We start from the raw sequence: 40,505 nt of genomic DNA, 5'->3' as shown, positions 1-40,505 counted from the left end.
GTGAACCAGTATATCATGAAGGATAATGTCAAGGTCAGGTAGTATTCTCTTCGAGAATCTCCACCTTTCCCTTGACATTATCTTGGGGGTGAAGTGTTACCAATCATTGACACCTATACACACCGTACCATTTTACCGCACAGGCACATATTGACAGCCAATTGCAAAATATCTATAATGAAAGTGATTACTTGCATTGCGGATGGGAGAGACGGAAAATGGATGAAACCAGTCAGAAGATCATAGATGCGGCGATGTCGCTTGTGAGAGATAAGGGCTATGTTGCGACCACGACAAAGGATATTGCGCGGGAAGCAGGGGTGAATGAGTGCACGTTGTTCCGCAAGTTCCAGTCCAAAAAGGATATCGTATTAAGTGGTATGGAGCAGGAGAGGTGGCGCGGCAATCTGACGCCGGAGGCTTTCAGGAACATTCAGTGGGAGCTTGTGCCTGATCTTGAGATGTTTATGACAGAATATATGAACCGGATCACGCCGGATTTTGTAAGGCTGTCGATCGGACTCAGAGCGCCGCAGCTGTACGAAGAAGCAGCGCCGCTCGTGATGAAAGTCCCACAGGCATTTCTGTCCACTCTGACGGAATATTTTCAGGAGATGGAACGCCGTGGAAAGCTTCCGCATATGGATTTTGAATGCCTTGCACTGACAATCTTTTCCAGTACGTTCGGATATACATTTTTGAATGCATCCTTTGGGGATCAGCTTTTTTCTGTCAGCCGGGAGCAGTATATCAGGCAGTCGGTTCAGACATTTATTCAGGGAATCCAGAATCAGAAATAGCAGGAATTGCGGTACCATCAATGCGTGGTGCCGTATATTTATCACTGATATGCAAGCAAGTACGTGCATATATAATAAGGAAGGAGATCATTATGGAGATTACGGGAGCGGAATTATTTGTAAAAGCCTTGAAAGAAGAAAACGTGGAGACGTTGTTTGCCTATCCGGGAGATCAATCAGGTCTTTGAACATGCCGTGATTGCAACGGATGTGGGACAGAATCAGATGTGGGCGACTCAGTTTCTGGAGCTTACTCCGAAGAAGCAAATGTTGACTTCGGGAGGTCTTGGAACCATGGGGTATGGTCTTCCGGCGGCAATCGGAGTGCAATTGGGAAATCCGGATAAAGATGTCATTGCTATCTGTGGGGACGGCGGTATTCAGATGAATATTCAGGAGATGGTTACGGCGATCGTGTATGAGCTTCCGATCATTATCTGTATCTTGAATAACGGATATCTGGGAAATGTCCGCCAGTGGCAGGAAATGTTTTTTCAGAAACGGTATTCCTGCACCTGTCTTCGATACCGGAAAAGTTGCCAGATTACCTGCAATACACCGTCTGCCTGTTGTCCCGAATATGTCCCTGATTTTATCCGGTGGGCAGAAAGCTATGGCGCGAAGGCAATTCGAGTGAAGCGGCAGGAAGAGATCAAGATGGCACTGGAAGAAGCAAAGAATACAAAATCCGTTCCAACCGTGATTGAATTTATCATTGATCCAGAGATGAATGTGCTGCCCATTGTACCTCCGGGAAGTTCCATCGATGATATGATGATGGAAGATGAGAAAAAATTCAATGAGGCAGAAAGAAATTGACAATCAAAGGAGAAATCTATAATATAAAAGAAAGGAGTTAGCGCAAACTAACAAAAAGGATACGCCGACGAGGCGTTTTCTTTTGTAACATGGGTTAGTCAAAACTAATATGTGGAAAGGAGAAGAAGTATGAGCGTAGTAATCATAGGTGGAAATGAATGCATGGTACGACAGTATAAAGAATTATGTCAGGAATATCAGTGTGAAGCAAAGGTGTATCCCAAGCAGAAAAGCAGCCTGAAGGGAATAGGAAGTCCGGACCTGCTGGTGTTATTTACCGGAACGGTATCGCATAAAATGGTGCGAAATGCGCTCAGTGAAACGAAAGGTCAGGATGTGAAAGTGATTCGATCACATACAAGCTCCATGTCAGCATTAAAGAATATCCTGGAAGAAAATGTAGAGTAGAATTACCAATAACGTCCTTAAAAATGTACAATATTGCAAAAATACGTCCTTAAAAGTGTTGACTAAGAATATTTTCAGGTATAAAGTTAAGAATAAAGACATATAATGTGTTGTAGGACGGAGGGATATTATGAAACGATTCGCCTTGGATAAACTGAAAGAATGGAAAGAAAAAAAGGGCAGAAAGCCGCTGATTATCCGTGGAGCCAGACAAGTTGGAAAGACCTGGCTCATGAAAGAATTCGGGAATACGTGCTTTGAAAAAGTTGCATATGTGAATTTTGACAGTAATCCAAGGATGCAGCAGGTATTCGATGGTGAGATTAGTATTGAAAGAATCGTTCTTGCAATCAGTGCAGAGACAGGAGTGTCAATTGACAGTAAAAGTACACTTCTGATCTTTGATGAGGTACAGGAAGTTCCAAAAGCTTTGTCCGCTTTAAAGTATTTTTATGAAAATGCACCGGAATATGCAATTGTTGCAGCTGGATCGCTTTTAGGAATCGCATTGCATAAAGGAACATCTTTCCCGGTCGGAAAAGTTGATTTCATGGATCTCTACCCAATGAGTTTTCAGGAATTCCTTTGTGCTCTAGGAGAAGAACGGTTTGTGTCTCTGTTACAGGGGACAGACATCGGGATGGTGACGATGTTTAAATCAAAATATATTGACCGGCTACGTGAATATTATTATGTGGGAGGAATGCCGGAAGTGGTGCAGACATTTGTTGACACCAGAGATTGGAATAAGGTTCGTGAAATTCAGAAGAATCTTCTTGACTATTATCAGCAGGATTTCTCAAAGCATGCGGAAGTTTCGCTTGTTCCGAGACTGAATCTTGTTTGGAATTCTATTCCGATGCAGCTCGCTAAAGAAAATAAAAAGTATATATACGGTCAGGTCAGAGAAGGAGCACGTGCAAAAGATTTTGAACTTGCAATTCAGTGGCTGCTTGACTGTGGATTAATTCATAAAGTTCAGAGAGTGAATAAACCATCATTGCCATTGAAAGCATATGTAGATTTTAATGCGTTTAAGATATATTTAGCGGATATAGGTTTATTGATTGCGATGGCAGATCTTGATGCCAGGGTGATTATTGATGGAAATCGGATTTTTACAGAATTTAAGGGAGCATTAACGGAGCAGTATGTTCTTCAGCAATTGGTTTCAGAAGTCGGAATAGACCCCTATTATTATTCTACCGCTAATTCAAAAGGGGAGATTGATTTCCTGTTGCAGGGAAAAACATCTGTGATTCCGGTAGAAGTCAAAGCAGAGGAAAATCTTCGTGCAAAGAGTCTAAAGGCATTTTGTGATAAATACGAACCGAAATATGCAGTCAGGACATCTATGTCAGATTATCGTGCTCAGGAGTGGATGACGAATATTCCGCTTTATAATATTGACAGAATCAGAGATTATCTGGAAAAATGAAGGAACATTACAAAACAGATTGAAAGGAGAAAGATATATTTCAGCCTGCAAAAAAGCGGAAATATAGCTTGATGAGTTGATAGTGGGCATATATTGAAAATAAAGTAAAATAAACCCCGTAAGATGGGATAGATAATATGAGAGAACAGAAATTGGATGATAGGTAAGGGTAAAATTATAAGATTTTTCATACATCGCCAAGTGTATGGTCTGAATCCAAAGAATGACGGGGAGTTCTGAGAACATAGAGGGTGCAGCAAGACAGAAATATTATAAATGCCCATATCAGACGGTGGTACTGGTATCTCATCGGAAATCGACGATGAATGTGGCGGATGCAGTTTATGAGATGGAAAACGGACGGATTTCCTGAAAAACGGACATAAAGTATTGCAGGAATGATAAGTGTGTAATATGATGAGAAGTACCAGGAGGTGCCGGATTATGGGAACTTTCATCGTGTCTCTGTTGCTGGCGGGAGCAGCCGTGTTGGCTGTACGCAGCATGATAAAGCGTAAAAAAGACGGAAAATCTCTGCAATGCGGAGGGGACTGTGCCAATTGCAGCAGACACTGTCATTAAACTGAATGAAATACAATAATTATAATCAGTAATTCTGCGAACAGGGCTGTTAAAAAACGGCCCTGTTTGACATTTGTCTGATGACGGATATAATAGTGACAGAAGATAGAAATGACAGAAGATAGAAATGACAGGAGAACGATAAGATGCAAATAAAACATGAAAAACATAAGCCGGGGAAGATCCGGGAGATCCTTTCCAGAAAACAGATGTCAGAAGCATTTGTCAACAGTGCGTTTCTTGCATTGTCCGGAGGATTTCAGGATGCTTATACGTATAACACAAGAGAAGAAGTATTTTCCAATGCACAGACAGGAAATGTAGTGCTGATGAGTCAGCACTTTATGGCAGGAGAATGGCAGGCAGCATTTCGGTATCTGCTTCCTTTGCTTGCATTTGCAATGGGGGTTCTGATTGCAGAGCAGATACAGCATCGTTATAAATATGCAAAACGGCTGCACTGGCGTCAGGGTGTTTTACTGATTGAGATTGCAATCCTGTTTCTGGTAGGATTTATTCCCGTCAGATATAATATGGCAGCAACGGTGTTTGTTTCTTTTGCATGTGCCATGCAGGTACAGAGTTTTCGTAAGGTAGACGGATACTCTTATGCAAGTACCATGTGTATCGGCAACCTTCGAAGCGGAACTGCGTCACTGTCCGTGTATCTGAGAGAAAAGAAACCGGAACAGCTCAGGCAGTGCTTCTATTATTTTGGAATTATTCTGTTATTTGCAATTGGTGCCGGTGTCGGAGGTAATCTGTCTGCGACGTATGGCATTCATATGATCTGGTTTTCCTGTGGTCTTCTTCTGATCAGTTTCTTTCTGATGTCACTGGAAAAATGGAAGTGAATATGATATATTACACTTGATATAAAACTGCAGGTGTCAGTTCGATAGAGTCTGTCGCAACTGGTGAAAAGGGAAACAGGTGCAAATCCTGTGCGAACTCGTCACTGTGAGCAGGGAACAGGGAAGCCGATATGTCACTGAGAGATCGGGAAGACAGCTTCTTATGTGTGGATCTGCAAGTCAGGAGACCTGCCTGTAGTGTACACGGGACAGATCAGATGATAAGTCCCAGGCCACGAGTAATTGGTCGTACATGAATGTAATATAAGTCATTCGTGCGCCCTCTTACAGATGCCTTCGTAAGAAGGCGTTTTTTCGTACATCTATGTAAAGGTGTATACGAAAGGATTCGGTTGAAAAGAAGGAGGAAAAGAAGAGTATGAAGCGTAACACGAAACGATTGCTGGCATTGTTCCTGACAGCAGCACTTACGGTGACTCCGATCTCGGCAGTCCGGGCACAGGATTCCGGAGAATCCGGGGAAAGTATCCGGACAGAAGAGGTGGCTGTGGCAGAAGAGCCGGCGATTCAGGAAGAAAATCCGGTGGTTCAGGGTGAAGAACCGACATTGCAGACAGAAGACGAAAAAGCGGACGAAGAACAGGAAAGTCTTCTGCAAGATCCGCCTGAAGACGTGCAGACAGAAGAGAGTATGAATACGGTACAGACTTCAGATGTATTCGGAAAGACCACTGTATTTTCAGACGGGGAATATCTTCCTGCAGAATTTACTTTTACCGGGGGCACCGGAAAGGTACAGATCACCTGCGAAAAGGTTGTGATCAAAGAAGGAAATATCACTGCATGGATCGTATTTAGCAGTGACAAGTATACAACAGTTGAGATAAATGGAACGAAATATACATCAGAAATGATTGATGGGAAGAATACATTCAAGATCCCGGCGGATCTGAACTGTGATCTGTCGATCGCAGCGCTGACAACCGCAATGAGTCAGGAACGATGGGTGAATTACACGATCCATATTACACTTCCTGAGGGAAGTACTCCGATTACAGACCAGGAACCAGAACCGGCCCCGGGAGAGAATCCCGGAGAAGAGTCTGGTGAGGAAGAAGAACCGGGAGAAGAGGAACCGGGAACACCTGCACTTGCAGATGGTATGTATCATATGGATGTAACTACCAGTTCTTCCATGTTTAAAGTTGTAGATTGTGTACTGATTGCAGGAACGGGTCAGATGCGCGCGGTGATTACTTTAAGTGGTACCGGATATGACAAGCTCTATATGGGAACTGCTGAGGAAGCAAAAAATGCAGATGCATCCGAGCTCATTTCCTACGTACCGGATATGACGGGGAAATATACGTTTGAGATTCCGGTCAGCAGCCTTGATACAGCAGTTGCGATTGCAGCACATTCGGTAAGCAAAGATACATGGTATGACCGTACTTTGACAATACATTCAGAAAATGCCAGAAAATTTGTAGAAGATGGTATATACCGGATGAATGTGGAATCCAGTGCGAGTATGTTTAAAGTGATCAATTGCTTGCTTACTGTTGAGAACGGTAATATGAGCGCGGTGATTACTTTAAGTGGCACCGGATATGACAAACTGTATATGGGAACTGCCAAAGAAGCAGAGAATGCTCCGGCGGAGGATATGATTCCGTTTCTTGTAAATTCGGAAGGAAAATATACATATATTGTACCGGTAGCAGGTCTGGATGCAGAGATTGAAGTTGCAGCACATTCCATCAGTAAAGATCTGTGGTATGATCGTAAGCTGACTTTCCTGACAGAAGGAATGGAAAAGCAGGAACTGCCGTCGGGAGATGATACACCGACAGAAGATCCGTCGGGAGGAAATTCGTCAGGGAACACACCGTCAGGTGGAACCGGCAATTCATCTGCCAACAATGGTACTCCGGATACAGAGTCAAAATATGAGTCTGATTTAAGCGGAGGAACCGGACGTGTGAACAGTGAAACTGCATTAAAGGATGGAGTATACACTCCGGATAAGTTCTCATGGTCAGGCGGAACCGGAAGAGTAGGTATCTCCTGTAACAAAGTGACGATTACAGGAGGAAAAGCGTATGCAACTCTGGTATTTGGAAGTGATAAATATCAATATGTCAAAGCAAACGGGAATGTATACTATCCAAGCTCAAAGGGAAATGGTTCCACAACATTTGTGATTCCGGTTGCTTTGAATAAGAATAATCAGATCATCGGTATGACAACAGCCATGTCTGCTGCACATGAAATCACATATACAATATTTATCTATCTTGCCGAGGCGGCAAAAGCAGATGGAATGAATGTAAGTGGCATGGCCGGAAGCAATGAAAAGCTTGATGACGAGGCACCTGAGATTCTGGGGCTGGAGTATGAATCTGAAACAGAGATTGCATATGCTGAGTATTTCAGAATCTATCATTATAAAGGCGGCATTACGCTTCTGGAGATTGATCTTACAAAGGATACGCTAAGAGATCCCGAGAAAAAGACGGACGAAGAAACAGATTCCGAAGATGCGACAGAGGATGAGAAAGATTCAGAACTGACACCTTCGCAGGAGGCAATTGTACAGCTTTATCACGGAAATGTTGTGAAATACCTGATCGTACCGGAAGATACAGAGATTCCGGCAGGTCTGGATAAAGAGATGATTGTCATTGAAAAACCTGCAGAGCATGTATATGCTGCGGCCGAGGAAGCTCTTCTGTCAATGGAAGATCTGGAACTTCTGGAAACAATTGCGGCCATTGGATATGAGAAAGCAGATTGTCCGTCAGAAAAGATTGCAGAAGCGCTGGGTAAAGAAGAGATCGTCTATGCGGGATCTTTTGATGATCCGGATTATAAAGCTTTACTGAAGTGTAAATGTGATCTCAGTATCTTCCCATCAGAACTGCTTCCGAAAGACGAGGAGGAGCAGGAAGAGAAGATGGAGATTCTGGATGCCATCATCGAAAGGCATACGATTCTGGAACTTCCGATGTTTGTAGATCGTTCGGCAGATGAAGAGGAAGAACTTGCACAGAAAGAGTGGGTGAAAGTCTACGGTGCATTGTTCGGTTGTGAAGAGAAGGCCGCAGAATTATTCGATGCAGCCTGCAAAGATGCGAAGTAAGAGAAAAGAGACATGATGATGAGAAAAAAAGTTTACCAATTGATCTGTGTTATGCTTTGTGTAACTATGATGACAGCCGGTGTTCTGACCGGCTGTAAGGCAAAAGAAGATACTTCAACCGGTCAGAGCGCACAGGGGGAAGGGGGCAGCACAGATGCTTCGGAACAGGAAGAAGAGGTACCTGTAATTCAGGGGCTGGAATATGAGCGTACAATGGAACTTGATTATGCGGAAGCATTTGATGTGTATTACTATCGTGAAGGATATAAGCTGATTGATGTGCATAATGACAGAAGGTATCTGATCGTGCCGGAGGAAAGTGATGTTCCAAAAGAGCTTGACAGCGATATCATTGTTCTGGAACAGCCTTTGGACTGTATCTATCTGGCAGCAACTTCTGCCATGGCACTGTTTGATGCGATCGATTCGATCGGAGCTATACGAATGTCAGGAACACAGGCTTCCGGATGGTATATTGAACATGCGGTGGAAGCGATGGAAGCCGGGGATATCATATATGCAGGAAAGTATAGTGAGCCGGATTATGAGATGCTGATTGATGAGGGGTGCGATCTGGCGATTGAATCTACCATGATATTACATACCCCGAAGGTTCAGGAAATGATAGAGGATCTTGATATTCCGGTATTCATTGACCGTTCCAGCTACGAGTCTCATCCGCTCGGAAGAACAGAATGGGTGAAACTTTATGCGGCTATGATGAATCAGGAGACGGTGGCAGAAGAATTTTTTGCTGAGCAGACAGAGATCATAGAACAGTTGAAAGATTTCAAAAATACAGAAAAGACCGTGGCATTTTTCTATGTCAGTACAAATGGAACAGTGGTAGTCAGAAAGAGTGAAGATTACATCCCGAAGATGATAGAGATTGCAGGAGGAAGATATGTGTTCGAAGATCTGGAGAACAAGGAGAGTGACAGCGCAGCAGTTGATCTTTCGATGGAAGAATTTTATGCGGTTGCACAGGATGCAGATTATCTGATCTATAATTCCAGTATCGACAATCCGATTGAGAGTATCGAAGATCTGACTGCAAAGGATGAGCTGTTTCAGGAATTTAAGGCGGTGAAGGAAGGCAATGTCTGGTGTACTGGAAAGTATCTTTATCAGGCTACTGATATTGTGGGAAATCTGATCGCAGATATTCACCTGATGCTTACAGATGGAGATGAAAGCCAGATGACATTTTTGTACCATGTGAATTAAGCCGGCCCATGTGCCGGATGGGAAAAAGAGGAAAAGGTTATGGAGAAGAAAAAACAGAGGATATCCAGATATATTCTGGTCTTTACAGTGTTGGGGGTCTGTTTCTGCGTGATTACGGTATTGAATATCAATACTGGAAATGTACAGATTACATTACCGGAGATCGTGAAAATATTATTCTGCCATGAGGGTGATGCTGTTGCAATGAATATTATCTGGAAGATCCGCCTTCCAAGAGTGCTGATGGCAGCAATTCTTGGCGGGGCACTGTCCTTGTCGGGGTTTCTTCTTCAGACCTTTTTTTCGAATCCGATCGCGGGACCATTTGTACTGGGAATCTCTTCCGGAGCGAAGATGGTCGTGGCACTGACGATGATCGTATTTCTGAAATATTATCGTGCGATATCATCGTATACTTTGATCTTTGCAGCGTTTGTCGGAGCGTTGATCTCTACCGGATTCATTCTTCTGATGTCCGGAAAACTGAATCATATGGCGACGCTTCTGGTTGCGGGGATCATGATCGGTTATATCTGTTCTGCAATTACGGATTTTGTTGTGACCTTTGCAGATGATTCTGATATCGTGAATCTGCATGGCTGGTCACAGGGCAGCTTTTCGGGAATGAACTGGAGTAATGTTAAGGTGGCTGCGTTACTGGTAGGAGTGACGCTGATTTTGACATTTTTATTGTCGAAACCGATCGGGGCGTATCAACTGGGAGAAGCTTATGCACAGAGTATGGGCGTGAATATCCGGTGGTTCCGCGTGTCTCTGATTCTGTTATCCAGTGTCTTTTCGGCATGTGTGACAGCATTTGCGGGGCCGATCTCATTTCTGGGAATTGCAGTGCCGTATCTTGTAAAACAGGCACTTCATACAGCAAAACCATTGATTGTAATTCCCGGCACTTTCCTCGGCGGGGCTGTATTCTGTATGATGTGTGATCTGATCGCAAGAATGGCTTTTGCTCCGACGGAGCTGAATATCAGTACGGTAACTTCAATTTTTGGTGCTCCGGTTGTCATCTTTATGATGCTTCACCGGCAGAAAGAGAGGTAGAAGATGGCAGAATATTATGTACAGATGCAGAATCTGACTGTCGGTTATCATGGAATTCCATTGATCAGGGATATCAATATCGGAATAGAAAAAGGAGAGATCGTGACGTTGATTGGTCCAAACGGGGCCGGCAAGTCGACGATCTTAAAAAGTATCATCCGGCAGCTTAAGACAATCTGCGGGAGTGTATATGTAGAGAAGGATGAGCTCAGAGACCTCTCATACAGACAACTATCTACCAGAATGGCAGTTGTTCTGACAGAACGGATGAAACCGGAACTGATGACGTGTCGTGATATTGTTGCAACCGGTCGTTATCCGTATACCGGTAAGCTGGGAATACTGACTGCGGAAGATGAAGAAAAAGTGGATGAAGCGATGGCAGCAGTACATGCAGAAGAACTTCAGAATCTGAGCTTTGATGCGATCAGCGACGGGCAGCGTCAGAGGATACTTCTGGCGCGCGCGATCTGTCAGGAACCGGAGGTCCTGATTCTGGATGAACCGACTTCTTATCTGGATATAAGATATAAACTGGAGCTTCTTGCAATCTTAAGAAGGATGGCAAAGGAGAAAAAAATTACAGTGATCATGTCCCTGCACGAGATTGATCTTGCACAGAAGATCTCAGATAAAATTCTCTGTGTAAAGGGGGATGCAATATCCCATTACGGAACCCCGGAAGAGATATTCAAAGAAGATCTGCTCCGTGATCTGTACGAGATAGATAATGGATATTTTGATCCTTGTTTTGGCAGTATTGAACTGCCGAGACCGGAAGGAAAGCCGCGGATATTTGTAATATCTTCCTGCGGGACGGGGATTCCGGTCTACCGGAGGCTTCAGAAAGAGAATATTCCGTTTGCAGCGGGAATTCTGTATACGAATGATGTGGATTACCAGCTTGCCAGACTTCTTGCAGTTCAGGTTGTGACGGAAGAACCCTTTCAGCCGGTCAGTGACCATGCGTATCAGAAAGCCATTTCCCTGATGGAAGAATGTGAACTGATACTGGATGCCGGTGTAAAGATCGGCTCCTGTAATCAGAGAATGAAAGAACTTTTGCTTATGGCAGAGCGTATGGGAAAGCTGAAAAAGACGAAAAGAACAGTCATCTAAATATAATCTTAATACGTATACGCGAATATTATTACCTTCTTAATACAAAATCCTTTATGATAAAGGTAGAAAAAGAAGGTGATAATATGTTGACGAATATGATATTGATATTGGTTATGGTGGCTGCGGGAGCGTATGGATACTATCTGACATTCCGCTTGGATGGCTGGCTTACGGAAGACAAAAAGCAGAAATTGAAAGATGAAGAAGCGCAGAGCGGGGAAGCCTGCGCTCTATTATTTGGAAGCGGAAGCCGGATGAAGCTTCTGGAACAATGGGTAAGAAATCACGGATTGCTTCCGATTGTGATCGAAGAGATCGGTATTCGCAGAGAATGGAATAATATTTGTCTGGTCGTTGCAGCGTCAGAGTCTGACGAGGACAATCTCTGTATCTGTAAACTGATTCAGAAGATGTATCATACGGAACAGGTATATGGAATCTGTAATGACAGATTGAACGAGGCGATGTATGATCGTTTTCATATTCGGATTCTGAAAGAAAATGCTGAGATTACCCGGCAGTTGGAAGGAATGTTTCAGAGAAATGAGGCAGGGGTGGCATGAAGATGAAGATTCGAAGACTGACGCAGACACAGATGATCGTAGTTGGTTATCTGCTGATTATTTTGATCGGAGCGATGCTTCTGATGCTTCCGGCTGCAAGCAGAGATGGTAAAGTGACTCCCTTTATTGACGCATTATTTACCTCTGCTTCTGCATCCTGCGTGACGGGACTGGTAATTGCAGATACATATCAGAAATGGACGATGTTTGGACAATGTGTTATATTGCTGCTGATTCAGATAGGTGGACTGGGGTTTATGACGATCGGAGTGTTTTTTGCGATTATTCTCCATCGCAAGATCGGGCTGGTCATGCGGGGAACACTGCAGGAGAGTGTCAATATTCAGCAGATTGGCGGAATTGTACGTCTCGCAAAAAAAATCATGCAGGGAACGCTGGTATTTGAAGGAACGGGTGCTGTCATTCTTGCACTTAGGTTTCAGAAAGATTTTGGTTGGGTCAGAGGGATTTATTACGGAATCTTTCATTCCATATCTGCTTTCTGTAATGCAGGATTTGACCTGATGGGAACAAGGGAAGCCTACAGTTCTTTTACATGGTATGACGGAGATCCGGTAATCAATATTGTGATCATGTTCCTGATCATTATTGGCGGAATCGGGTTTTTTGTCTGGAATGATGTTGCGATCCATAAGTTCCATGTTACCAGATATCGTCTTCATACTAAGATTGTACTTACGACGACGGCGATACTGATCGTATCCGGTGCGATTCTTCTGTATCTGTTTGAAGCAGACCGGACGCTTGCCGGCATGTCCGGATCGGAGAAGATATTCTGTTCCCTGTTCGGGTCCGTGACTGCAAGAACGGCAGGATTTAATACCGTAGATACTGCCGCACTTTCAGACAGCAGTAAGATTGTTACGATTCTTCTGATGTTTATCGGAGGAAGTCCGGGCTCTACTTCAGGAGGAATTAAGACGACAACGTTTGTGGTACTTCTTGTATACGTCAGTGCCAATCTGAAAAATGAAGATTCCTGCCATATATTTGGAAGAAGACTGGATGAGGGCTCAATTCGGAAGGCAAGTACCGTTATGTGTACCAATCTGTTTCTGATCGTTGCTGCAGTTATGATATTGACTGCGATTCAGCAGGAACCGGTGATGGACATTGTGTTTGAAGTCGTATCTGCAATCGGTACGGTGGGAATGTCCACGGGAATGACCAGAGGACTCACCGGGATTTCAAAATGGGTGATTATATTTCTGATGTATTGCGGGCGGGTCGGAGGATTGACGTTTGCACTGTCTCTCAGAGGACACAGAGCAAAGTCACCCTTGAAAGAACCGGTGGAAGCAATTACAATAGGATAACGAAAGTGTGGGAGAGGAAGATATGAAATCAATATTGATTATTGGACTTGGAAGACTGGGACATCATCTGTGTGAAAATATGATTCGTCTTGGAAATGAAGTGATGATTGTAGATAAGGCGGAGGAAAAGGTAGAAGATCTGCTTCCGATCGCTACCAATGCAAAGATCGGGGACTGCACCAATGAAGAGGTTTTGCGGAGTCTGGGGGTAGGAAACTTTGATGTCTGCTTTGTGTGCATCGGGTCGAATTTCCAGAGCAGTCTAGAAATCACAAGTCTTGTGAAGGATCTGGGAGCAAGATATGTGGTTAGTAAAGCAAACCGGGATATTCATGCAAAGTTTCTGTTGAGAAACGGAGCAGACGAAGTCATCTATCCGGATAAAGATGTGGCAGAACGTCTGGCAGTAAAACACAGTACCAATAACGTGTTCGACTACATTGAACTGGCAGACGGATACTCGATCTTCGAGATATCGCCGATGAGAAGCTGGGTTGGAAGAAGTATCCGGGATATGGATATCCGGTCCAGATACCATGTCAGTGTACTTGGGATTAAAGTGGACGAACATCTTCAGCTGCTTCCGCGAGCCGATTATGTTATGAAAGCGGAGGATCACCTTATGGTGATTGGTCTGAAGAGAGATGTGGATAAAATGCTGGGGAACAGCAGATAAGAGAAGATATTTATGTTAGAAAAATTAAAATCAAACCGAAAATTAATCTATATCATACGGATGACAGTGATTCTGTTTCTTGCAGATGTCGTATGTCTTTTGTTGAACTACCTTGGGGTAGAGAAAGAAAATATCCTGATGGTATTTATGGTGGGAGTGCTGATGATCAGTACCTGTACCAGAGGATACGAATATGGCCTGATTGGTGCGGCAATCAGTGTTTTGACTTTTAATTACCTCTTTACGGTGCCGGTTCATACATTTGCCATTATGAATCCGAATGATATGACGCTGATGGTATTTTTTGTGATTGCATCACTGATTTCTTCCAGTCTTGCAGTCCGTTTTCAAAAACAGCTGATTATATCAAAGAAAAATGAAGAGACTGCGACCCGGCTGTATGAAATGTCGGAGCAGTTTATCAATGTAACCGGAAAAGAGAATATTATTCAGCTTGGAATTCATTGTATCTACGAGTATACGGGGTTTGAATGTGTGGTTGAACTTCAGGATGATACGGTCATCTCAGGAACGGGCAATGAATATACGTCTAAGGATTATCTGATGTTTCCGATCATAGGAATTGTCAAACAGATCGGTATCATGAAAATATTGAATCACAACCAGGGATTAAGTGTCGAACAGGAGTTGATCGTGAAGACGGCTGCCAATCAGATTGGAATTGCGCTGGATCGGGAGTTGATCTACACACAGCAGGAGCAGATTAAGGTTGAAGTAGAGCGGGAACACATGAAGAGCAGCATGCTTCGAAGTATATCGCATGATTTCCGGACACCACTCACAGGGATTATGGGAGACTGCGCCATTCTCCTGGATTCAGAACATGTGGAGAATGAGGTGTCCAGGCAACTGATCCGTGATGTTATGGAGCAGTCCATGTGGCTTATGAAGATGATGGAAAACATTTTGAGCATGACAAAGATTGAGAGCGGTCAGACGTATATTCACAAAAGCCCGGAAGTGGTGGATGACGTGATTAACGAGGCTTCCGGTCATGTGATAGGGTTAAAAGACAGGCGTCATTACAGAGTGTCATTACCCGATGAAGTAATCGTTGCGGAGATGGATGGAAAGATGATCGCGCAGGTGATTATTAACATTCTGGACAATGCGGTCAAGCATACGCAGGAAGACGGAGAGATAACGTTAAAGGTAAAATACAGAAATCTTCGTGTATATTTTATCATTGAAGATGACGGAGAGGGAGTGCCGGAGTCGTTACAGGACAGAATATTTGATGAATTTGTATCGACATCAGATAAAAGCACGGATCAAAAGCGCGGAATCGGGCTCGGTCTTGCAATCTGTAAGGCAGTGGTAACTGCACATGGCGGAGAAATATGGGAGGAAAACCGGGAAAACGGAGGCGCCAGATTTGTATTCTGGCTCCCGGCAAAGCAGGCAGAAGAAGATGGAAAAGAAAAAGATATTAATTGTGGAAGATGACAAGTATATTGTGAACTTTATATCGATGGCATTAAAAAAGGAAGATTATGGTTTTTATACTGCCAGAACAGTGGAAGAAGCAATCAGCCTGTTTTATGCAAATCAGCCGGATCTGGTAATCCTGGATCTGGGATTGCCTGACGGCGATGGAATGGAGGTTATTCAGAGTATCAGAGGAATATCGGATATTCCGGTCATTGTTGTCTCTGCAAGACAGGAGGAACAGGAGAAGATTCAGGTTCTGGATGCGGGAGCAGATGATTACGTCACCAAGCCGTTTCATATGGGAGAGTTAATGGCGAGAATCCGCGTGGGTCTCCGAAAACTGAACCGTGCGCGGACAGAGGAGATACAGACTGCTTTTCATACCGGAAAGCTGACGGTAGACTATGAAAAAAGAATTGTAGAGGTTGCGGATCGGGAAGTGCATCTGACGCCGATAGAGTATAAGATCCTTCTTCTGCTGATCGCAAATCGGGGCAAGGTACTGACTCATAATTATATTATTAAAGAAATCTGGGGGTATGCGGAAGATATTGATGCCGGAAATCTGAGAGTTTTTATGGCAACACTCAGAAGAAAAATTGAAGAAGATCCTGCAAATCCAGAATATATTCTGACGGAGATCGGAGTTGGATATCGGTTCCGTGAATAAATCATCTGTCAGAAATTCCCGCCATATCACAGGGAATCTTTATGTGTGCGGATGGCGGGAAAGACTTTCCAGAATATGAGGAATCTTCCGGGACTTGACATAGAGCTGATAATGCGGCTCATGGATATCCGGAAGATAATGAGCATCCGAGCAGCTGATCATGCTGCAGCGTAAAAAGTAGGGATGCTCTTTTTGTATGCGGTGAAGGTGATCATAGGTTGTGATCTCTGCACAGGTAAAGGAACTGTCAGGCGGAACGAATCCCAGATTAGATAACAGACTGGTTGTAGACTTGTCGATATGTGCAGGATATGCAATCCCCTGATAAGAATTCACCAGGTCAAAAACTTCATCAAATGAGATGGATGTAGCACTGATCAAAAGTCGTTCTTCAATTTCGGTAACCTGATCAGATTCATCCATAATCTGTTGTTCGCCAAAGATATTTTTTTTATTTTTGATCGGAAGGATACGTTCATAGACATATTCGTCAAAATCCATTGCATTTTTCAACTCTGGAAACAGGCATACAACATGAACTTCTTCCGACGTGGTCAGTTCCATGCCCGGAATGACAGTCACCCCGTATTCCTCTCCATGTTTCATGGCAGCAGGGCAGTTTTTACAGGAATTATGATCTGTCAGCGCAATCACATCCAGTCCTTTGACCGCGGCCATGCCCACGATGTTTGCCGGAGTCATGTCGTCATCTCCGCAGGGAGACAGACAGGAATGAAGGTGAAGATCATAATATAACGGAATCATGACAGGATCTCCTGTACTTTCAGTGCAGCCTCAAAGATCGGAAGTGAGGTGGAAAAGACTGCAATGCCTTCATTTTCAGCACAGTTCAGATCTTCCTGCGAGAACTGGATTCCTTCTGCAAGAATAATGCATGATATATCTGTCAGAGAAGCAACTGCAATGGTATTCTTATTTCCCATAACAGTCACCCAGGCTCCGTTTTCCGGGGCCTTGCTCATGGCGATGCTGAGCAGGTCGCAACAGAATACTTTTTCAATGGACCGGGAAGGATCACCGGGGGTTTTCAGTGTGAAGATTCCGGAATCAGTCAGCGTTTGAACAGTTATCATAATTATTGCTCCTTTTTTTCAATTTCAGCAGTCAGCGTCTGGATGTATTTTTTCAGTGTCTGAGCAGACTCTGCTCTGATGTCTGCATCCTGCTCCTGTTCCAGAGATGCCATCAGATCGGAGATGTCTTTGGACAGGGTGCTGATATATTCATGGAAAGAATAGATACAGTCATTTTTGGTTGCCTTGCCGCGGACAATATCTTCTGCCAGTGCTCTGCACGATGGTGCACCGCAGGATCCGCAGTCCAGACCGGGAAGTTGTTCTGTCAGTTCTTCTATGGCTCCCATCATTTCAAAACTTTCCCTGAAAGAGGTGCCAAGCCGAAAGACGGGTTCATATTCTACGTAGGTGGACCACTGATAGTCTACATTATTGTAATCCTTAAGATGAGATCTTGAGACAGGAAGGTTTCTCTGTAGTTTTTTATATTTTGCAGTTGCAATATATGGATTTTCGACGGTCAGAGGACCTCCTACACAGCCGCCGTTACAGGCATTCAGCTCTACGAATTTCAGCCCGTGGAACTTTTCATCTTCCAGATCACTCAGTACCCTGAGAGCGCTCATAATACCATCACATGCAAGGTGATTATCTGTGAGAAGTCCATTACATTCTCCGCCTGCATTGCCCCATCCGATTCCAATCCGACCGGAAGCTGCCAATGGCTTCAGTGTAGATTCATCGTGTGTCATATGTTCCAGAAGGATAGGGTATACTTCTTTGATCGCCAGCACTTTGTCAATCTCACTTTTTTCAATTCCAAGAGGAGATTTGACGTAAGTCACCTTGGAAGGGCATGGTGATATAAAAAAGATACCAATGTCTTCAGAAGGAAGTCCTGTCTGTTCTATTGCTCTTTTCCGTGCGATCTCTGCAGCCACTTCGACGGGTGCTTTTAATGGAAGTAGACGCGGAATCAGTGTCGGAAATTTTACACGGATGAGTCGCAGGATGGTAGGACATGCGGTACTGATAAAGGGGGCTTCGTCAATATGCTCCTGAATATATGCATGTGAAGCTTCTGAAACAAGTTCAGCTGCCGCACTGACTTCAAAGACATCATCAAACCCCATGGAAATCAATGCGTTCAGTACAATGTCCACATTCTTCAGATTGTTAAATTGTGTATATAAAGAAGGTGCCGGTAATGCAACCGTATATTTATAATTTTTAATCTCATCAACAGAATCATAGATGGCTACTTTTGCGTGATGCGGGCAGTATCTGAGACAGCGTCCGCAGTCGATACAGAATTTCGGATTAATCTTTGCCTTTCCATTCTGTACCCGAATCGCCTGGGTAGGGCAGTATTTGATACAGTTGATGCATCCGGTGCAGGCTTTTTTATCAAGTTGTACAGAATTAATGAATTTATCCAAAAGGTTTTCCTCCTGCCGTTTAAAAATGAACGTCCATAGTGACGGTAGTTCCAACGCCTATGGTTGTGTCAATATCCATATAATCTGAATATTTTTTCATGTTCGGAAGCCCCATTCCGGCGCCAAAGCCGAGAGCGCGTACTTCCTCCGGTGCGGTTGAATAGCCCTGTTCCATTGCCTTGTCGATATCGGCAATTCCGGGACCCGTATCAGCCAGAATCATACGGATATTATCCGGACCGATTTCCACAGTGATATTACCGCCATTGGCGTGTATGACCATGTTGATCTCACCTTCATACATTGCGATTGCGACTTTCCGAATGACATTGTTGTCAATGCCCATGATCTTCAGCTTGTTCTTTACATCACTGCTGGCTTCCCCGGCACGTGTAAAGTCATCACCGGATATTTGATAGTTGAATATAAGTTTATCACTCATGAAGTTATATACCTCCGGGTAATCCGTTGCTGTAAAGTATGCCGCATGATGTGAACATACCGTGAGCAGTGCGGAGTATTACGATGTTCTTGTCTGCCGCGAGATCAAGAATCTTCTGATCCGGAACCTTGTTCCTTACAAATATGATACATATGATATCAAGCATTTCCGCAGTGCGTACGACCTGAGGATTACAAAGCCCGGTGATCAGCGCCGGATGATCATCGGCATAGGCCAGTACATCGCTCATCAGATCTGAAGAAAAAGCATAATTTACTTCTTTGTCCAGATGATCCTCGCCAAAGAGAACATCTGCATCTAACAAATTTTTAATTCTTTCTATAGTCATAAATACCTCCCGGGTGGACAGATTTATTTTTCTTAGTATAACATTGAAGAATTGTGAATGCAATTATAAAATTGTACAAAATGAACAAAAACTTTTGCTTTAGAATGAAATTTTTTTAACATATTGGATAGTGAAATAACAAACAAAGATGTCAGAAAATTAACGCAATTTGATATAGATTTTTAAAAATCTGTATGCTAGAATTAAGAGAAATGGAACTTGTTTTTGTTAACAACACCTAAATGAAGAAAAAAGGGAGGTAAAAAATAATGCTTTCTAAAAAATCTACAGTTCAATTCAATGGAACAGAAGAGCAGAAGAAAGAACTGTTAGAGATGATTCACGAACTGAAAGATGAAAAAGGTTCTCTGATGCCTATTATGCAGAGGGCGCAGGATATTTACGGATATCTGCCTATTGAGGTTCAGAAGATCATTTCTGACGAGACAGGAATTCCGTTAGAGAAGATTTATGGAGTTGCAACATTCTATTCACAGTTTAATCTGAATCCAAAGGGACGTTATCGCATCTCAGTCTGTCTTGGTACAGCCTGTTATGTAAAAGGTTCCGGGGATATCTATAATAAACTGATGGAAAAACTGGGAATCGTCGGAGGAGAGTGTACTCCGGACGGTAAGTTTTCTCTGGATGCATGCCGCTGTGTAGGAGCCTGCGGACTTGCACCGGTCATGATGGTCAATGATGAGGTATACGGCCGGCTCACGGTAGATGATATTGATGATATTCTGGCCAAATATGAATAGTTATGATGACGGAAATTGCATTGAATATACTGGATGTTACGGAAAATTCCATACGGGCGGGAGCAAGTGAGATCGAGATCAGCATAGCTGCTGATACCGAAAAAGATATATTGGAAGTATTGATAAGAGATAATGGATGTGGAATGAATGAAGAACAGCTTCAGAAAGTGACGGATCCTTTTTTTACTACGAGAACCACAAGGAAAGTAGGACTGGGCATTCCGTTTTTTAAGCAGGCGGCAGAGAGTACAGGGGGAAGCTTTACGATTCAGTCCCGTGTAAATGAAGGAACCTGTGTAAAAGCAGTGTTCGGGCTGTCGCATATAGACAGAATGCCGTTGGGGGATATCAATTCAACGATTTATACACTGGTAGTATTCAATGAATCAATTGACTTTCATTACAGATATGCATATGACGGGAAAGAATATGTGCTTGATACCAAAGAAATAAAGCACATATTAGACGGTCTGTCATTCCAGAATGCTGAGGTATCCGGGTTTATCAGAGACTATCTGGATGCCAACAAGGCTGAGGTGGATGACGGCAGGACATTATGACAACATGACGATATGGGAGGAATAATATGAAATCTCTGGAAGAATTGAGAGCAATAAGAGAAAGAAATCAGGGAAAGGTAGGTGTCCGTTCTGAGAATGAGACACAGACCCGTGTAGTTGTCGGTATGGCAACATGTGGAATTGCAAGCGGTGCAAGACCGGTACTTACAGCTCTTTCCGAAGCTGTACAGAAGGAATACCTGACAGATAAGATCAGTGTAACTCCGACCGGATGTATCGGACTGTGCCAGTATGAGCCGATCGTGGAAGTACTGGAACCGGGAAAAGAAAAAGTTACATATGTAAAGATGAACCCGGAAAAAGCGATGGAAGTATTTGAATTACATCTGAAAAAAGGACAGGTAGTTACTAAGTATACATTAGGAGCTCAGCAATTATAAGTAAAGGAGGTATAGGTCTATGTATCGTTCGCACGTTTTGGTATGTGGTGGAACAGGATGTACTTCCTCAGGCAGCCAGAAGATCAGAGAAAGATTAGAAGAAGAGATTAAGAAAAACGGATTAGAGAATGAAGTTGGTGTCGTAAAGACAGGATGTTTCGGATTATGTGCGTTAGGTCCGATTATGATCGTGTATCCGGAAGGTGCTTTTTATGCAATGGTTAAGGAAGAAGACATTCCGGAGATCGTGTCAGAGCATCTGTTAAAAGGAAGGGTTGTAAAACGTCTTCTGTATGATGAGACAGTCAAGTCAGAAGAAGTGCTTCCTCTTCAGGAAACGCAGTTTTATAAAAAGCAGCACAGAGTTGCGCTTCGAAACTGTGGTGTAATCAATCCGGAAAATATTGAAGAATATATCGGTACTCGCGGATATGAAGCACTTGGTACCGTATTGACAACGATGAAACCGGAAGAAGTAATCCAGGTGATTCTGGACAGCGGACTTCGAGGACGTGGTGGTGCGGGATTCCCGACCGGTTTGAAATGGAAGTTTGCGGCAGCGAATGACGCGGATCAGAAATATGTCTGCTGTAATGCAGATGAAGGTGACCCGGGAGCATTCATGGATCGTTCCGTACTGGAAGGCGATCCTCATGTTGTTCTGGAAGCGATGGCAATCGCCGGATATGCAATCGGAGCATCACAGGGATATATCTATGTGCGTGCAGAGTATCCGATCGCGGTAGAACGTCTGAATATTGCAATTAAACAGGCAAGAGAATATGGTCTGTTAGGCAAAAATATATTTGATACAGGATTTGATTTTGATATTGAACTCCGCCTTGGTGCTGGAGCATTCGTATGTGGTGAAGAGACAGCTCTTATGACTTCGATAGAAGGAAACAGAGGAGAGCCGCGTCCGCGTCCGCCGTTCCCTGCATTAAAGGGTCTGTTCCAGAAACCGACGATTCTGAATAACGTAGAGACACTGGCAAATATTCCGCAGATCATCTTAAATGGAGCAGAGTGGTTTGCATCCATGGGAACAGAGAAGTCAAAAGGAACAAAGGTATTTGCCCTTGGAGGAAAAGTTAAGAATACAGGTCTGGTAGAGATTCCAATGGGAACTACACTCCGTGAGATCGTAGAGGAGATTGGTGGCGGTATTCCGAATGGAAAGAAGTTCAAGGCTGCGCAGACCGGTGGACCATCCGGTGGATGTATTCCTGCAGAACATTTTGACGTTCCGATCGACTATGATAACCTGATCGCAATCGGTTCTATGATGGGTTCCGGTGGTCTGATCGTTATGGATGAAGATACCTGTATGGTTGATATTGCCAAGTTCTTCCTGGAATTCACCGTTGATGAATCCTGTGGAAAGTGTGCACCATGTCGTATTGGTACCAGACGTATGCTGGAGATTCTTGAAAAGATCACAAATGGTCAGGGAACCATGGAAGATCTGGACAAACTGGAGGAACTGGCAGCACATCTGAAATCCAACTCTTTGTGTGCACTGGGACAGACGGCTCCGAACCCGGTACTTTCAACGATGCGCTATTTCAGAGATGAATACATAGCTCACATCGTAGATAAGAAATGTCCGGCCGGCGTATGTAAGGCACTTCTTTCTTACAAGATCGATGCAGATAAGTGTAAAGGATGTACATTGTGTGCAAGAACCTGTCCGAATGATGCAATTATCGGTAAGGTAAAAGAGCCGCATGTGATCAATCCGGATAAGTGCGTGAAGTGTGGAGCTTGTATGGAAAAATGTCGTTTTGGTGCTATTTATAAAGAGTAATGGAGGATGGAGAATATGGAAAATATTAATCTTAAAATTAATGGCCTTGATGTATCGGCTCCTGCAGGTTCTACTATCCTTGAAGCAGCGCATATTGCAGGAATCAAGATACCGACACTGTGTTATCTGAAAGAGATCAATGAGATCGGTGCCTGCCGTATGTGTGTGGTAGAAGTAAAAGGAGCCAGAAATCTTGTGGCTGCCTGTGTACATCCGATCAATGAAGGAATGGAAGTATATACCAATACACCGAAGTTGATCGAGTCCAGAAAGAAAACACTGCAGCTGCTTTTGTCAAATCATGATAAAAAATGTCTTTCCTGTGTACGCAGTGGAAACTGTGAACTGCAGCAGCTTTGCCGCGAGTATGGAGTAGACGATGAGAATTATTATCAGGGAGCAACCAATCATTATGAGCTGGATGATTCTGCAGCACATATGATTCGTGACAATAATAAATGTATTCTTTGCCGTCGCTGTGTAGCTGTCTGTGAAAAGGTACAGGGAATCGGTGTAATCGGAGCAAACAATCGTGGATTTGATACGATGATCGGCTCTGCGTTCGGAATGGGCCTTGGTGAGACAAGCTGTGTATCCTGCGGTCAGTGTATCGCTGTCTGTCCGACCGGAGCATTATATGAGAAGGATTATACACAGAAGATTCTGGATGCAATTGCAGATCCGGACAAATATGTGGTGGTTCAGACCGCACCTTCTGTACGTGCAGGACTTGGTGAGGAATTTGGTTATCCGATGGGAACAGATGTAGAAGGCAAGATGGCAGCTGCACTTCGAAGAATCGGATTTGATAAGGTATTCGACACAGACTGGGCTGCTGACCTTACAATCATGGAAGAAGCAACAGAGCTTCTTGACAGGGTAAAGAATGGTGGAGTACTTCCGATGATCACCTCCTGTTCACCTGGATGGATCAAGTACTGTGAACACTATTTCCCGGATATGACAGAGCATCTGTCAACCTGCAAGTCTCCACAGCAGATGTTTGGTGCTATGCTGAAGACTTATTTTGCAGAGAAAGAGGGTATTGATCCGAAGAAGATCGTATCTGTCAGTGTAATGCCATGTACGGCCAAGAAGTTCGAGATCGGAAGAGATGATCAGAATGCAGCAGGTGTTCCGGATGTAGACATCGCAATTACAACACGTGAGCTTGCAAGATTGATCAAACGCTGTGGTATCGACTTTACAAGACTTCCGGATGAAGGATTTGATGATCCGATGGGCGAGTCTACCGGAGCAGGCGTTATCTTCGGAGCAACCGGCGGAGTTATGGAAGCAGCACTTCGTACTGCGGTTGAAGTACTGACCGGGGAAGAACTTGGCAACCTTGACTTCGTAGATGTTCGTGGAACACAGGGAATCAAGGAAGCATCCTATAATGTTGCCGGAATGGATATCAAGGTTGCAGTGGCATCCGGACTTGGAAACGCAAGAACACTGCTGAATAAGGTAAAAGCCGGTGAGGCAGATTACCAGTTTATTGAGATCATGGGATGTCCGGGCGGTTGTGTAAACGGAGGCGGACAGCCACAGGTATCCGGAGATGTTCGTAACTTTACGGATGTAAGAGGAATCCGTGCAGGTGTATTGTACAAGAATGATGCAGCAAAATCAATCCGTAAGTCACATGAGAATCCGGCAATCAAGAAGCTTTACGAAGAATACCTTGGCGAGCCGGGAAGCCACAAGGCACATGAAACATTACATACATCATATGTAAAGAGAACGATCAATTAATAGTTTCATATAGTCATTTAGAGAGATTTGGCACTATGATATGGTGCCAAATCTCTTTTTCTATTTTTGAGATATTGTAAAACATTTCATTTCCACCTATAATTAATACAGAAAGTCTTGCCTGAGAATTGTGGAGGTATTTATGAAAGTACAGATATGTATTGGAAGCTCCTGTCATGTGCGGGGATCAAAACAGGTGATTGAAACACTTATGAAGCTTACAAAGGAACATGAAAAAGAAGTAGAGATAGAACTGAGCGGATCATTTTGTATGGGCGCCTGTTCGAAGGGAGTCAGCATCAGGATCGGGGAGCAGATCTATCATGTGAAGCCGGAAGATGCGGAGGACTTTTTCCACGAGGTGATATTAAAGGAGGCACAAAATGCGGGTAATTGATTTCAGGGATGCAAGCTGTAAACATTGTTATAAATGTGTCCGCCATTGTGATGTGAAGGCGATATCCGTACAGAATGAACAGGCGCATATCATGAAAAATCACTGTATTAACTGTGGACATTGTCTGGAAGTCTGTCCGCAGAATGCAAAGACATTTAACAGTGATATGGACAGAGTAAAGGGATATCTGAGTCAGGGAATGAAAGTGATCATATCGCTGGCTCCGTCTTATCTTGGTGTGCTGGAATATGATAAACCGGGGCAGGTCATAGATGCACTGAAGAAGCTGGGATTCTATGAAGTGCGTGAAACGGCGGAAGGCGCAGCACTCGTCACAAAAGAATACTGGAAACTTCTGAAGGAAGGACAGATGGACAATATTATTACGACCTGCTGTCCGAGTGTCAACGATCTGATCGAAAAATATTATCCGGAACTGGTGTCGATGATGGCGCCGGTTGTCTCTCCGATGATCGCGCACGGACGTCTGATACGGAACATCTACGGAGATGATGTAAAGGTCGTATTTCTGGGGCCATGTATCGCTAAAAAAGAGGAGGCGATCGGAGATGAAAGAGTCAATGGTGCCATCGATGCGATCCTGACATTCCATGAGATCGTGAAATGGTGGAAGGATGTGGGAATTGACATTCACAAGTGTGAGGATCTTCCGCTTGCGAATCCGTGCCCGAAGGTGAACCAGCTCTATCCTGTCAGCGGTGGTATCATTCAGTCTGTAAAGGCAAGTTCTGTTGAAGATAATTATTATAAGATACATATTGACGGACTGAAGGCATGCATGGAGCTGTTTGATGAATTGAAAAAAGGAGATATCCATAATTGCTTCTTTGAGGTAAATGTCTGCGAGGGAGGCTGCATCAAGGGACCTGCCTCCGATAAATGGCAGCAGTCTGTGGTTCGTGCAAAGATGGATGTGGAGGATCAGGTGATTCACAGAGAAGAAGCAGAAGAAATTGATGGAAGCAATGTGAACCTGCTGAAAGTGTTCCGTGACAGGCGGGTTCAGGACGATATACCTACAGAAGCTCAGATGACAGAAGTGCTTCATGCAATGGGAAAATATACGAAGAGTGATGAACTGAACTGTGGTGCCTGTGGTTATCCGACGTGTCGCGCCAAAGCGACGGCGGTCTATCAGAAAAAGGCAGAGATCGGAATGTGTCTCCCTTATGCTGTGGCGCAGGCAGAGTCCATGTCCAATGTTGTGATGGATGTAACACCGAACATGATTCTGATCGTTGATAAAGAACTCCGGATCCGGGAGTGTAATAAAAAAGCACAGGAGATGCTGGGAGTATCCAGAGAAGAAGCGTTGGAGAGATATATCTTTGAGTTTGTGGATGTGACGGATATTGAAGAAGTTCTTCGGACCGGACAGAATGTTCTTCGCAGAAAGAGCAGTCTGGAATCGGTGAATCTCGTGGTGGTGGAAACGATTGTATATATCGAAGCGCAGGAATCTGTGCTGGTTACTTATCAGGACATTTCAAAAGAAGAAAAGGCAAAGGAACAGCATTATAATCTGAAGATGGAAACTGTGGAGATGGCACAGAAGGTCATTGACAAGCAGATGATGGTCGCACAGGAGATTGCAGGACTGCTCGGAGAGACGACTGCAGAGACGAAAGTGACGTTATCCAAGCTTCGGGATTCCATTCTGTTTGAAGAGGAAGAGTAATATGAGTGTAAGTGTTGATATATCATGGAAAAGCCTGAATAAGCATCACGAAGAGCTGTGTGGTGACAAGGTAGAAGTGCTTAAGACGGAAGATTCGGATATTATTATTCTTGCAGATGGTATGGGAAGTGGAGTAAAAGCCAATATTCTGGCGACGCTTACCTCAAAGATCCTGGGAACGATGTTTCTGGAGGGAGCGTCTATCGATGCCTGCGTAGAGACGATCGCAAAAACACTTCCGGTGTGTAAGGTAAGAGAAGTTGCATATGCGACATTCAGCATTCTTCAGATCTTTCATAACGGAGATGCTTATCTGGTGGAATTTGACAATCCGAAATGTGTGTTTGTAAGGGATCGGCAGATTGTGGATTATCCTTACAGAGAAAGGATGATCGAAGGAAAAAATATCCGGGAATACCGCTTTCAGGTGCGATTGAAAGACTGCTTTGTACTCATGAGTGACGGTGTGATCTATGCCGGAGTCGGAGAGCTTCTGAACTTTGGCTGGACATGGGAAAGTATGGCAGAGTATACATTGAAATGTACCAGGGAAACATTGTCTGCGTCCCGTCTGGCAGCGATGTTAAGCCAGGCATGTGATGATCTGTATGGACAGAAGCCCGGAGATGATACAACGGTAGCTGTGGCAAGAGTGATAGAACGCCAGATCATCAACATATTTACGGGTCCGCCGACACACAAGGAAGATGACGAGCGTGTGGTACGTGAATTTATGAAACAGGAAGGGAAGAAGGTCGTCTGTGGAGGAACCAGTGCCAATATTACGGCAAGGGTATTGAAAAAAGAGATTGTGACATCGCTGAACTATGCGGATCCGAATGTTCCGCCGACAGCAACGATCGAGGGACTGGATCTGGTAACGGAGGGAGTACTGACACTTGGAAAGACGCTGGGACTTCTGAAAAGGTATGAGCATGACGAATTTGATGAGGCATTTTTTGATGAACTGGATGCGGAGAACGGAGCTTCCAGACTGGCAAAAATGATCATTGAGGAGTGTACGGAGCTGCATCTGTTTGTTGGAAAAGCAATGAATATGGCGCATCAGAATTCTAGTCTGCCGTTTGACCTGAGCGTGAGAATGAACCTGGTGGAGCAACTGAAGGAATGTGCAGAGCATCTGGGAAAGAACGTACAGGTGACATATTATTAGGACTGTAAAAAGGAACCATAAAGAATTCGATCCATAGAAAGAGGGATTCTTCCACAGAGGAAGAATCCCTCGCTTTATCACATGATAGATTGTGATGGGCATATATAATATTTCTTTCTATTTGTCTCCTCTTTTTCCGCTATCATTTGAAATATTTCCATCTTTTATCGACATAATTGGGCGATCAATAAATAATCTTATTACAATGCCCAATTATCTTCTTGATTTTAACAAAAACCACATTCCCATTGGGGGGAATTGCTCTCTTTTTTCTGATACGCCCATAGGACAACATCGAAAATATCTAATTCCGGCATTTTTCCAGAGTGGCAAAGAATTCAGGATAGGATACATCTACACACTGACTGTCTTCAATCACAGTCTCTCCCTGTGCGGTCAGTCCGGCGATGGCAAATGCCATGGCGATCCGGTGATCCAGATAGCTCTGTATATGGGTGCCGGTAAGAGGGGGTCCACCTTCTATGATCATTCCATCATCTGTCGGTGCGATCCTTCCGCCCATGGCCTTCAGATTGCCGGTGACGGTATCGATACGATTGGTTTCTTTTACTTTCAGCTCGGCAGCATCTTTGATGACAGTAGTGCCATCAGCGTGCGCAGCCATGACAGCGATAATTGGAATCTCATCGATCAGAGCAGGAATCAGATCTCCTTCTATGACGGTTCCTTTCAGATCTCCGGATCTGACGAGAATATCAGCACGTCCTTCTCCGCCTTCAAAAGACTGATTCAGCAGGGTGATATCCGCGCCCATGGATTTACATACTTCCAGAAAGCCTGCACGTGTAAAGTTGGTTCCTACGTTTTTGATCAGTAATTCGGATCCGGGAACCAGAAGTGCAGCGGCGATAAAGTAGGCTGCCGATGAGATATCGCCGGGAACACAGATCTGCTGGCCGTAGAGTTCTTTACAGGGTTTAACGATGGCGGTAGCGCTTCCGTCTGTGTGCATTACAGAGGTAACGTCCGCGCCAAAGCTCTGAAGCATCAGTTCTGTATGGTTTCTGGATAAAGCAGGTTCTGTCACCGAAGTTTCACCATCAGCATAGAGACCTGCGAGAAGAACGGCAGACTTTACCTGTGCCGATGCGACCGGAGACTGATAATGAATTCCATGAAGGACTCCGGGTTCCACTTTCAGCGGTGCACAGCCATTATCATGGATGCTGGTAATATGTGCGCCCATACGGTTTAACGGTGTCATAATACGTTTCATGGGCCGGGAATTTAAAGAAGCATCTCCGGACATGACCGAAGAGAAATTCTGTCCGGCCAGAATGCCTGCCATAAGCCGTGTGGTGGTTCCGCTGTTTCCGACGTTCAGAGTATCTGTAGGAGCAAGAAGCCCACGAAGTCCTTTTCCACGTACCAGAATTCTCCCGGGCTTTTTTTCAATCTCGACACCCATCCTGCGGAAGCAGTCGATCGTAGATAGGCAGTCGGCGCCTTCCAGAAAATGTGTGATCTCTGTGGTTCCATATGCGATGGAGCCGAGCATCACAGACCGGTGGGAGATGGACTTATCTCCCGGAATCGTAATTTCTCCTTTTAATCCCTTTGCAGGGAAGATTGTTCTAACGCTCATATACAATATACCTGAATTTCTGCAGTAACTCTACGGCTTTTCTGGAAGAAGCTTCATCGTAGAATTCAATTCGCAGAACCCCTTCTTCAAATTCTCTGTTGTGAACAATTCCTATGTTCTTGATATTAATATTATTGGAGGCAAGAATAGTTGCAATCGCAGCAATTCCGCCGGCTTCATCAATGATATCACAGTATACGGCAAATGCTTTTTTGATCGGTCCTGCAGAAGAACCGGGAATGGAATTGCGGTAATTCTGCGAGGAAGAAAACAGGTTGTACAATTCCTGGGCATCTTCGCTGTCGATCACCTCTTTAAAGTTTGTCAGAGACTGAATGTATTCCCCCAGAATCTTAGAGATGTTGTCTTTGTTTTTCAGACAGATATTCTGCCACATGATCGGAGATGAGGAAGCGATTCTTGTGATATCTTTGAATCCTCCTGCAGCCAGATTCTTCATCAATTCATCTCTGGTGTCTGTATTTCGAACGAAATTGACCAGAGCAGAAGCAATGATGTGAGGAAGGTGACTGATCGTTCCGGTGACATAGTCATGCTGCTGATAATCCAGTATGAGCGGAAGAGCTTTGAGATTTTCGACAAATTTTTCGTATCTGCTGATCTTTTCCTGTGGGACAGATGCCGTTGGTGTCAGAATATAATATGCATTCTCAATCAGCATTGCCTTGGAATTGCTGTATCCGCTTTTTTCTGAGCCTGCCATGGGATGACCGCCGATGAAATACTGCTCGATCCCCAGTGCGGTTACTTCATTATGAATGTTTGTCTTTACACTTCCGACGTCTGTAAGAATACAGTCATCATGAAGGTAATCGGTAAGCTGCTTCAGATAGGCAGTGTTGTATGCGACAGGAGCGCACAGGAATATATAGTCACAGTGATGAAAATTGTCATCAATTGTAGTTGCTGCTACGTCGATGATGGATTCCTGGGTGGCGAGGGCGAGAGTCTCCTTGTTTTTGTCAAACGCAACAATCTCATAATCCGGATAATACTGACGAATCGCTTTTGCAATAGAGCCGCCGATCAGTCCCAGTCCGATAAATCCTATTTTATGTTTCATGATATTCCTCCTGATGTGGATTGAGGCACAGTCCGATAAAGCTTGTACTGTATGCCAAACTACATTTTAACCTGTATTGGAATGGTTTGTCAATACTATAACGCTTTAAAGCGAAAAAGCAAACTGTGCTTTCTGTAAAAGATGCATAAAATAGTTGTAATGCACGATATTTTTTAGTACAATATAAACATGAGATTTTACCAAGATAAGGAGGCAGCTTTATGAAAGTTTACAGAACGGACGAAATCAGGAACGTGGTCCTTTTAGGACATGGGGGAAGCGGAAAGACGAGTCTTGTTGAGGCTATGGCGTATGTATCAGGAGCAGTAAATCGTATGGGCAAAGTTGCAGACGGCAATACGATCAGTGATTTTGATAAAGAAGAACAGAAACGTGAATTCTCAATTGGTACGACCTTAGTCCCGATTGAATGGGAGAAGGCAAAGATCAACATTCTTGACACCCCGGGCTACTTTGACTTTGTCGGAGAAGTGGAAGAAGCAGTCAGTGCGGCAGATGCGGCTGTTATCGTAGTATCCGGCAAGGCAGGTGTTGAAGTAGGAACAGAGAAAGCATGGGAGCTTTGTGACAAGTACAAACTGCCGCGTATGATCTATGTGACAGAGATGGATGTGGATGATGCAAGTTTCCGTCAGGTTGTACAGGATCTGACAGATCGTTACGGCAAAGTGATCGCTCCTCATTTCCAGCCGATTCGTGAGAATGAGAAGCTGGTAGGTTATGTCAATGTTATCAAGAATGCCGGAAGACGTTATACAGGTGTCGGACAGAGAGAAGAATGCGAGATTCCGGATTATTGTAAGCCAAACCTGGAGATCTATCGTGAGAAGCTCTTAGAGGCAGTTGCTGAGACGAGTGAAGAGTTTATGGAGAGATATTTCGCGGGAGAGGAATTCTCTGTAGAGGAGATTCGTTCTGCAATGCGTACGGAAGTTATGGACGGAGATATTGTTCCGGTTGCGATGGGATCCAATATTCAGGCACAGGGAGTTGCCAACCTGTTATCTGACATCGTAAGATTCTTCCCAAGCCCGGACAGCCGTAAGTGTGCAGGAATCAACAGAAAGACGAATGAAATCTATGAGGCGGATTATGATTTTGCAAAAGCAAAATCTGCTTATGTATTTAAGACTATGGTGGATCCGTTTATCGGAAAGTATTCTTTTGTAAAAGTTTGCTCCGGTGTATTAAAGGGTGATGATACATTATATAATGCGGATTCTGATGCAGAAGCAAAGCTGGGCAAGATCTATACAATGGTTGGAAATAAACCGGTAGAAGTAAGTGAGCTGTTTGCCGGTGATATCGGAGCAATCGCAAAACTTGCCAATACAAAGACCGGTGATACACTCTCTTCGAAGAATACGCCACTGATGTTCGGAAGAACAGAATACTCCAAACCATATACATATATGAAGTATGTATGTAAGAATAAGGGTGATGAAGATAAGGTGTCTCAGGCGCTTCAGAAGATGATGGCAGAAGACGTTACACTGAAGGCTGTAAATGACAGTGAAAACCGTCAGACACTGCTCTATGGTATGGGAGATCAGCATCTGGAGATTACTGCAAGTAAGCTGGCATCCAGATATAAATGTGAGATTACTCTGGAGACACCGAAGGTTGCGTTCAGAGAAACCATCAAGAAGACCTCAGATGTGGATTCCAAGTATAAGAAGCAGTCCGGAGGACATGGACAGTATGGACATGTAAAGATGAAATTCGAACCATCCGGAGATATGGAGACTCCATATGTATTTGAAGAAGTGGTTGTAGGTGGAGCAGTTCCGAAGAATTACTTCCCGGCAGTTGAAAAGGGTCTGCAGGAATCTGTATTGAAGGGACCTCTCGCGGGATATCCGGTAGTTGGTGTTAAGGCAACATTGTACGATGGATCTTATCATCCGGTAGATTCTTCAGAAATGGCATTTAAGACAGCTACGATCCAGGCATTTAAGAAGGGCTTCATGGAGGCAGCTCCGGTCCTTCTGGAACCAATCGCTTCTATTAAAGTTACAGTACCGGATGATTTTACCGGTGATGTAATGGGTGATCTGAACAAACGCCGCGGACGTGTACTCGGAATGAATCCGATTGCAGGCGGATGGCAGGAGATCGTTGCAGATATTCCAATGACCGGTCTGTTTGGATATTGCACAGTTCTTCGTTCCATGACAGGAGGAAGAGGTACCTATTCTTATGAGTTTGCACGTTACGAGCAGGCACCATCTGATGTACAGGCTGCAGAGATTGAAAAGAGAGCAGCTGAGGAATAGAATTATAAAAATTAGCGTTGTCTAACATAGAAGAAAAGCCCGTCAGGGCTTTTTTTCTTGGAATAAAGGTGTTATAATCTCTTGTGTTATAATGAGATTTGCTGTTTTTTGGCAAATGATAATTGATGAGAGGATCAGAAAATGAAAATTGTGATTATTGGTGACGGCAAGGTAGGACATAAACTTACGGCTCAGCTGTCCGAAGAAAATTATGATGTTGTCTTGATTGATCAAAATGAAGGGAAGTTAAAGGAAGCAGTAAATGAACTGGATATCTTCTGTATCACAGGCAATGGTGCAGATGCAGTGATCCAGAAGCAGGCAGATGTTCCGCATGCAGATCTGGTGATTGCATGTGCGTCTACCGATGAGATGAATATGTTAAGTTGTCTTCTGGCAAAAAGGCTGGGAGCCCGTCATACGATTGCGCGTGTCCGTAATCCGGTATATTACAGGCAGATTGATCTTTTAAAAGAAGATCTTCATCTGAGTATGGCGGTTAATCCGGAGCTTACGGCAGCCAATGAGATATCAAGGGTTCTTTTGTTCCCACAGACCAGTAAGGTTGAGACATTCATGAAGGGAAGAGTAGAGCTGGTAGAATTCAATATCAAAGAAAACAGTGCGCTGATCGGACTGTCACTTGCAGAGATTTATCGAAAATATCAGATCAAGATATTGGTGTGTGCGATAAAAAGAGACAATGAGGTGTATATTCCGGATGGAGACTTTGTGCTGAAGCAGGGTGATAAGATGCATATTGCAGCGGCACATCAGGATCTGGAGACATTTTTCAAAAGTGTCGGACACAAGAACGCCAAGGTAAAGAAGGTGCTGATCTGTGGCGGCGGTCATGTGTGTTTCTATCTTGCAGGACAGTTATTGCAGGCCGGAATGCAGGTAAAGATTATTGAACGTAGTCAGAAGCGTTGTGAGGAGTTGTGTGAACTGCTTCCAAAAGCAACGATCATTAATGGCGATGCAGCAGATCATGATCTGCTGATTGAGGAAGGAATCGGTGATGCTGACGCAGTAGTCGCGCTGACAGGAATGGATGAAGAGAATATCATTATGGGTCTGTTTGCAAAGACACAGGGAGTTGGTAAGATCATTGCAAAAGTAAATGAAGATTCCCGGGCGCAGATGGTAGAAGGGCTTGGAATCGACTGTATCATATCGGCAAAGAGCGCAACGGCAGATGCTATCATGAGCTATGTACGTGCCAGAAATAATTCTGCCAGCAGTGCAAATGTTGAGACCATGTATCAGCTTCTAGGAGGAAAAGTAGAGGCACTTGAGTTCATTATTAAGGCAGAATGCGGATTTACGAATGTTGCATTAAAGAATCTGAAGACAAAGAGAAATAACCTGATTGCATGTATTGGCCGTAAACGGAGAATCATTATTCCGAATGGAGATGATCATATTGAGGTTGGAGACAGCGTAATCGTTGTTACAAAAGATCATATCAATGATTTTAGAGATATATTGGTATAAGGAGACAAAAAGCATATTATGAATACGAAGATGATACGATATATACTCGGAAAGATGCTGGGAGTCGAGGCGGTTCTGCTGTTACTTCCGGCACTTGTTTCCGCGGTGTATCAGGAAATCAGCGGAATATATTTTTTGATTCCGGTCGCAATACTTGTGGTGATATATCTTCTGAATGGAGTGAAAAAGCCGGAGAAGAGTAATATATATGGAAAAGAAGGAATGATCATTGTAGCGCTGGCGTGGATCCTGTGGTCGCTGTTCGGGGCATTGCCATTTACATTATCCGGATATATTCCCAATTATGTAGATGCTTTTTTTGAAACGGTATCCGGCTTTACAACGACAGGTTCTTCGATCATGAGAGATGTAGAGATACTGCCGCATGGACTGGCGTTCTGGAGAAGTTTTACGCACTGGATCGGCGGAATGGGAGTGCTGGTATTTGTCATGGTACTTACGACGCTGGATAAGAAAAATTCCATGTATCTGATGAGGGCAGAAGTCCCGGGACCGGAGAAAGATAAACTGGTGCCAAAGGCAATGTCAACAGCCAGGATCCTGTATGGAATGTATTTCTTAATGACTGTGATAGAGGTTATTTTATTGCTTTTTGGCGGAATGAATCTGTTTGACAGTATGATCCATGCATTCGGTACTGCAGGAACGGGTGGTTTTTCCAACTATGGGGCGAGTGTCGGGCATTTTGACAGTGCATATATCGATGGAGTTATTACCATATTTATGATACTTTTTGGTATTAATTTTAACCTGTATTATCTGTGTTTGCTTGGCGACAGAAAATCTGTATGGAAGAATGAAGAACTGAGAGCATATCTTCTGATCATAGCCGGAGCAATTACCGTAATTACGATCAATATCAGCTCTCAGTATCAGAGTGTTTTACAGGCATTTCGTTATGCAGCGTTCCAGGTGGCATCGATCATTACGACTACCGGCTATGCAACGGCTGACTTTAATATGTGGCCGATGTTCTCGCAGTGTATATTATTAACATTGATGTTTATCGGAGCCTGCGCGTCTTCTACCGGTGGCGGAATTAAGGTTTCGAGGTTCCTGATCGGTCTGAAATGTATCAAACGGGAGATTATGCAGATGGTACACCCGAAGTCGGTAAGTATTATCCGTGTAAATGGAAAGAAAGTCGGTCCGGATGTGCTGAGAGTCATATTCATCTATCTGGTTGCTTATGTGGGAATTATCATTGGTTCCGTTCTTCTGATATCACTGGATGGATTTGATTTTGCAACTACATTCAGTTCCGTTATGGCAACCTTAAATAATATCGGGCCCGGAATATCCAATGTCGGCCCGACAGGAAACTTTGCAGATTTCTCCATATTATCCAAGCTGGTATTTTGTTTTGACATGCTGGCAGGACGTCTGGAGATCTTCCCGTTCCTGATGCTGTTTACAGTATCGGCGTGGAGGAAAAAATTCTAATTGCTCAGTATATGAGCGCGTAAAGGAGAGAATATGAAAGGAAAGAGTAAATTTTTGATTGCGATTGCCGTGATATTGGCGGCGGGTGCCTACTATTATGTGACGATACCTGCGATTAATATCCATTCTACGGACACCTGGTTTTTTATCATCGTCCTGCTGATCGTCCTGGCGGTATTCTATGTAGTGCGGAAAAAATTCCGGCCGTCCGAGTTCAGACAGAGCAAGATGCTGAAAGCGTTGGGAACTCTGATACTGGGGCTTGGAATCGTGTATCTCCTTGGTGCGGTTCTTTCATCCCCGATCATCAATGCAAAAAAGTATCAGAAGCTGATGGCGGTGGAAGAAGGTGAGTTTACTGAAGATGTAGAGGAATTATCGTTTGACAAGATTCCACTTCTTGACAGAGATACCGCTGAGATCCTTGGAGACCGTAAGATGGGAAGCATGGTGGATATGGTATCCCAGTTTGAGGTTGATAATATTTACAGTCAGATTAATTATAAAGGAAATCCGGTCCGCGTATCCCCACTTCGATATGCAAATCTGATTAAATGGTTTACCAATCAGAAAAGCGGAATTCCGGCTTATATTAAGATTAATATGGCGACTCAGTCGACAGAGCTTGTAAAACTGGATCAGGGAATGAAATATACGACCAGTGATCATTTTAACCGGAACATCTATCGTCACCTGCGGTTTGCGCATCCGACCTATATATATGGAGAGCTGAGTTTCGAGATTGATGAAGACGGAGTTCCATACTGGATCGCACCGGTGAAAAAGTTTAATATCGGACTGTTCGGAGGAGAGACGGTAGGTAAAGTCGTGATCTGTAATGCCGTCACCGGCGAAATGAAGACGTACGATATTGATAAGGCTCCTCAGTGGGTGGATCGTGCATATTCTGCAGATCTTCTGGTACAGCTTTTTGACTATTACGGCACATTAAAACACGGGTTCCTGAACAGTATCCTGAGTCAGAAGGACTGTCTGGAAACAACGGACGGATATAACTATCTTGCACTGAATGACGATGTGTGGATGTATACCGGTGTGACATCTGTAAACGGAGATCAGTCTAATGTTGGATTTGTATTGTCCAATCAGAGAACCATGGAGACAAAGTATTACAAAGTGGAAGGAGCAACGGAAACCTCTGCAATGTCATCGGCAGAAGGACAGGTGCAGAATCTGAAGTATGTGGCAACCTTCCCGCTGCTTTTGAATATATCAGATGAACCTACGTATTTTATCGCATTAAAAGACGATGCAGGACTGGTGAAAAAGTATGCAATGGTAAATGTACAGAAATACCAGATCGTGGCAATCGGTGACAGTGTCAGTCAGTGTGAAGATAGTTATCTGGAGCTGCTTCTGAATAATGGGGTGAAGCAGGTTGCAGAAGATACAAGAGAAGAGAAAAAGATATCCGGCCCGATTACAAAGATTGCTCAGGCTGTGCTGGACGGCACTTCCCACTATTACATCATGATAGAAGGATCGGATGAGATATTTGACGTATCTGTTGCTGAATTCATCGATATTGTCCGGTGTGACACGGGACAGGAGGTTACGCTGAAGTATAAAGAAGATGAAAAAGTAAATACAGTCACAGACCTGAAGCTTGACTAAAGAGAAAGAAAAGAAGGAAAGAGAGCGTAATGGAAATAAGTATACTGCTGGCAGAACAGATTACTGCCATGTTTCTGATGATGGCTGTCGGATATACGATCGTTAAGATAGGATTGTTTACGACAAAAGACAGTAAGATAATATCCAATATTGTGGTATACGTCTGTAATCCGTGTGTAATCATTGATTCTTTTCAGATAGAACTTACAACCGAAAAGTTAAAAGGATTCCTGCTGGCAATCGCAGTATCAGTTGTTGTTCATATTGTGCTGATCGCAGGTACGGGATTGTTATCGAAAGTGTTGAATTTTAACAGCATTGAAAAGGCATCCATCATCTATACGAATTCCGGGTATCTGGTCATTCCGCTGGTAAAAGCTGTTCTTGGTGAAGAATGGGTATTTTATACGACTGCTTTTATTCTGGTGCAGACAGCACTGATCTGGACACATGGCGTGAAACTGATCGGACAGGAGAAAGATCTTGGAATCATGAAGATCATCCGCAATCCGAATGTGATCGCTACACTGATCGGACTGATTATGTTCGTGACGGAATTCCGGCTTCCGACGATTATAGGGACCTGTGTCAGTGGATTTGGGGATATGATCAGTCCGGCCAGCATGCTGGTTATCGGTATGGTCATTGGAGATGTAAATCTGCTGTGGGTATTTCGTCAGAAACGTCCGTATCTGATCTGCTTTGTGAGACTGATTTTGTTTCCGGTGGCAGCATCGGCAGCATTTGCATTCCTGGGACATCTGGGACTTCATGAGAATGCAGAGTATATTCTGATGATCGTACTGATCGCGACCGCCGCACCGGCTGCGGCAATGGTGACACAGCTCACACAGATCTATGACAGGGATTCGAAATATGCAAGTGTAATCAATGTCATGTCGGTGATATTCTGTATCGTTACCATGCCGTTCATGATACTGTTGTATGAACTATTATTTGTATTATAACTATAAAATATAAGACTGCTGCAAGACTATGATTGCAGCAGTCTTTTGTTATAGATTCGCGCTGTATTGTGTAATTTTATCCAGAACCCGCTGCTTTTCATCTCCTTCCAGAGGCGTCGGACAATAATCGTTATGTGAGCTTGTGGAAGACAGAGAACATGGGATCAGGTTCAGATCACTGCTTTCTTTTAATTCTCCCTTCTGGAAGGTAAATGTCTGCTGTACGATCATGGTATCCTTGTCAGAAGGATTGGAATTTCCGCCGAAACAGAAGTTGCCAAGGCTGTATGCAATATATTTGTCTTTATATTTTTCCACACCCTGAAGTACATGCGGGTGATGACCGATGACAAGATCTGCTCCGCTGTCAACAGCCAGATGTGCCAGCTGTTTCTGGGTATCATCTGGATAATATTCTTTTTCCATTCCCCAGTGAAAATTAACGATAATGAGCTGTGCTCCGGCTTCTTTCAGGGCAGCGATATTTTCTTTTACCTGCTCTGCTTTTCCCATGTGTTCCGCAAGTTCATAGATTCCGGTAAGTCCGACCTTTACACCTTTGATATCAAGAATCTTGGTCTGGTCAAAACCAAAGGTGGCTACACCTGCATCTTCCAGAGCTTTGATGGTGTCCGTGTTGCTCTGGCTTCCATAATCCGAACTGTGGTTGTTCGCCAGATTGGCTGCCTCAACAGAGCTGCCTGACAGAATACCCGCATATTCGGCCGGAGCTTTAAATGCATAAGTTTTGTCTTCTCTGGTTGTTGAATCCGTCAGAGTTCCTTCCATGTTAACGATAGACAGATCATCTTTTTCCAGAATGCTTCTGACGTTCTGGAAGAAATAATCCGGTCCGTTCATATTATAGTAAGCATTCAGGCTGGTAGACTGGTTGAAATTTACATCGGTCCCCAGAGTACAGTCCCCCATGGAGCTGATGGTAATGGATACTTCTTTTTCGGATTCGGGGTCGCCGGTATCAATTTTTATTTCCTGAACATCTACATTAGAGTTGGTTTGATCAGATTCATCTTCAGTCGTTTTATCCGTCTTATTGGATGAAGCGGCGGTCTTGGCTGCTTTATCCTCTTTGGATCTTAACATAACCGCACGGGTGCCTCCGATGACTCCAATAAAAAGTGCCAGGAGAAGAAAAAGTACGAGCAGGTGGCGCTGTTTTTTTCGTCTTCTCCTTCTTGCGTTTCTTCGTTTTACATCTTTTATTCCACTCAATTTATCTTACCGTAAAAAAGGCAGCCCACGGATGGACTGCCTGATATTCCTTTCATTACTGTCAAATCATTAATTCAGATAGGTGCATCCTTCTGCTGAAACATTTGCAAGATCATCTTTGCTTGCACTGATGCTTACATAGAATTCGATTCCACATTCTTTAGAGATCTTTTTCAGTCTTTCGATGAATGTAGGGATACTCTCCAATGAAATATCGGCATGTTTTAAAATGCCATCAATGAACACACACTCAATGTCGTGGTTTGAACTGTACATACCATATAAGAACCCGATATATTCATCAATATTTGTGATGGCCGGGAAATCATCCATGCAGATTGTGCGAATATCAAATGCAACACTTGCGGTATCGCGATGTGTCTTTTTGATAAATACGACATTTCCATTACATTTTTTAGCCTGTGCATTGGCCTGTTCAATCATTTGCTGTGTCTTTCCTGTCCCCTTTGGGCCTGCTAATAAATTAACCATGGTAAACACTCTCCTTTATGTATCATATTTACTGATCTCCATCAGTATAAATTGCTTATATCCATTATACACTAAACATTACTCGTGAACAACCTAAAAATTAGATATTTTTAACTATCTGAGACGATATACGAAGATCAGGAAATTGCATCCTGACTTTGGAAAATAATGCTGAAGTGAAAAGTTTATTTCCACTTTGAAAAGAGAGAAAAGAAAAGTGGCAATTACTCTTACAAAAATGAGTGATTGCTGCTTTTTTTGTTTTATTAAGTAGAAATAAGTGTTACAC

37 protein-coding genes, 1 pseudogene and 1 riboswitch are annotated in these 40,505 nt (G+C 43.7%); of the genes and pseudogenes, 29 read left to right on the top strand and 9 right to left on the bottom strand.

Features of this window, described 5'->3' with window-relative positions; genetic code table 11:
- Positions 1-218 precede the first annotated feature (218 nt).
- The 16 genes and pseudogenes from ABE547_RS13230 to ABE547_RS13155 all read left to right on the top strand — a co-directional run bounded on the left by ABE547_RS13230 (position 219) and on the right by ABE547_RS13155 (position 16,113).
- Positions 219-800 (top strand): TetR/AcrR family transcriptional regulator, encoded by a 582-nt coding sequence (locus ABE547_RS13230; protein ID WP_347379226.1) that lies wholly within the window; start codon positions 219-221, stop codon positions 798-800.
- Positions 801-962: 162 nt separating this feature from the next.
- Positions 963-1,619, top strand: a pseudogene (locus ABE547_RS13225) (thiamine pyrophosphate-dependent enzyme); the annotation flags it as partial.
- A gap of 129 nt (positions 1,620-1,748) precedes the next feature.
- Positions 1,749-2,027 (top strand): DUF2325 domain-containing protein, encoded by a 279-nt coding sequence (locus tag ABE547_RS13220; protein WP_347379225.1) that lies wholly within the window; start codon positions 1,749-1,751, stop codon positions 2,025-2,027.
- 130 nt (positions 2,028-2,157) lie between these two features.
- The gene (locus ABE547_RS13215) at positions 2,158-3,465 is read left to right on the top strand and encodes an ATP-binding protein (RefSeq protein ID WP_347379224.1); all 1,308 of its coding nucleotides are present in this window, start codon (positions 2,158-2,160) and stop codon (positions 3,463-3,465) included.
- 223 nt (positions 3,466-3,688) lie between these two features.
- Positions 3,689-3,838 carry a hypothetical protein gene (locus ABE547_RS13210; protein WP_347379223.1) on the top strand — a complete coding sequence of 50 codons (150 nt, stop codon included), beginning with the start codon at positions 3,689-3,691 and terminating at the stop codon, positions 3,836-3,838.
- 71 nt (positions 3,839-3,909) lie between these two features.
- Complete coding sequence (locus ABE547_RS13205) at positions 3,910-4,047, top strand: FeoB-associated Cys-rich membrane protein (protein WP_347379222.1); 138 nt, start codon at positions 3,910-3,912, stop codon at positions 4,045-4,047.
- Between the two features lie 209 nt (positions 4,048-4,256).
- Positions 4,257-4,901: a YoaK family protein gene (locus tag ABE547_RS13200; protein ID WP_347379228.1), complete on the top strand. Its 645-nt coding sequence runs from the start codon at positions 4,257-4,259 to the stop codon at positions 4,899-4,901.
- A gap of 14 nt (positions 4,902-4,915) precedes the next feature.
- Positions 4,916-5,113: riboswitch (cobalamin riboswitch) on the top strand.
- A 167-nt stretch (positions 5,114-5,280) separates the two neighbouring features.
- Positions 5,281-8,004, top strand: a complete 2,724-nt coding sequence (locus ABE547_RS13195; protein ID WP_347379221.1) for a hypothetical protein — start codon at positions 5,281-5,283, stop codon at positions 8,002-8,004.
- 12 nt (positions 8,005-8,016) lie between these two features.
- Positions 8,017-9,231 carry an ABC transporter substrate-binding protein gene (locus ABE547_RS13190; RefSeq protein ID WP_347379220.1) on the top strand — a complete coding sequence of 405 codons (1,215 nt, stop codon included), beginning with the start codon at positions 8,017-8,019 and terminating at the stop codon, positions 9,229-9,231.
- A gap of 39 nt (positions 9,232-9,270) precedes the next feature.
- On the top strand, positions 9,271-10,293 hold the full coding sequence (locus ABE547_RS13185) for an iron ABC transporter permease (RefSeq protein ID WP_347379219.1): 1,023 nt from the start codon (positions 9,271-9,273) through the stop codon (positions 10,291-10,293).
- Positions 10,294-10,296: 3 nt separating this feature from the next.
- Positions 10,297-11,412 carry an ABC transporter ATP-binding protein gene (locus tag ABE547_RS13180; RefSeq protein ID WP_347379218.1) on the top strand — a complete coding sequence of 372 codons (1,116 nt, stop codon included), beginning with the start codon at positions 10,297-10,299 and terminating at the stop codon, positions 11,410-11,412.
- Positions 11,413-11,498: 86 nt separating this feature from the next.
- Positions 11,499-11,978 (top strand): hypothetical protein, encoded by a 480-nt coding sequence (locus tag ABE547_RS13175; RefSeq protein WP_347379217.1) that lies wholly within the window; start codon positions 11,499-11,501, stop codon positions 11,976-11,978.
- Positions 11,975-13,315 (top strand): TrkH family potassium uptake protein, encoded by a 1,341-nt coding sequence (locus ABE547_RS13170; protein WP_347379216.1) that lies wholly within the window; start codon positions 11,975-11,977, stop codon positions 13,313-13,315. Before ABE547_RS13175 ends, ABE547_RS13170 begins: the two co-directional genes overlap by 4 nt.
- A 22-nt stretch (positions 13,316-13,337) precedes the next feature.
- Positions 13,338-13,991 (top strand): TrkA family potassium uptake protein, encoded by a 654-nt coding sequence (locus tag ABE547_RS13165; protein WP_347379215.1) that lies wholly within the window; start codon positions 13,338-13,340, stop codon positions 13,989-13,991.
- 12 nt (positions 13,992-14,003) lie between these two features.
- Entirely contained in the window at positions 14,004-15,458 is a 1,455-nt protein-coding gene (locus tag ABE547_RS13160; RefSeq protein WP_347379214.1) for an ATP-binding protein, read from the top strand.
- Positions 15,424-16,113, top strand: coding sequence for a response regulator transcription factor (locus ABE547_RS13155; protein WP_347379213.1), 690 nt, complete (start codon positions 15,424-15,426; stop codon positions 16,111-16,113). The genes ABE547_RS13160 and ABE547_RS13155 overlap by 35 nt, the downstream gene beginning before the upstream one ends.
- 39 nt (positions 16,114-16,152) lie before the next feature.
- Here ABE547_RS13155 and ABE547_RS13150 read toward each other — a convergent pair whose 3' ends face one another.
- The 5 genes from ABE547_RS13150 to ABE547_RS13130 are packed head-to-tail and all read right to left on the bottom strand — an operon-like array spanning position 16,153 to position 19,380.
- The gene (locus ABE547_RS13150) at positions 16,153-16,878 is read right to left on the bottom strand and encodes a PHP domain-containing protein (protein WP_347379212.1); all 726 of its coding nucleotides are present in this window, start codon (positions 16,876-16,878) and stop codon (positions 16,153-16,155) included.
- Positions 16,875-17,204 carry a DRTGG domain-containing protein gene (locus tag ABE547_RS13145; protein ID WP_347379227.1) on the bottom strand — a complete coding sequence of 110 codons (330 nt, stop codon included), beginning with the start codon at positions 17,202-17,204 and terminating at the stop codon, positions 16,875-16,877. The genes ABE547_RS13150 and ABE547_RS13145 overlap by 4 nt, the downstream gene beginning before the upstream one ends.
- Positions 17,205-17,209: 5 nt before the next feature.
- Positions 17,210-18,589 carry a [Fe-Fe] hydrogenase large subunit C-terminal domain-containing protein gene (locus ABE547_RS13140; RefSeq protein WP_347379211.1) on the bottom strand — a complete coding sequence of 460 codons (1,380 nt, stop codon included), beginning with the start codon at positions 18,587-18,589 and terminating at the stop codon, positions 17,210-17,212.
- Positions 18,590-18,608: 19 nt separating this feature from the next.
- Positions 18,609-19,031, bottom strand: a complete 423-nt coding sequence (locus tag ABE547_RS13135) for an ATP-binding protein (RefSeq protein WP_347379210.1) — start codon at positions 19,029-19,031, stop codon at positions 18,609-18,611.
- Between the two features lie 4 nt (positions 19,032-19,035).
- Positions 19,036-19,380, bottom strand: coding sequence for a DRTGG domain-containing protein (locus tag ABE547_RS13130; protein WP_347379209.1), 345 nt, complete (start codon positions 19,378-19,380; stop codon positions 19,036-19,038).
- Positions 19,381-19,649: 269 nt separating this feature from the next.
- Between ABE547_RS13130 and nuoE the strand changes: the two genes are divergently transcribed.
- The 8 genes from nuoE to ABE547_RS13090 all read left to right on the top strand — a co-directional run bounded on the left by nuoE (position 19,650) and on the right by ABE547_RS13090 (position 27,940).
- Positions 19,650-20,144, top strand: coding sequence for an NADH-quinone oxidoreductase subunit NuoE (gene nuoE, locus ABE547_RS13125; RefSeq protein ID WP_235249574.1), 495 nt, complete (start codon positions 19,650-19,652; stop codon positions 20,142-20,144).
- Positions 20,145-20,146: 2 nt separating this feature from the next.
- Entirely contained in the window at positions 20,147-20,704 is a 558-nt protein-coding gene (locus ABE547_RS13120) for an ATP-binding protein (protein WP_347379208.1), read from the top strand.
- A 26-nt stretch (positions 20,705-20,730) separates the two neighbouring features.
- Positions 20,731-21,105, top strand: coding sequence for a (2Fe-2S) ferredoxin domain-containing protein (locus ABE547_RS13115; RefSeq protein WP_235249576.1), 375 nt, complete (start codon positions 20,731-20,733; stop codon positions 21,103-21,105).
- Between the two features lie 19 nt (positions 21,106-21,124).
- On the top strand, positions 21,125-22,912 hold the full coding sequence (gene nuoF / locus ABE547_RS13110; RefSeq protein WP_347379207.1) for an NADH-quinone oxidoreductase subunit NuoF: 1,788 nt from the start codon (positions 21,125-21,127) through the stop codon (positions 22,910-22,912).
- Positions 22,913-22,927: 15 nt separating this feature from the next.
- Positions 22,928-24,670, top strand: coding sequence for an NADH-dependent [FeFe] hydrogenase, group A6 (locus ABE547_RS13105; protein ID WP_347379206.1), 1,743 nt, complete (start codon positions 22,928-22,930; stop codon positions 24,668-24,670).
- 142 nt (positions 24,671-24,812) lie between these two features.
- Entirely contained in the window at positions 24,813-25,067 is a 255-nt protein-coding gene (locus ABE547_RS13100) for a (2Fe-2S) ferredoxin domain-containing protein (RefSeq protein ID WP_347379205.1), read from the top strand.
- Entirely contained in the window at positions 25,054-26,766 is a 1,713-nt protein-coding gene (locus ABE547_RS13095; RefSeq protein WP_347379204.1) for a [Fe-Fe] hydrogenase large subunit C-terminal domain-containing protein, read from the top strand. The genes ABE547_RS13100 and ABE547_RS13095 overlap by 14 nt, the downstream gene beginning before the upstream one ends.
- A gap of 1 nt (position 26,767) precedes the next feature.
- Positions 26,768-27,940, top strand: a complete 1,173-nt coding sequence (locus tag ABE547_RS13090; RefSeq protein WP_347379203.1) for a SpoIIE family protein phosphatase — start codon at positions 26,768-26,770, stop codon at positions 27,938-27,940.
- A gap of 304 nt (positions 27,941-28,244) precedes the next feature.
- On the opposite strand, the gene aroA is transcribed toward ABE547_RS13090, so the two are convergent.
- Complete coding sequence (aroA, locus tag ABE547_RS13085) at positions 28,245-29,546, bottom strand: 3-phosphoshikimate 1-carboxyvinyltransferase (protein ID WP_347379202.1); 1,302 nt, start codon at positions 29,544-29,546, stop codon at positions 28,245-28,247.
- Complete coding sequence (locus ABE547_RS13080; protein WP_235249586.1) at positions 29,536-30,630, bottom strand: prephenate dehydrogenase; 1,095 nt, start codon at positions 30,628-30,630, stop codon at positions 29,536-29,538. The genes aroA and ABE547_RS13080 overlap by 11 nt, the downstream gene beginning before the upstream one ends.
- A 221-nt stretch (positions 30,631-30,851) precedes the next feature.
- Here ABE547_RS13080 and ABE547_RS13075 point away from each other — a divergent pair, with 221 nt between their 5' ends.
- The 5 genes from ABE547_RS13075 to ABE547_RS13055 all read left to right on the top strand — a co-directional run bounded on the left by ABE547_RS13075 (position 30,852) and on the right by ABE547_RS13055 (position 38,491).
- Positions 30,852-32,927, top strand: coding sequence for an elongation factor G (locus ABE547_RS13075; protein WP_347379201.1), 2,076 nt, complete (start codon positions 30,852-30,854; stop codon positions 32,925-32,927).
- 141 nt (positions 32,928-33,068) lie between these two features.
- Entirely contained in the window at positions 33,069-34,424 is a 1,356-nt protein-coding gene (gene trkA / locus ABE547_RS13070) for a Trk system potassium transporter TrkA (RefSeq protein WP_347379200.1), read from the top strand.
- Between the two features lie 18 nt (positions 34,425-34,442).
- Positions 34,443-35,888: a TrkH family potassium uptake protein gene (locus ABE547_RS13065; RefSeq protein ID WP_347379199.1), complete on the top strand. Its 1,446-nt coding sequence runs from the start codon at positions 34,443-34,445 to the stop codon at positions 35,886-35,888.
- Positions 35,889-35,921: 33 nt separating this feature from the next.
- Positions 35,922-37,523 (top strand): CvpA family protein, encoded by a 1,602-nt coding sequence (locus ABE547_RS13060; protein ID WP_347379198.1) that lies wholly within the window; start codon positions 35,922-35,924, stop codon positions 37,521-37,523.
- 29 nt (positions 37,524-37,552) lie between these two features.
- Entirely contained in the window at positions 37,553-38,491 is a 939-nt protein-coding gene (locus ABE547_RS13055) for an AEC family transporter (protein WP_347379197.1), read from the top strand.
- Between the two features lie 48 nt (positions 38,492-38,539).
- On the opposite strand, the gene ABE547_RS13050 is transcribed toward ABE547_RS13055, so the two are convergent.
- Both ABE547_RS13050 and ABE547_RS13045 read right to left on the bottom strand, forming a co-directional pair.
- Positions 38,540-39,595: a CapA family protein gene (locus tag ABE547_RS13050; protein WP_347379196.1), complete on the bottom strand. Its 1,056-nt coding sequence runs from the start codon at positions 39,593-39,595 to the stop codon at positions 38,540-38,542.
- Between the two features lie 198 nt (positions 39,596-39,793).
- Entirely contained in the window at positions 39,794-40,216 is a 423-nt protein-coding gene (locus ABE547_RS13045) for a hypothetical protein (protein WP_347379195.1), read from the bottom strand.
- Positions 40,217-40,505: the final 289 nt, after the last annotated feature.

The sequence above is a fragment of the Dorea sp. YH-dor226 genome (assembly GCF_039832105.1).
In the GTDB taxonomy this organism is placed as follows: Bacteria; Bacillota; Clostridia; order Lachnospirales; family Lachnospiraceae; genus Dorea_A.
This window is presented reverse-complemented; position numbering and strand designations above follow the sequence as displayed.

What these genes read in the sequence shown, in the direction of transcription:
- ABE547_RS13165 (WP_347379215.1), top strand. Translation starts at nt 13,338, where the DNA reads ATGAAATCAATATTGATTATTGGACTTGGAAGACTGGGACATCATCTG.
- ABE547_RS13130 (WP_347379209.1), bottom strand. Translation starts at nt 19,380, where the DNA reads ATGACTATAGAAAGAATTAAAAATTTGTTAGATGCAGATGTTCTCTTT.
- ABE547_RS13150 (WP_347379212.1), bottom strand. Translation starts at nt 16,878, where the DNA reads ATGATTCCGTTATATTATGATCTTCACCTTCATTCCTGTCTGTCTCCC.
- ABE547_RS13090 (WP_347379203.1), top strand. Translation starts at nt 26,768, where the DNA reads ATGAGTGTAAGTGTTGATATATCATGGAAAAGCCTGAATAAGCATCAC.
- ABE547_RS13065 (WP_347379199.1), top strand. Translation starts at nt 34,443, where the DNA reads ATGAATACGAAGATGATACGATATATACTCGGAAAGATGCTGGGAGTC.
- trkA (WP_347379200.1), top strand. Translation starts at nt 33,069, where the DNA reads ATGAAAATTGTGATTATTGGTGACGGCAAGGTAGGACATAAACTTACG.
- ABE547_RS13120 (WP_347379208.1), top strand. Translation starts at nt 20,147, where the DNA reads ATGATGACGGAAATTGCATTGAATATACTGGATGTTACGGAAAATTCC.
- ABE547_RS13195 (WP_347379221.1), top strand. Translation starts at nt 5,281, where the DNA reads ATGAAGCGTAACACGAAACGATTGCTGGCATTGTTCCTGACAGCAGCA.
- ABE547_RS13230 (WP_347379226.1), top strand. Translation starts at nt 219, where the DNA reads ATGGATGAAACCAGTCAGAAGATCATAGATGCGGCGATGTCGCTTGTG.
- ABE547_RS13075 (WP_347379201.1), top strand. Translation starts at nt 30,852, where the DNA reads ATGAAAGTTTACAGAACGGACGAAATCAGGAACGTGGTCCTTTTAGGA.
- ABE547_RS13185 (WP_347379219.1), top strand. Translation starts at nt 9,271, where the DNA reads ATGGAGAAGAAAAAACAGAGGATATCCAGATATATTCTGGTCTTTACA.
- ABE547_RS13100 (WP_347379205.1), top strand. Translation starts at nt 24,813, where the DNA reads ATGAAAGTACAGATATGTATTGGAAGCTCCTGTCATGTGCGGGGATCA.
- ABE547_RS13200 (WP_347379228.1), top strand. Translation starts at nt 4,257, where the DNA reads ATGTCAGAAGCATTTGTCAACAGTGCGTTTCTTGCATTGTCCGGAGGA.
- ABE547_RS13115 (WP_235249576.1), top strand. Translation starts at nt 20,731, where the DNA reads ATGAAATCTCTGGAAGAATTGAGAGCAATAAGAGAAAGAAATCAGGGA.
- ABE547_RS13050 (WP_347379196.1), bottom strand. Translation starts at nt 39,595, where the DNA reads ATGTTAAGATCCAAAGAGGATAAAGCAGCCAAGACCGCCGCTTCATCC.
- ABE547_RS13060 (WP_347379198.1), top strand. Translation starts at nt 35,922, where the DNA reads ATGAAAGGAAAGAGTAAATTTTTGATTGCGATTGCCGTGATATTGGCG.
- ABE547_RS13215 (WP_347379224.1), top strand. Translation starts at nt 2,158, where the DNA reads ATGAAACGATTCGCCTTGGATAAACTGAAAGAATGGAAAGAAAAAAAG.
- ABE547_RS13190 (WP_347379220.1), top strand. Translation starts at nt 8,017, where the DNA reads ATGATGATGAGAAAAAAAGTTTACCAATTGATCTGTGTTATGCTTTGT.
- ABE547_RS13095 (WP_347379204.1), top strand. Translation starts at nt 25,054, where the DNA reads ATGCGGGTAATTGATTTCAGGGATGCAAGCTGTAAACATTGTTATAAA.
- ABE547_RS13055 (WP_347379197.1), top strand. Translation starts at nt 37,553, where the DNA reads ATGGAAATAAGTATACTGCTGGCAGAACAGATTACTGCCATGTTTCTG.
- ABE547_RS13180 (WP_347379218.1), top strand. Translation starts at nt 10,297, where the DNA reads ATGGCAGAATATTATGTACAGATGCAGAATCTGACTGTCGGTTATCAT.
- ABE547_RS13105 (WP_347379206.1), top strand. Translation starts at nt 22,928, where the DNA reads ATGGAAAATATTAATCTTAAAATTAATGGCCTTGATGTATCGGCTCCT.
- nuoF (WP_347379207.1), top strand. Translation starts at nt 21,125, where the DNA reads ATGTATCGTTCGCACGTTTTGGTATGTGGTGGAACAGGATGTACTTCC.
- ABE547_RS13170 (WP_347379216.1), top strand. Translation starts at nt 11,975, where the DNA reads ATGAAGATGAAGATTCGAAGACTGACGCAGACACAGATGATCGTAGTT.
- nuoE (WP_235249574.1), top strand. Translation starts at nt 19,650, where the DNA reads ATGCTTTCTAAAAAATCTACAGTTCAATTCAATGGAACAGAAGAGCAG.
- ABE547_RS13210 (WP_347379223.1), top strand. Translation starts at nt 3,689, where the DNA reads ATGACGGGGAGTTCTGAGAACATAGAGGGTGCAGCAAGACAGAAATAT.
- ABE547_RS13205 (WP_347379222.1), top strand. Translation starts at nt 3,910, where the DNA reads ATGGGAACTTTCATCGTGTCTCTGTTGCTGGCGGGAGCAGCCGTGTTG.
- ABE547_RS13175 (WP_347379217.1), top strand. Translation starts at nt 11,499, where the DNA reads ATGTTGACGAATATGATATTGATATTGGTTATGGTGGCTGCGGGAGCG.
- ABE547_RS13155 (WP_347379213.1), top strand. Translation starts at nt 15,424, where the DNA reads ATGGAAAAGAAAAAGATATTAATTGTGGAAGATGACAAGTATATTGTG.
- ABE547_RS13045 (WP_347379195.1), bottom strand. Translation starts at nt 40,216, where the DNA reads ATGGTTAATTTATTAGCAGGCCCAAAGGGGACAGGAAAGACACAGCAA.
- ABE547_RS13220 (WP_347379225.1), top strand. Translation starts at nt 1,749, where the DNA reads ATGAGCGTAGTAATCATAGGTGGAAATGAATGCATGGTACGACAGTAT.
- ABE547_RS13160 (WP_347379214.1), top strand. Translation starts at nt 14,004, where the DNA reads ATGTTAGAAAAATTAAAATCAAACCGAAAATTAATCTATATCATACGG.
- ABE547_RS13135 (WP_347379210.1), bottom strand. Translation starts at nt 19,031, where the DNA reads ATGAGTGATAAACTTATATTCAACTATCAAATATCCGGTGATGACTTT.
- ABE547_RS13080 (WP_235249586.1), bottom strand. Translation starts at nt 30,630, where the DNA reads ATGAAACATAAAATAGGATTTATCGGACTGGGACTGATCGGCGGCTCT.
- aroA (WP_347379202.1), bottom strand. Translation starts at nt 29,546, where the DNA reads ATGAGCGTTAGAACAATCTTCCCTGCAAAGGGATTAAAAGGAGAAATT.